Raw genomic sequence first — 44833 nt, 5'->3', positions numbered from 1 at the left:
GGGTGATGGGCGGGATGCCGACGGCCATGGCGGCCAAGAAGTCGTGGTCGGTCACGCGGCTGTTCCTTCGGCGATGTGGCTCTCGACCCATGCACGCATGCGCGTCCACCGCTGCTCCGGCGTTTCGTTGTCCCAGCGCCACTCGCCGTCGTTCTCGTGAACGATCTCCGCTGCCATTGCTTCGGCGATGCCGAAGGCTTTGCTCACGGCCTCGCGGTCGTCGGGGTCCAAGCCGGTCATGTCCAAGCCGCGCTTGGCGCCGATGACGCCCAGCGTGCAGTGGCAGCCGGTGCTGTCCTGGAGCTGTTCGGCGATGAGGCGCTTTTCGGGCATCGCGTCGAGCGCATCACGAAGTTCGACCAGGAATTTCTGGCCGCGCTTGCCGCGCAAGGCGGAAGAAACCGCGCCGCGCCAGCAGATCAGCGGCCAGGTGTCGCAGTCGTCGCTGTAGCCGCTGCGGCTCATGCAGCACCTGCCTGTGCGCGCGCTGCGCGGCGTGCGGCGGCGACGGCGCCGGCTGCGCTCTTGCCCTGCCGCAGGACGGCACTGGCGGCGATGTTGGAGGCGATGACGACCTGGTAGGGGAGGAGACCCCAGCGGCGGCCGGCGCGGGCGACGATGCCGGCGGCTGCAGCGGCGCGCTGAGCGTTGGAGTGGTGGGCGAGGGCTGCGCTCATGCCGCTGCGTCCTGGCTTTCGCCACGCAGCTGATGCGCGGCGTGCTGGATCTCCACCGAGAGGTTGTCGGCCTCTGCCAGTTCAATGTAGAGGCTGGCGGCGCCCACCTTGATGGCGACCACGCCGAGGGAGGGAATCGCTACGACGGTGGGTGGCGCCTTGCTGACGCCCAGGGAAAGGGTGGCCATGCGTGATCTCCTGCGCCCGGCCCCGGGATGGGGTGGTGTTGGGCGGCGGGAGTAACATTAGCCGTAGGCTAGTTTGGCGTCAATAGCCAAAAGCTAATTATTTGAATCGACATAGTCCGCATCTGCCGATGGCTGTGCGACCACCCCTGCAAGTGATACGGCTGAGCCAGGCTGGGACACTATGTCTGCTGCAGGCGCATGAGGACTGCGATGTGATGAACGTCACATTTATTGAGGCAAGAAATTCAAGTGCGTGCTTTGGATGCCGAAAATTGCTTTGAATCCGACGAACGGCAGGGTTTTGTAGGATTTTTCCTACACTAGCTTTTCGCCATCGTTGATACGCTTCGCACCACGCCAGGACGGCGGAACAGGGGAAATTGATGAAGTATCAGTTCGTGGATCACGTCACACCGGAGCTGTTCGACGTGACGAAAGGGGCTTGGCTCGCGCAGATCGACGCCAATGCTGAGAACGTCAGCGCCACCTATTACAACGCTGCGCTGGATTTCACGGAGCGTACTGCACACGGCGATGTGAAGATGACCGACGCGGGCGGTTGCCTGTGCGCGGTAGTGGAAGAGGGGGCGGCTTTCGCTTCGGCCTTGCTGGTTGTGACTCATGCGAAAGCAAAGAGCGAAGTGCGGATGTTGGACGTCTACGTCCAGCCTAGCCTGAATCTTGCCGATGCCCCGCAACCCAACTATGCGGCTCTGGCGTGGATCGCGGCAACGGCCATTGTCGGCTGCCTCGAACTCACGTATGACCGTTTCCCGTCGCGGCAACTGAAAATTCACACTGCTATTCCACTCGATGCGCAATTTATGAGTGGCGTGGCGACGGCCATTCTTGGCGTGGATTCACTGTCGGGTTTGTACGATGTAACAAGCCATGGCACCTGGCTTATGGTCGTCAAGAAGGAGCAGCAGCCTAGTTTGAAGGTAGTTGCGCAGTAATCTGAACGAAATCCGTTGACATCAATTATTTGTTCGGTTACCCTAAGTGCCGCCGAAGGCGTACACCCCCCAATTTTCGGCGGATGGGATCACTATTTATGAGAGGAATTGCCATGGCTAAGTTCGGTAACGGCCACCCGGCCCTTGCGGGCTTTCTCGCCATCAAGGACGAGTTGACTGAAAGCCTTGCACATGCATTCGAAGCGCGCCTGAATGAAATGGGCGAAGACGCGAAGGGAGTTTCGTGGTTCTCTTCCGTGGCTCTTGAGTACGTGGAGCAGAAGCGAGCTGCGTAATCGCGCCGCGCTTCGGTCTGAAAAAGCCCCGCTTCGGCGGGGCTTTTTTGTTGTCCCAAATTGGGACAGCAGAGGCACTTTTCTCGCTACTTAGAACTTCCGCAGGCCTGCGTGGATCAGTGCCTTGCCTAGGATGTTCACGTCGCCCGGATCCGGGCGATAGGCCGGGAAGTCAGTGTTGACGCTTACAACGTAGAGCCCGTCGCCGCGCTTCTGCAGCATCTTGATCTGCGTCTCGCCACCGATGTTGATGAGGTAGTAGTCATCACCATCGAAGTAGTCGCAGCTGGTGTCGATCCAGACAATGTCGCCGTCCTCGAGCTTGGGGCGCATCGATGGCCCGCGGCCGGTGATGATCTGGATGCGTCCGGGCTTGGGCAGGTAACCGAGCTTCCTGCGGACCTCCCATTCGGCGACCTCGATGGTCTTCACTACCTCTGGGTAGTCCTGGTTGACCATCCCTGCGCCCATCCCTGCACCCCCTTCAAACAAGTCGAAGCGAACATAGCCGGGTGGCGTCTCAGTCTCTGCGATCTTTGCGACTGACGCATCTGCGCCGTCGTGTTGGGTGTCCAACCAGCCCTCAGGTAGGGAGAGGGCTGTCTCGATTGCACGTGCAGTACGGCCAGACATGACCCGCGGCTTGCCTGTGGTCGCGTTGCGGCTCCTGTTGACCCACTGGCTTACCTGGGCTGGATTCTTGATGCCGGCTGCGTCGGCAAAGTGGCGCTGGCCGCCCTTGGACGCAATGAGGGCAAGCAGGTTCTCGTGGCGGATATCGTCAATCGGTCGCATTTCCCCATTGGATAGCGAATGGCTATTCAATCCAACGAGCTTTTGGCTATTGTAAGAAGAGTAGCCATAGGCTAATGTTTGGGGCATGGACCTACTCACCTACATCTCCGATATGAGTCGCCGCGTCGCGCTTGCCGACGCGTGTGGAACCAGTCCCGAGTATCTGTGGCAGATCGCGACCGGCTGGCGCGGTAAGCGCCCTAGCGCAAGGCTCGCCTGCGCAATTGAGAGGGAGTCGGCCCGCCTCGGTCCGGAGGTCGTGCGCAAAGAGCCGATGATCTTCGGGCGACCGAGCCCGGTTTCGGGCCAGGTCATCGCGGCAGCTGTAGATCTCCGCATGAGCAAGCGCGCGCTGCGCGCTCGTCTGGGTATTGCCAGCGACAAGCACCTGGCCACTTTGCTGCAGCTCCCGGCCGAACAGGTGGAAGCGTGGCCGGAAGACGGTGCGTTGCCCGCGCTGCCGCAGATCCAGCGCCTGCTTGGCGGCGAGTCCAAGCCGCCCGATCCCATAGCACCCACGGATTTCGACCATAACCGAATCGTCCCGGTCGATGCGGCCTGACTTGCCGCGCGCTGTAGCAGTTCGTTCCACCACTCCCTCCTGAACTCTCATACGGATATGTACGCAGATCCTTCGAACCTTCGTGACAACCCGATCAAGGTCCGGTTCAACGATACGGAAAAGGCCTTGATCGATGCGGCAGCGAACTTCAACGGGCGTCAGCCCGCGGTGTTCGTTCGTGACCTGGTGCTGGCCGGCCTTGCCGCGTTGGAACAGCGTAGCCCCGACCGTGATGCGGCCTGAAGGACCCAACGAGTCCCTGGGGAGGGTCCATGGAAATTCAGCTGTCGCGCGACCAGCGAAAGCAGCTTGATCAATACGCGGCCTCGCGGGGGATCACTCCCGAGGAGGCTGCAACAGAGCTGGCACGCGGCGAACTTGGGCGCCGCTACCGGCTCCCGCGAAGCAACGGCGAAGTGGTCCCTTTTCAGGGCCTGAAACGACCCGAAGACCCTACGAGGTAGTACCGATGAGCAGCACGCTCGCGCGCTCCACCGATCCGCATACCAGCCACGTTGCTGCTGCCGACCTCGTCGCCAGCGGCACGCTTCGTGTCCAGCACGCCAAGGCTGAGGCTGCGGTAATTCGCCATCCAGGCCACAGCAGTCTGCACCTGTCGACGCTGACTGGCCTTGACCGCCACATGCTGGGCCGTCGACTGCCCGAGTTGGCCCGAGAGGGACGCATCTGGCGCGGCCCCACGGCGCCGTGCGGCACATCCCACAAACCTGCGTGCACCTGGTGGCCTGTCGCGCCGGGCGAGAACATGACGCTGGGGCTCTGACGTGTCGACCATCATCATGTCGCAGTGCTGGCCGCTGCAGGGCCTGAGCGTCACGCAGAAGGCTGTGCTGATCTCGCTGGCTGATCAGGCCAACGACGACGGTGTGTGCTGGCCGGCGGTTGGCACGATTGCTGCGCGCTGCTGCATGTCGGCGCGCGCTGTGCGCACGGCAATGGATCATCTAGAGGCCGTTGGCCTGCTGACCCGTGACCGCCGGTTCAACAGCAGCACGGTCTACAAGGTCACTCCGGCCAACTTCGATAAGGCCGCTGCGCCGTCGAAGGCTGGCCGCAAGTCTGGAAAAGCAGGTACTGCACGGGGCGCAGGGGCTGCGCCCCGTGCAGGGGGGGCGCCCGCTGCAGGAGGGGATGCGCCCCATGCAGGGGGGGATGCACCGGGCGCAGGTCCAGGGGTGCGCCCCGTGCCGCCTAACCGTCATATAACCCTCAATGAACCGTCAGGAGAACCGTCATTTCCGGCGGGCCTGCCGGCCGCGCCGCTGGCGGTGGATTCCGAGACCGACCTGCAGGCTGCCTGCCGTGCTACCTGGACGGCCTACGCCAGTGCCTACCGTGACCGCCACGGTGTGGCACCGGTGCGCAACGCGAAGGTGAACGCCAACGTCCGGCAGATCGTGCAGCGGCTCGGGCACAGCGAGGCGCCCTTGGTCGCCGCGTGGTTCCTGACGGTCAACGAGCGCTACGTGGTGCAGAACATGCACGACCTGGGCGCGCTGCTGGCGAAGTGCGAGGCATACCGCACGCAGTGGGCCACCGGCCGTCAGGTCACCGAAGAGGCCGCGCGGCAGACCGACAAGACGCAGACCAACCTGGGCGCCGCCGACGCGGCCAAGGCCCTGCTGGCACAGCGGAGGGCCGCACATGCTGGGTAATCAGGAGCAGGATCGACTGGTCGATCTGCTGGTGGCCACCGCCGAGGTGATTGGCGACCAGCTCAGCCCGAACGCCGCCGCCTACATGGTTTCGGATCTGGCGCAGTACCCGCTGCCGATGCTGGAGCGCGCGCTGGCGTCGTGCCGCCGGGAGCTGAAGGCGCGGCTTTCGCTGGCGGCGATCCTCGAACGCATCGAGGACGGCCACCCGGCACCGAATGAGGCATGGGCCAACGCGATCCGTGCCGCCGACGAAGGTGCGACCGTGGTGTGGACTGAGCAGACCCGCGATGCGTGGGCGGCGGCGCTGCCGCTGGTGCATGCGGGCGACAAGATAGCGGCCCGGCCGGCATTCCTGGAGGTTTACACCCGGCTGGTGAAGGAAGCGCGCGCTGCACACCGCACCGCCGCGTACCAGCTGTCCCTGGGAGCCGATGTGTCAGGAAGGGATAGCGTGCTGCAGCAGGCCGTCGCCGCTGGCCAGCTGACGCACGAGCGGGTGGCGGAACACCTTGCACTGCCTCCGGCAACGCCCGCCTTCAACCCGGTGGCGCTGTTGGCTGGCACCGTTGAGGCCTCGCCGACCGCCAATGCCCGAACCCGCCAGCGCCTGGCAGAGATCGCGGAGCTGCTGGGAGACAAGGCCGCATGAGCCCCGATCACTTCAATGTCGAGGTGCGCCCCGTGAGCGAGCCGGTGGCCGAGGCGGGTTGGTATCTGGCCTATGGCTACGGGATCAAGCCGCTGGTGGTCTACGCGACGCGCGGGATGACTGTCTGGCGCGACGGCATGCGGCGGATCCCGATCACCCGCTACGCCGGCCCGATCCCGGAGCTTCGCTGATGTGGTCGAAGGCACCGCCGCCAACGAAGGAAGAAGCGGCCCGGATCGAGCTGGCCAAGACGGGTCCGTGCATGGCCTGCCTGGCGCTGCAGATGCAGGACCTGCTGGATCCGGAACTGGTGGTCTACGGCTGCGACTACAACCACGCCAAGAGCGGGAACGTGCGGCGCGGCCACATGGAGGGCTACGGCCTCTGCAAGTGGCACCACATGCGGCATCCGATGGAGGGGAACACCTTCGCGACGATGCGCCAGATCTACGGCCCGAGCCTGATGGATGGCTCGAGGACCTTCCACGAGACGTACGGCTCCGACGACGAGCTGATTGCAAACCAGACCTACATCAACGAACTGAGGGCGGCAGCATGAAGAAGACGAAGGCCATGGCGCCGAAGATCAACCCACAGCGTGCGCCCCGCGAGCGGCGGATGGACCACAACACGGTGTCCCGGCCCAAGCGAGTGAAGGCACGTGTGCTCGCCGATGGCCCGGTCGAGACGGTGGAGCAGTTCGAGGCGCGCGGCGGGCAGGTGCAGCGCCTGACGGCCAGCTGGGAGCAGCGAGCATGAGCAAGCGGAAGATCATCGCTGCGGCCAAGCGGCGTGGCCTGTCTGTCGTCAACGCGGCGTGGGAATGGACGGTGGGTGGTGGCGAGCGCTACCCCCAATGGGTTGTCGACTTCGGACCGGAAATCGATGAGCTATACGGCGAAAGCGAGGAACAGTTCTTCGAGGACGCCGACGCAGCCCTGCAGTGGCTGGAGGACCTGATCGCGCTTCCGCCGAGGCCCCAGTGGCTTCCTATCGCCGAGGCGCCGCAGGACGGCACGCGGCTGATGCTGTGGGACTCGGAGAGCAAGCGGCCGGTGTTCGGGAGCTGGCGGGGTGACAACCCCAAGATCACGCACTATGCGGCCGAGCCGGCCGGCCCGGAGGTGGCCTGATGGCAACCAAGCCTTTTGTGGGGGGATGGGCGCTGATCCTGATCGGAGCCTGCGGGAATGGACCGTGGTGGGCGAACGCCGCGGTTGGCCTGATCGGTGTGCTTGTTGTCAGGTCGTGTAGCCAGAAGGAGCGCAGTTGATGGACGCCATCGAGAAGCGGGCGCGTGAGCTGCTGGCTGTGGAATACGAGAAGTTCGACCTGCCCAGCACTGCGGCAGGGGCCCGGGCGGGCGCATATGACCTCAACCCGTCTATGCGCGCCGTGGTAGCCGCCCTCACGCCGCCCGAGGAACCGGACCAGGCGCTGCTGGTGAGCATGGCGATGTGCCTCCGCCACGGGTTCGGGCTGGACACGCCGGAACAGCAGCAGTCCCAGCTGCGCGAAATGCGGAAGCTGTGGGACGAAGTCATGGGCCGTGGCTACTACTCGCCCGACAACCGTGAGCGCTACGTCGCCATGCTCGCCGCTCGCCCGGAGTTGCCTTCTTGACAGGCCATAACCGGACAGAGAGAGAGGCCCTCAAATGGCTCGCACTAAATGACCACGATGCGCGATCGCGCGCCGCACGAGCAAACCACCAAGGGGAAGGCGCATGGAAATGAACAAGGCACGCGAACTGCTGGCAAGCCGCATGGGGCCGAAAACGCAGCGGTTTGACGCATGCGGCGGCGGTGGACGCCCCGAGCTGACGACGCAGGACATTGCCGCCGCCATGGCGTATGTGCAGGACGGGCTTGGCCGGGAGCTGATGGAGGCGCTGTGGTGGCCAGAGAGCGCATCTCGCCGCCGCGAGCAGCTGCGCAAGGCGGTAATCGGGCTGGTAGCCCCGGAGTTCATCCGGCAGATGCACGGCCTGGCCACCGCACGGACTGAGTTCGGCATCGCCAAGGCGTGCATGGGGTGGGGTGGCAGCCAGGTAACGGACGCGCAGCGTCGTGAACTGCTGAGGACCGAGAACGCGCTGGATGAGGCGCGCGCTGCAGCCTGGCCGAACAACACCATGGAGCAACTTGGGGTACTGGCCGGCGCAGTGATTGCGGAAATGGCCAGTTGTGGCTGCTGCAAGACCTGCCAAGGCACGCGGGTTCAGGTCGCGCCGACGGGGAGCGGAGTCGTTGAATGCGAAGCATGCGGCGGCATGGGGCTGGAGCAGCTCAGCGGCCGCAAGCGTGGGGCGGCGATCGGTGCCGACGACGCGGCGTATCGACGGTTCTGGCGTCCGGTCTACGAGTGGATGCTGAAGCACATGCGTAGTGCGGAGCATGTTGCTGCCGAGCAGTTCTCCCGGGCACTGAATCGCGCTGCGTAGTGAGGACTTGCAGGGTCCGCAGATTGGCGGGCAAATTGACCACCATCCCAACGCAAGCCCCGGCCCAGCCGGGGCTTTTTCTTTGCCCGCGTCCCAGCCGGACAAACTCTCGTGCCGAGCCGGCGCTAGGGGCGGGCACCAATCAACCGGGAGGGGCATATGCCGAACCGGACGACCTACGGGGCCACCATGAAGGACGAAATCATTGGCACTGCCGCTGGTGCTGTAGCGAAGGCTGCTCCACCGGTGACGGTAGCCGGCGCGGTCGCCGCAGGGGCGAACCTCGATCGCGTGGTGGTGGTTCTGACGATCATCTACCTGGTGGGCCAGATCAGCTACCTGGGCTGGCGCTGGGTTCGCGAGTGGCGGCAGAGGGCGCGAGCATGAAGGCGAAGATCATTGGTAGCAGCGCCGCCGCCGTCATCGCTCTGGCTGCGGCCGCGCTGGTAAAGCCATGGGAGGGCTACTCGGCGACTCCCTATGTCGACATGGTGGGCGTTGCCACTTACTGCTACGGCGATACCAGCCGCCCGGAAAAGGCGGTCTACACCGAGCAGGAGTGCGCCGAGAGTTTGAACAGCCGGCTTGGGCAGTACCTGACCGGTATTCAGGCATGTATCCGCGTCCCACTACAGCCCCACGAGGCTGCGGCTCTGCTCAGCTGGACCTACAACGTGGGCGTAGGCGCTGCTTGCCGCTCAACACTGGTGGGGCGTATCAACGCTGGCCAGCCCGCCGCGAGCTGGTGCCCGGAGCTGGACCGCTGGGTGTACGCCGGTGGCAAGCGCGTGCAGGGCCTGGTGAACCGCCGGGCCGCTGAGCGCCGGATGTGCGAGGGCCGGCCGTGAAGCGCGTTGCCATCACAGTCGCCGCGTTCGTCCTGTGGTCCGGCGCCATGGTCGGCGTTGGCTGGGCCTGGCGCAGTGACCGGGCAGAGGGCAGAGAGGCAACCCAGCGCGCCGCCGGTGCCGAGGCAGCCGCAGCCCAGGTCAACCAGACCCGTGCCGCCGAGCACGCTCAGGCCGAGACACTGGCCGCCATTGGAGCGAAGCATGAAGAAGACCGCGCTGCGGCCGAGACCGTCCCTGCTGCTGTTGTGGCTGACCTGCGCGCTGGTCGTCTCCAGTTGCGCGACGACCTCGCCACCTGCAATACCGCTCGCCTGTCCGAAGCCGTCGCCGGCGCCGTCGAACGTGACCAGGCAGCCCAACTACGAGCAGAGGTCGCGGGCGCTCTTGTTCAAATCGGACGAGACGCCGACGACCATGTCCGGGCCTGCCAGGCCGTGATCGCAGCTGACCGTCAACCGGTGACGCCATGAACCGGCGGCTGCTGGCACTGGGCCGGTTGAAGACCGGCGAGATGAACAAGACCGAGACTGCGTATGCCGAGCGGCTGCGCGCGCTGCAGGCTGCCGGCGAGGTCCAATGGCACCGGTTCGAGGGCATGAAGCTGCGGCTGGCAGACAACACGTTCTACACCCCGGACTTTGCGGTCATGGCTGCCGACGGCGTCATGGAGTGCCACGAGGTGAAGGGGCACTGGCAGGACGATGCACGGGCCAAGATCAAGATCGCAGCGGCCATGTATCCGTTCCGCTTCATTGCGGTGAAGGTCAGGCCCAAGCGCGACGGCGGTGGCTGGGAAGTGGAGAGGTTCTGATGCGCCAGACAGTGACGGCCTCCATCCGCATGAGGTGGTGGCTACGGTGGTATCTGGCCGCCGTGGTGTGGTTTGCCCGGGTCACGGGCATGGAGCCGGACTGGGAGCGGGTCGAGTGGTGGATACGCCGCGGCCTGGTACTGAGAACGACGAGGGTTGGTGATGGACGCTGCACGGATTGAAGAGGTTGCGCGCGCTGCTGCTGTCTCTGCCCTATCGGGCCTGATTGAGGGCAGCACCGACAGCCGCATCGACCGACTGGTCGGGATCGTCGAGCAGCAGGGCAAGCAGATCGCCGAGCTGGCCATGCACGTGGGGCTGCTGGTGCAAGCGGTGGCGCAGCTGCTGGGCGAGGAGGCTGGCGCACCGGTGCAGGACGATGGTGCCGAGCCTGCGCGCGCCGACCTGGACGGGAAGCCGTACTGATGGCGGTGGGCCCGACCCAGCGCCGTGGCAGGACTCGGCAGACAGGCGGCAGCGCCTTCGCACACCTGTATGGCACCGCGCGCTGGCAACGCACGCGTAAGGCGCAGTTAGAGCGCGAACCGCTGTGCTGCAGGTGCAAGGCAAGAGGCCATGTCACCGTCGCCACCGTGTGCAACCACACGAACGGACACCCCGCCGGTGAAACGGAGGAGATGTTCTGGACTGGTCCCTTCGACAGCCAGTGCGCCAACTGCCATAGCAGCGACCAGGCCCGACTCGAGCGAGGCGCCGCGCAGGTCCGTGGGTGTGACACCGACGGTTGGCCGATCGGTCACTGACGGTTCCACGGTTCATCGTTCCACGCCAACGGGGTAGGGGGGCGAATTTATGGCGTTGGCCGGCTCCTAGACCGTGCGCCCCCCCAAACACGCGTATCCACAATTCACGGGACGACCCCAAAAACGGGCCATCCCAGCCAAGAAAACCCGCATTTTCCCGAGGAATTCATGCCAAGGCCCCGACTGCCCGTCGCAAAGGCTGCGACAAGCGGCGCCGCCATCAAGAATCCGGGCCGGCATGCCGGGAGGAAGAGGCCAAAAGGTACGCGCGCCTTGGGCGAGCCGTTCAAAACCATGACCGCGGCCGAAAAGCGGGCGTGGAAGGAATTCGCTTCGGAGATGCCATGGCTCAATTCCAGCCATCGGGTGCTTCTCCGCCTGGCGTGCCTGTGGACGGCGCGGATGGAAGACCCAAAAGCCGAATTCGGCGTTTCAGCAACCCAGGCTCTCAGCTCGATCCTTTCGAAGCTGGGCGCCACACCTGTGGATGAATCGAAGGTCTCGCATGGCGGTGACGAAGACGACCAGGGCGAAGAGTTCTTCGGTGGCCCCAGCTCCGGCCGACCGCACTAAGGCATATGCACTGAGTGTGGTGGCTGGCCGGATCGTTGCCGGGCCCCATGTGCGCAACGCCTGCCGTCGCCACCTGCAGGATCTGATCGAAGGCCCCGAACGGGGCCTTTACTTTGACAACGAGGCTGCCGAGTACGCATTCCGATACTTCGAGAACGTGCTGATGCTCTCCGAGGGCCAGTTCGAGGGACGGAAGTTCGAGCTGCACCCCTCGCAGGCGTTCATCATCGGCTCGCTCTTCGGCTGGAAGGGTGCAGACGGCCTTCGCCGGTTCCGCCGCGCGTACATCGAGCAAGGCAAGGGCAACGGAAAGAGCCCACTGGCCGGCGGGCTGGGTCTGCTGGGCATGACTGCCGCAGGCGAAGCTGGCGCACAGATCTACTCAGCGGCGGCGAAGAAGGACCAGGCGGGCATCCTGTTCGCCGATGCGGTGAAGATGGTCAAGAAGTCGCCGCTCCTGGCCAAGCGAATCGAGTTCGCTGGCGGTGAGGGCCGGGAATTCAGCATGGCCCACCACGCCAGCGCGAGCTTCTTCCGCCCGGTTTCGCGCGATACGGGGCGCACCGGTTCCGGTCCCCGCCCGTTCTTCGTGCTGGTCGATGAGGTGCACGAGCTTCCCGACCGCCGAATCATCGAAATGCTGGAGCGCGGCTTCAAGTTCCGCCGCGAGCCGCTGCTCTTCATGATCACCAACTCCGGCAGCGACCGGACCTCGGTGTGTTGGGAGGAGCACGAGCATGCCGTCAAGGTCGCCGCCGGCCACACCGAGGCGGTGAACGATCCGACCTTCGTTGGTGACGTGATCGATGACCGCACCTTCAGCTACGTGTGCAGCTTGGACGACGGGGACGACCCGCTCGAGGATCCCAGCTGCTGGGCGAAGGCCAATCCCCTGTTGGGGGTAACTATCACCGAGCAGTACCTGGCGGACGTGGTGGCGCAAGCCAAAGCGATCCCCGGGTCACTGAACGGCATTCTTCGTCTGCACTTCTGCGTGTGGACCGATGCGGAGACCGCCTGGATGACGCGCCCAACGCTGGAACCGGCGCTGGCCGACTTCGATCCGCGCATGCATGAGGGGCGCAAGGTCTTTCTGGGCCTCGACCTGTCGCAGGTTCGCGATATCACCGCGATGGCTGCGGTCGTGGAGACCGGCACTGTACCGGTGGAGGTGGAGGTCGAGGGCGAGAAGCTGATCATCGAGAAGCCGACGTTCGACGCCTGGATCGAGGCTTGGACGCCCGGCGACACGCTGGATCAACGGCAGTTGCAGGACAAGCTGCCCTATCGCACGTGGGTCAACGGTGGACATCTGCACGCGCCTCAAGGGCAGGCAATTAACTTCCGGCACGTGGCCCAGGTCATGGCCGAGTACGACAACCGTTATGACGTGCAGTTGGTTGCGTACGACCGCTACGCCTTCCGCCGGTTCGAGGAAGAGGTCAACGACATTGGTTTGTCTGTGACCTTCGCCGAGCACCCGCAGGGTGGCTGCAAGAAGGGCAAGCCACTGGAAGCCGCGGTGGAAGCCGCCGAGCAGTCGGGACAGCCAGTACCTGAAGGCATGTGGATGCCCGGATCGCTGCGCCTGCTGGAAGAGGCGCTGCTGGAGGGACGCCTGCGCCTGCGCCGCAACCCGGTTCTGGTGTCCGCAATCATGTCCGCCGTCATCGAATCGGACCGCTGGGGCAACAGCTGGCTGTCGAAGGCCAGGTCGGCAAACAAGATCGACGCCGCGGTGGCCCTTTGCATGGCCATCGGCGCGGCACACGCCATGCCACCGGACGCCGGCGGCATAGACGACTACTTGGAAAACGGCTTCTTTGGACTGATCGGATGACTACCTTTCGCTGGTACAACCCGCTGAGCTGGCGGTTCTTAGGATACGACGACCCTGCCACCGGCAACTACGTGGAGGTCGACCTATCCACCGGTGGCCGAGGCACCAAGGCGGGCGTTCGGGTGGCGCCCAAGAAGGCGCTGACAGTCAGCATCGTCTGGTCGTGCGTGAAGGTGCTGTCCGAGTCCGCCGCGGGGCTGCCTTGGAAGCTGTATGAGGACGCGGGCGGCCTCCGCCAGCTGGTCAGGGGGAGCAGCCCGCAGAGGCGCCGTCTGCTTCGCCTGCTGAGTAAGCCGAATCCGTTCATCAAGTGGCTGGACCTGATCAAGGCGGTCGTGGTGAACATGGCGCTGCGCGGCAATGCCTTCGCCATCATCCAACGTGACGACGATGGTGGATGGATCGGCCTGATTCCCGTGCCGGTGGATAGCGTCCGCATCGACACCGACGACGGCCTGATCTACTGGGCGACGATCAACGGCAGCGAAACGCCGGTCTCGCCACAGAACATGCTGCACTTCAAGCTGTTCAGTCCAGACGGCATCGCTGGCTTGTCGCCAGTCGAGTACCAAGCGGAAACCATCGGCTTGGCGCGTGCTGCGCAGGACTGGTCAGCGCGCTTCATGCGCAAGGGCGGCTTTACTGGCGGATACATCATCTATCCCGGCTTCCTGACCAAGGAGCAGCAGGCGCAAATCAAGGCGAAGCTGCCGGATATCCGCCAGGGCGATGTGGACGACCTGGGCAAGATGGCAATCCTGCAGGGCGGGCCGACGATCACGCCGGCCGGACTGACCCAGAAAGACAGCCAGTTCATCGAATCGCAGCAGTTCCAGGAAGAGGCGCTCGCTGGCATCTGGGGCGTTCCGCTGTACCTGACGAACCGCGCTCGCTCCACGTCGGTGCTGGGCTCCAATCTGGAGCAGCAAACCAGCGGCTTCGTCACCTTCGGCCTGAAGCCTTACCTCGATGCCATCGAGAGCGAGATCAACGACAAGTTGTTCGCTGATGGCGACATGTTTGTGGAGGCTGTCGTGGAGGGCCTCCTGCGGGCCGACAGCGGCGCCCGTTCTACCTACTACAAGACGGCCCTTGGCGGCTCCGGCGGCTCTGGCTGGATGACGATCAATGAGGTTCGGGTGAAGGAGAACCTGCCTGTGCTGGAAGGCGAGCAATACAACCAGGTCACACGGTGGACCAGCAACAAGCCCGATTCCAGTAATGACGACCCAACGGGAGATCCCGCCAATGCTTAGCAAGTATTCCTGCCCGTTCGAGGTAAAGGCGGCAGACGATGCCGGCAACTTCGAGGGCTATGCCTCGGTGTTCAACAACGTGGATCTCGGTGAGGACCTGATCCTGCCGGGTGCCTTCGTCAAGGTGAAGACGACTCGGACTGGCCGACTGCGCCTGGCGCTCTACCACAACCTGACCCGGCTGATCGGCGATGCCGAGTTCAAACAGGACGGCAACGGTCTGCACTTGAAGGGCAAGGTCAACCTCAACGTCAGCTACGCCAAGGACGCCTACGAGCTGATGAAGGCCGGCACCTTGGACGAAATGTCAGTCGGCTTCAACACGTTGGAGGACGCGATCGAGAACCGCGAGGGGCGGCGGGTGCGCGTCATCAAGAAGGCTGAACTGTGGGAGGCGTCGGTCGTCCCATTCGGTATGAACCCCGAAGCACAGGTGATGAGCGTCAAGTCCGACGTTCGCGCCTTCGAATCGGCCCTGCGCGAACGCATGGGGCTGTCCCAGAAAGAGGCGGCGGCCGTCGCCTCGCTCGGCTTTCCCGCGATCCACCGTGACGGTGGCATTCGGGACACGGAGACCGTGAAGCAGCTGAAGCAACTCGGCACATCCATCGAATCCATTTTCAAAGGTATGAACCAATGAGCGAGAACATCAGCGATATCCGTGATAGCCTGGAAAAGCAGCTGAAGGACGGCTTTGCCGGCCTGCAGCAGAAGTACGACAGCGCCTCGGCCGAGATCGAAAAGGGCAACCAGGTCACCACCGATCTGAAGAAGCAGATCCAGACCGCCACCGATGAAATTCAGAAGGTGGTCGACAAGGTCCTGAAGCTGGAAGAAAAGGGCATCGGCCTGGGCAACCAGCCCGGCACGAAGAAGGGCTTCATCGACTTCATCAAGGGCAACGACGAGTACAAGTCGCTGATCGGCCGCGAGAAGTCTGCCGCTGAGATCGAGATCAAGAAGGACGAACTGGCGTCCATGCAGGAGACCAAGGCGGTCACCAGCGCAGGCATCGTCGTGCCGAATTTCGACCCGACGATCCAGCCGGGCATCCGTCAGGAACTGCGCATCCGCGACCTGATCCCGTCGATCTCCGTCACCGGCCAGAGCTACACCTACTTCCGCGAGAAGCTGCACACCCGCGGCGCCGGCCCGGTCGGCGAAGGCGGGGCCAAGCCGCAGAGCAACGTTACCTTCGAGCAGAAGACTGATCTGGTGAAGAAGCTGGCGGTCTGGATCCCGGTCACCGACGAAGCGCTGGACGACGTGCCGCAGATGTACGGCTACCTGCAGCAGCTGCTGCGCTACGACCTGAAGCTGGAAGAAGAAGTCCAGATCCTGAAGGGCGACGGCCTGGGCAACAACCTGCCTGGCCTGATGACTGACGCCACGCTGTTCGATGCCGACCTTTCGAAGGCAAGCGACACCTCGATCGATACCGTCCGCCGCGCGATCTACCAGGTGCGCAAGCAGTCGAAGCTGTCGGCCGACGCCACGGTGATGACCGAGCTGGACTGGATGAACATCGAGCTGGAGAAGGACAGCCAGAACCGCTACCTGTTCGCCAACCTGCAGGGCTTCGTGACCCCGATCCTGTGGGGCCGGCCGGTGGTCGCCTCGGACAGCATGGACGAAGGCGATGGCACCACCACCGGTGGCGAGTTCCTGGTCGCCAACTTCCAGCGCGGCGCCACGATCTACGACCGCATGAGCTTCCTGTTCAAGGTCGGCCTGATCAACGACGACTTCGTGAAGAACCAGCGCGTGCTGCTGGTCGAAGAGCGCCTGGGCCTGGCCAAGCGCCGGGTCGAGGCATTCGTGAAGGGCCGCTTCAAGCCGCAGGCGTGATAGCGAGCTGATCCCGAACGAGGCCGGCCACGCGCCGGCCTCTCTCTTTCGATACGGAGCAGGAACATGAAGATCAAAGCTCAATGGGGCTTCCGCGGCGACGCCCCGAAGCTCAACGCCGAGTCGGCCGATGTGAAGGCTGGCGACGTGTTCGACGGCGTGGATCCGGAATACGGACACGCGCTGGTCGGCAAGGGCCTGGTGGTACAGGTCCACGAAGGTGCCGCACCCCAGGAGACGAAGCCGGCCAAGCCCAGCGAACTGAAGGCGGGCGAGGGCGACGGTGTGGGCGGAACTACCAGCACCGACGCAGTTCCAGGTGCAGGCGCACCGGTGGGCGATGGTGCTGCGTCCGGTGAAGCTGGCACGGCCGGCGCTGTTGCCGGCGCCGTGGCCGGCAGCCCGGCAATCGATCCGGTCGGCGCTGATGAAAGGGCGCTCTTGATCCAGCAGCTGGAGGCCGCCGGCGTCGAGTTCGATCGCCGCTGGGGGGCTGCTCGCCTGGCAGCGGTGCTGGCCGAAGCCCAGAACAAGGATCCCGAGTAATGGCGATCACCCTCGACCTTGAGCTTGTCCGCGAACAGTGCCGCGTTGTCGATGAAATCAGCGACGCACTCCTGCAGACGTACATCGCCGCGGCGCTCGTGCACGTAGAGATGCATTGTGATCGCCGTCTGGTTGAGGGTGAACCATCCAGTGAAGAGGAGATGGCGCTGACGGCGGACGTGCATCAGGCGGTTCTGTTGATGGTCTGCAGCTGGGCGGAGAACCGCAGTGCCTTGGGTGAACTGACCTCGGAAATTGCCCTCGGCGTGTCACGACTGCTTTGGTACAGGAAGCGATTCTGATGGCTACTTCAGCAGGGCAGCGGCGTCACCTGATCCGCTTCGAACGCGCAGTCGAGGTCCGTGATCCGCTTGGTGGCCCGCCCAAGAAAGAATGGCAGTTCGTCGCCGAGGCATGGGCAAAGAAGACCAACCAGCTCAGCGCGACGGCAGAGGCGATCGCCGCAGGGGCGGAACGATACCGCGAGCAGGTCCGGTGGGACTTGCTCCCGCGTCATGTCGAGCCTGCCTGGCGCATTGTCGAGCGGGGCAAGCCCTACGCGATCAAGAGCATTGCGCCGAGTAACGACGGTAGTGAGATGGCGATCATCGCCGTAGCGGGGCTGAGCAATGGCTGAGCAAGTATCAATTCAGGGTCTAGATGGCCTGTTGCGCTCGCTGCGGGACGTGCCCAAGGCGATCCAAGGAAGGGCGGTCCAGGCCGGCATGCGTAAGGGCGGCAATGTCATCCGGGACGACGCCAGGCGCCGGGCGCCGAAAGCATCGGGGTTCATGGCCTCGCAGATCGTCACCCGCCGGGCCAACGCCAAGAGCCGACAGCGTGCAGGCGTGGGCCAAGGCGGTGAGTACTTCACGGTCGGCGTCAAGACTGGGCGCCGCCGCAAGTACGCCAACACCAAGCGCAACCGTCGCCGTGGCCGCGTTGGGAAGATCTACGAGGAGGCAGGATGGGCCTATTACTGGCGGTTCGTGGAGTTCGGCACCAAGAAGATGCGGGCCTCTCCCTTCCTCACGCCCGCCGGTGAGGCCAAGGGGCCGGAAGCGGCGCAGGTAGTCATCGACGAGACCTGGGCGGCGCTGGACAAGCAACTGAAGAAGGATGGCTGGCGATGATGGTTCCCCTGATCCAATCGCTGCTGGAAGGCGATCCGACCGTCCGGCAGCAGCTCGGCGACCCCGTCCGCCTATTTCTGGGCAGTGCGCCCCAGAACACGCCGCTCCCTTACGCCACGTGGGAGGTGGTCAACGGCTCGCCAACCGCGATGCTGTCCGAGCCGCCGCCGGCTGACGGCTGGCGGGTCCGCATGACCGTATGGGGCGAGGTCCTCACCCAAGCTAACGGCGTTGCCGTCGCCATCCGCGATGTGGTGGAGCGCGTGGGCAGCATCGAGTCGTACAACCCGACGCCCGACAGCGACGGCACGGATGCGATAGGCATTTCGTTCGACGTGCGGCTCCTGCAGCTGCGCTGATCCACACAACGGCAACCCACCGGCCCCGCAAGGGGCCTTTTTCATGCCCGGCGACGGGCACAACGCAAGGAAACCCCTATGGGACAGGTAATCAAGTCGAAGCACTCCCAGTTGTTCGTCGCCACCGGTGCGGCTGAGGTCACCAAGGTGACCCGACTCCGCTCGGTTGGATTCCCCGATGGCCAGGCGTCGGAGATCGATATCTCCGACTACGACGACGACTGGGACCAGTTCGTCGCCGGGCGCAAGCAGACCGGCAGCACCAGCATCGAGATCATCTACGACAGCGAAGATCACGAGAAGCTGGAAGATCTCCACAAGACCGGCGCTGTCGTGAACTGGCTGGTGACCGCGCCGAAGTCGGAAACTGAAGGAGCGGCAAAGCCGGTCGCGGTCGCCGGGAAGATCACCCCGCCCACTGACGTGCTGTCCAAGCAGTTCGACGGCTTCGTCCAGAACTTCGCGGTGACCAGCCAGGACAACGACGTCTGGAAGGCCACGATCACCATCCGCGGCTCCGGCGCAGTCACTACCCACCGGCCTTCGGTGGGCGGCTGACCGTCGCAACGGCGCTCCTTATCGGCCCGCTTCGGCGGGCCTTCTCTTTGGCAGGGCGCGCGGATCCTCCGCGTGTTAGCCGTGCGCGGCCCGCGCGCCCTGTCGCCATTCAAGGAAACGGCCAATGAGCAAGACCAGCGAAACCACCGATACCCAGCCGCAGCAGCCAGTGAGCCTCCTGCAGTCATTCACCGACCTGGGCATGTTCGCCTCCAAGGACGTGCACGCTGACGCGATCACCCTGCCGAACGGCGACAAGGCACAGTTCCATGTGCGCGAGCTGCCGGACGCGGAGTTCCGCAAGCTGTGGGGCGAGGGCGACCGCGCCAAGCTGATCGCGGCAACCATCTGCGATGAGGATGGCAAGCCGGTCATGAACGCGGCGCAGGCCGCCCAGCTCAAGCCGCTGGTGGCTGCGGAGCTGCAGCGCGTGGCCATGAAGCACTCCGGTTTCGGCGACGACGCCGCGCAGGCGCAGGCCGACGCGGGAAACGGCTAAGGCAGCGTGGCGAGGACTGGTTCTGGAAGGTCCTCGCCGGTCATCTGCACCGGCCGGTTTCGGAGTTGCGGGCCACCATGTCACGGCGCGAGTTCCTGGAATGGTGGGAGTTCCACAAGCGGAACCCCATCGACCCCGTGAGCCTGCACATCAAGCCCGCTGCCTTCGCCGCGTACATCACCGCCTCGCACAGCCAGGGCGGGACCAAGCGCTCCTTTCAGCACTACCTCGACGCCCTCGTGCCACGGTCCGATGAGGACGAGGCGCAGGACTGGTTCGACGGACTGGGATGACCATGACCGAAACATTCGGGCGGTTCGCCGCCACGCCAATTGGCCCGGTACTCGCTGCGCGAGATGGTGGGCTCACCCTGGCCACCACCGGCGCCACCACGCTGGCCAGTCACGCGCGTTCCGACTTCAGCCTTGATGCCGGGACGGTGGGCGTGGAGTTTGCCGTGTGGGGTGATGACACCGTTGCAGCACTCGTAGGATTCGCCACCGGTCCAGCAGCGCTGAACAAGGCGCTGGGCGCAGACCTCGCCAGTATCGGTTGGGACCTCGCCGCCGGGCGCTTGCTGCAGGCTGGTGGTGCGATCGCCACTGGGCTGCCGGCGGTGACCCACGGCGACATTGTCGGGCTGCAGGTCGTGTTCTCGACCCCTCGCCAGCTGCGGCTCTACCTCAACGGCGCGCAGATCCTGGTGCGCGAGCTGCAACTGTCCGGTCCGCTGTTCTTCGCCGCGTCGCTGGCCGCCACCAAGGCGGGCGGGCTGTGCCTCGCGGTCAACGCAGGGCAGTGGGGGCCGCGAAGCGAGGCGGCGGCCGCTGGCTGGCGGCTGCCCGCTGCATCCGTCAGCCCGACCCGGCTGGCCGACGTGGACTGGCTGTCCGCGCCCGGCGACAGCCCGGCGAATGCCCGTTACGAGGGGTTGGTGGCCGAGGGCGTCAACCTGATCCAGGAGCTGGCGTTCTGGCCGTGGGGCGGTGACCCGGTGTCCCAGGCAGCGGCCGCCGAGTGCGTCGTGGTCGATGCGGATGGCCTGCTGGACGGAATAGCGGGCACTGGCGTCTCTGGCAGTTCGGTGCAGATCCTGCTGGCACCCGAGAACGGGATGCGGGCCGACGCGGTCCCGGCCTTCCGTTGCGCGATCGAACAGATCGAGATCAACGACGACGGCACCAAGACCCTGCACCTGCGTGATGCGCACGACTACCTGGACGAGACGCTCAACCGGGCCGTTTTCTTGCCGAACATCGCGTCCCTGGCATGGAAGCCGCAGCCCGTGGTAATCGGGGCAGTGGCGAGCATTCCGGCGATGGGGGCCAACTCCGACGCTACATCAATGTTCGTGGCCGACGGACGGGTCTACGTCAATGCGGTGATGGACCGCGGCGACCTGATGGAGGTCGGCACCTACAGCGAAGCGCCGGACGGGCAACAGGTGCTGCTGAAGTCACCACCGGTGACGCCTGTGGTCGTGGATGCTTCCAGTGTAGGCGCTGGCATGATGCCCGCCCGTCTGGAGCAGGCAGTAGGAGACGTGATGGCGCGGCTGGGCCGCGAGGCGTGGTCGGCCAGCGACTGTGTGGCGATCGATCAGGCCACGGGCTACATGGGTATCGGCTACTACGCGGGCTCGGCGATCACCGGTCGCGCAGTATTGAATGCCCTGCTGCCCAGCTACGGCGCCGGGTGCTATCAGGATCCGGCCGGCGTGCTGCGCTTCGTTCGCGTGATCGCACCCGAAACCCACGCAGGGCCGTTCGCCTTTGATCTGTCCGAGGCAGACGACCTGGCGGCTGACCTGGTCATGGTGCCCGATGATGCTCCGAACCTGACCCGGCGTATGGCCTACCGCCCGAACGCCCAGGCACTGGCCGCATCGGATCTCGTCACCGACGTGGTCGACGTTCCGCAGGCGCGCCGTGATGAGCTGACTGGCCTCTACCGTGGGCAGGTGTATGGGGCCGGCCCGCTGCATGCCCACTACCAGCGGGCGGAAGCTGCTGACCCTGTCATCTCGTTGTTCTGGCATGCAGCCGACGCGCAACAGGAGATTGATCGCGTCCTCGGCCTGTACCGGGTGCAGCGCCACTTCTACCAGCTTGCGGTGCGCGGTGATCAGGATTTGGCGCCGCTGCCAGGTCAGATCGGCAGGCTCACGTACAGCCGGTATGGGCTGGCAGACGGCAAGCCGGTGCTGGTGCGCCGTGTAGAGCGCAACCCTGCCACGGGGGACGTGGTGCTGACGGTGTGGGGATGATTAGCGATGGCAGTTCTTCATATAGTCACTCGAGTTTCGTGTGAAACCCAATGCCTCTATTCCGGTGGTCAACACGTCGATGAGCTAAGGAAGCCGCCACTCAAAGATTCTGTTGGGGTAGTCCATGATCAGCAGGCCGTGCTGCAGGAAGGTTCGCCCAATAATCAACTGATAGGCAGTACTTCCGATGTCGGAAACCGCAGTGAAATCAGTCGTGAAGTTCAGGCGCATGCTGGGAAAGAACATGACCGTCTCGGCCAGATAGACGACAGATGAGCCGCTTGCCGTTGTTTGCTGCATGGGCCTTCCACGCGTAGCCCCTACTGAATCAAGGATGCTGGCAGGTGCAATGCAGGTGTCTGCGCCAGTGTCCACAAGTGCAACATACGGCTTGCGATTCGCGATAGAGCCATCGGGTGAGGTGAGATAAACATCCATCACCGGGATGGCGTTACAGGAGTCTGCCAGCGGATCGAGGCAATTGTTGCCTTGGCGGTCGATCAATCTGATTGGTCCGACCTTGTAGCTGTCCATGTTGCTGTCCATAGCTATCCCTGACTATCCGAAATTGTGAACGGAGGTTAATTCATGCTCGTTGGATATGGAATGCCCGAAGTCACGACGGTCACCCTCACCGGTGGCACGTGGCTCAGTGCGGACCAGGGCTCGGCGCTCTTCGATGGCAAGCCTGGCAGGGCCTCTCGGATCCGGCGCACAAGCTCGCTGGTGATCACGATCACCCTGGCCGATGCTATCGTCCCGGGGATCATCGCGATTCTCGGCCTCAACATTCCGCCGGGCGTGCAGGTCAGCGCTGCCGGCGCGACCGGGACCACTGTGCGTCTGCCGGACGGCAGCGTCTGCGCCTGGTTGTTCCCGCAGGCCAGCGCCCTGGTCTCGGTGGTGTCCGTGGAGATCGCCACCACGGCCACCAACGTGGACGTGGGCGAGATTGCGATCTTCCGGGCGGTGGACGTTGGTATCAAGGACGGTTGGGCCGTGGCCACGATCGACGCCAGTGTCCATGCCCGGACCAAGGGCGGCCAGGTCAACACGGTTCCCGGGGCGCTGTACCGCCGCCTGACCTGCACGTTGTCCGGCCGTTCCACGCCGGTTGTGCGCGGCAACGGTCTCGGCGGTGTGGATTGGGAGATGATCGGGGCCGCTCTGTCGGGCCGGCGGCGCTCCTGTGTCGTGCCCCAGTACCGGGATATGGTCACGAAGGCATTTGATCCAGCACTGGCGGCGCGGTCCGCCCTCTATGGCTTCCCGACCCAGCTACCCAGTGCCGAGAACATCAGCCGGCAGTACTTCTCGGGATACATGGAGTTTGAAGAAGTACCAGCATGATGCTGGAATGGCCGCACCTTCCATCAAGGACGATCTATGAAAAAGAACTCCCTATGCTTGCTCGTCACTTGTGCGCTCGGGTTAGCGACCCCTCTAGCAGCTCAAGAGAACCCACTACAGCCTGTTTGGGAGCGTGCTTCGAAAGAACGCGAAAGTCCTGCCCCCTACACAGGGAAGTACTGCGACTATTCGCAGTTCAGCGGCTTGGAATTCACATTCTCCCGCGACGAAGTCTATCGAAAGTATGGATTCCAGCACTTTTCAAAGACTGTAGATGGGTTTGAGAGTCTTCCCTTTGACGAGTACGCGGGGAAGAGGGGAAAGATCGGCCGGGAAGCTGGCGCCTATGCCAGGGAGGTTCTCGTTGAGGACTGCTCCTCCGCATACTTGCGTAACGCGAGAGAGATTGACGCGGAGGACGCGATGGCATTCGGAATCGAGTTCGCTGTGGCTCCGGCCACTGCGTGGGTCGTCACAAATGAAACTGATCGAATGACGGACGCGAAGTCCTGCCATGTAACTCCACAGACCGATCGGCTGCCATATCCGATGTTCTTCTATCACTCGAAAGAAGGGTTTTCAGTGGCTGTTGTCGGTGGTGACTTCCCCGGTAAGAGCACAACGTTTCGTGTGGACAAGAATCGCGCAGTTTCTGAGGTCGATGGCCTAAGCGGTCAAAGGGCTCAGGCACTTGTGGCACAGATCCGGTCGGGCGGGGGGCGTCTACTTATTGGTGCATATCAATGGCCCTATGAGTCGGAAGTAATCCGAGAGTTCAATCTTTCAGGCTTGGTCGAGAAGCTGAATATCTGTAAGGCAGCGGTTACCCGCTAGCACGTTCAGCGACGGACCAACGCATGTTCATCGAAAGCCCGCTTTGAGCGGGCTTTTTTTATTGAGGAAGCCATGAGCCTATACACCCTCACCGTCGATCTACTGCTCAAGTCCGGCTCTTTCGAGCGGGACAGCGGCAAAGCGGCCCGAGTAGTTCAGCGGGACATGTCTAGCATTCAGTCGGCAATGTCTGAGGCTGCGCGACGTGGTGCCGATGACGTGGCGGCAGGGTTCCGTCGCGTGACACTGGAGGCGGTCGGGATGGGCTCGGCTCTGGCCGCAGTCAAGGCGACAATCGGCCGGGCTGATGAATGGACCGGGATGAGCAACCGTATCCGCCTGGTCACCGCCTCGCAGGCCGAGTTTGTTGCGGCCCAGCAGGATGTGGTCCGGATCGCAAAAGCGACGTATCAGCCGTTGGACGCCACGGCCAGTCTCTATCAAAACCTGGCAATGGTTCAGGATCGACTCGGCGTAACGGGCGCGCAGACAGCGCGGATCGTGGAGACGGTGAACAAGACGATTGCCATGTCGGGTAGTAGCGCAGCTGCGTCGGAGGGCGCGCTTACTCAGTTTGGCCAGGCTCTGGCGGCAGGTACGCTGCGCGCAGAAGAGTTCAACTCGATGGTCGATGGCGCATCCAAGCTGGTGCAGACCATTGAAGACGGCATGGGCATTGCCCGCGGCAGTCTCCGCAAGTTCGTGGTGGATGGCGGTGTCGCAGCCGATCAGATCGTCAACGCTCTGCTCAAAATGTCTGACGGCGTTGATGACTCATTCGGGAAGATGCAAGTCCGTGTCTCGCAGTCGATCACCAACCTAAATACCAACCTGACTGAGATGATCGGCAGGGCAGATGAGGCAACGGGGGCTTCCCAAGCGCTTTCTGCGGGCATTGGGGCGCTTGCCAACAACTTGGAAGTGGTGGCGGTGGCTGGTGCTGCCGTGGCATCTGGCCCACTACTGAAGGCCCTACTGGCGCGGGTGGCTGCTGCTAACGCTGGCATGGCAGCAGATCGGGCCGCAGCCGCGCAGAACGTCGCCGCGGCCCAGCAGCTGGAACTGCGGACCCGAGCGGCAATGCTTGATGCTCAGGCGGAAGTGGGGCGGGCTGCTGCAATCGGCGGTAGTGTGTCCGTTAGCTCCAAGGCCGCAGCGGCGACCCTGGAACATCGGCAAGCCGTCATCCTGCTTGCACAGGCCCAAGGGCAGGCCGCTGCCGCGAATGCCGGATGGGTTGCTCGTGCGGGTGCATCGACGCTCGCCATGTTGGGTGGTCCAGCCGGCATCATCACCATGCTGGCCACAGCTGCTGCCGGTTGGTTGATCTTCCGCGACAACACCAAGACGGCATCGGCTGCTTTGGTCGACTTTAGCGGTGCCGCCGATACGGCAATTGAGAAGTTCAAGACCCTTAATGCTCAGATGCAGGCAGGTGAGATCCTTCGGCTGCAGAAGGAAATGTCCAAGGGCTATGACGATCTAAACGCTGCTGTAAATCAGATGGTGGCCGTGTCCAGCACGGAGATTGGCGGTCCGCGTTTCAAGCTCTACGTTCAAGAAGTCGGACAGCTTCGAGCAGAGTTTCAGGCAGGGAAGATTACTGCGGACCAGTTCAGCGCATCGCTTGCTGCTGCAAATACGCAGCTTCTTGAAGGCGCTCCGGCTGCCAAGCGCATCAGTGACAAGTTCACTGAACAGACGGCCTCCGCTGCATCCTTGGCTCAGAGCTATGAACAGCAGAATCGTTTGTTGACGGCATTCACGGGTGCTACAAACCAAGCAACGACTGCAACCGACGCTCTGTCGGGCTCGTTCAACGTCCTGGGCGATTCGGCCGGCGCCGCCGGCAAACGGATCGCATCGGCGATACAGTCGCTCCCGGGTCAGCTCGCGCGCGTGGGAAAGAGTGCGGCCGAGGTCGCCAAGCTGGACGTGGGTGACTGGTTCAAGGAGGCCCAGGCCAGCGGTGTCGACTTCTCCAAGCGCGATGACCCCAAGGTCAAGCAGTACCTTGAACAGGGCGCCCAGTACATCCGGCTGCAGACCGAGCTGGCCGCGGCGCAGAAGAACTTCACCGAATCGCGCAAGGCTTCGTCGGCCGCAGAGCGTGCGGGAGCGAAGGACTGCAAAGCCGACGCGGAGGCAATCAAGCGCTACGGCGAGCAGGCGGCGATGGCTGCCGCGACCATGGCTGGCCCGCTGGCTGAGGCCACCGAGCGCCAGAAGCAGCTCGAGGACAAGCTGAAGGAAGCGCTCAAGGAAGGGCGCATCGAGCGTGCCGCGTACAACACGCTCCTGCTGGAGTCGCAGAAAGCGTTGGAGCAGTCCAGCGCTGAGATCAAGAAGGCCCTGGCCAGTCCGGAATCGCTGCTGGCGACCATGGACGCCGAGGTGGCCATGCTCGGCAAGGTCGGGCGTGCGCGAGAGCTGTCGCGCCGGCAGATGATGAACGAGCGCGACATGCGGCAGGAGCTGCAGAGGGCCGTGGAGGCGGCAGGCAGCAAGGAGGAGCTGGCCAGGAGGAAGGGCGTTGCCTCCTATGAGGCGTATGAGCAGTCCATGCTTGCTGCGGCTCGCGCCTCGGCCGATCTGTCGCTGCGGGTGGAAGAGGCTGCAGCGAACGTAGAAGCATGGGCCAACGTACTGGTGTACGGCGTTGGCGATGCCGCCGATGCTATGGCCGACTTCGTTGCTGGCGGCATGCGCGACTTCGACAACCTGTGGGACGACCTGAAGGACGCCGCCAAGCGTGGCCTGCGCGATCTCGCTCGCGAGTTCCTGCAGCAGAAGCTGGTGATCCCGATCCAGACGCAGATCCTCAACGGGATGAGCGGTCAGGGCGGTGGGCTGAACCTGCAGAGCTTAATGGGGTTGTTCGGCGGCAACGGCTCTGCGGCCGGTGGCCAGAACGTGAGTACGGTGGCCGGGCTGCTTTCCAAGGGCCAGGGCCTGTTCGGGTTCGGCCGTTCCGCCGGGGCCGCAGCGGGAACCCTGACAGGCTTCGGCGACGTGACCAGCATGGCCGGGATGACCGGTTCCAGCTTCTCCGGGTTGATCGGTGGTGGCAGTGCAGGAGCCGGCGCGGGTGCGGCGGGTGCAGGCGCTGCTGGCTCAGCAGCGGCGGCGGTCCCCATCATCGGCTGGATCGTCGCCGGCATGATGAAGAACGCCCAGTTGTTCGACCAGGGCTGGAACATCGCCAATGGTGAGAGCTGGGCCGGCAAAATCGCCACCGCCGGGGCTGTCGGCTTGGCCGACAAGGGGTTCCGCGCCTTGGGCTTCAACGACAAGGTCGCGTCGATCCTGTCCGGCTCCAGCATCCACGCGAAGCTGTTCGGCCGGCAGGCTCCCAAGGTCACCGGGCAGGGCATCACGGGTAGCTATGGCTTCGGCGGATTCGATGGCCAGAGCTATGCCGATATCAAGGCCAAGGGCGGTCTGTTTCGCAGCGACAAGAAGTGGACACAGTTCGGCGCGCTGGACCCTGGCATCGATCGCACGTTCGATATGGCCGCGCGCCAGGTCCGCGGTGCTGCAACCGATCTGGCCAAGCAGCTGGGTGTGGATCTGACCCAGAAGCTCGGCAGCGTGCGTGTAGACCTGGGCAAGCTCCAGTTGTCGGCGGACTCCACCGAGGCCAAGGCGCAGCTGGAGGCTTACCTCGCGGACATGACCAATCGGTTGTACACCGAGGCAGTCAAGGCGGCGGGGTTCGGTGGCCAGCTCGACGGCTACTTCGAGTCGGCGGACGTGTTCACCGCGCTCAGTGCGTCGATCGCGCTGGCCGTGGGCAATGCCGATGAGCTGGGCCGAGCACTCAACGGGCTGGAAGTCGACAAGGTCAACAAGGCGGTTGACTACTTCCAGGACCTGGCCGGCGTCGCCGGCACGGACTTGGCCACCCAGGTGCAGAAGGTGACCGGGCTGCTCGGCAACTACGCCAGCCTCATGGCCGATGTGAGCACCCAGCTGATGACGGCCAACCTGACGCAGTACCAGTGGCAGGCGCTGCCGATCGAGCGCACGTATCGCCAGCAGGTGAAGTCGGCCAACGACTATGCCAAAGCGCTCGGCTTGTCCGGCGCTCGGGCTGAGGACCTGGCCAAGATTGAGGCGCTTCGTGCCACCAACATGGGCAAGCTGCAGGCGCAGATCGACAAGGACAAGAAGGCCATGCAGTACGGCCTGTCGATCAGTGACCTTTCGCCGCTGACGGACCAGGAGAAGCTGGGCGAGGCGATGAAGGAACTGGAGCGGGCGGTGTCCGGTGGCGACACCAGCGCCGCGCAGGCGGCCGCTCAGGCCGCGCTGGGCTTCGGTCGGAACCTGTACGCCAGCGGGCAGGACTACAACAGCCTGTACGGCCGGGTCACCGGCCTCATCGATGGCATGAAGATCGGCGACCTGAACACCCAGGACGGCACCAGCATGGGGACGCTGGCCGACGCCATCGAGGCGTTGCCGGACAACTTCAGCCGGGCCGTGTTCGACCTGGTCGTTAACAACGACGCTCAGACGCAAACCACCGCCGCCATTCAGCAGAGCAACGCTTTGCTCGCCGAACAGAACCAGCTGCTCCGCCAACTCGTTTCCACCACTACCCAGGGCGTACGCAACGCCAGCAGTTCAGCGCTGCGCGAAGCACTCAACGCGAGGTAATCAGCAATGCAAGCAAGGAAACTCACGCTGGTGGAAATCGGCGTGGGCGGGCTGCCGTCCGCGTCTCCGGTGGCGCCGCGCTTTTCCACGTGGTTCCCGGTGCCCTTCAAGGCGCCGGACGTGCCGCCGGCGAATGGGGTCAATCCTACGCCGGTGGCCGACGGCGTCGTGCTCGAATGGGACGCCGTCGATCTGGAGGGCGTGGTCTACGTCATCTCGCGCAGCGAGAGCCAGGACGGCCCCTGGACGGAGATCCACCGCACCACCGAGACGCGCTATGTCTATAGCGACGGCAGCGGCAAGACGTGGTGGTTCCAGATCACCCCGACCGTGCGCGGCAAGACAGGCACCGGAACCGTGGTGGGTGTTGTTCCGCCCACGACCTCCAAGGACCTGGCTGAGCAGCAGGCCAAGCTGGCGGCGGAGATCAGTGCCCGCATCCAAGCGATCGCAGACGAGGCGGCTGCTCGCGCCGCCGGGCTGGCACAGGCGGCGCAGGACCTGATCGCGGAGGCGCTGCTGCGGCAGCAGGGCGTGACCGAGGCCATGCAGGCGATCAGCGCGGAAGCCCAAGCAAGAATCGACGCCATCCTGAATGAAAAGCTGGCGCGCGAAGCGGCGATCACCCAGGAACAGCAACTGCGGCAGAGCGCCGACGAGTCACTGGCCCGCTCGGTGTCGGAGGTTGCAGCCGGCAGCGGCACGCAGTTCGACAGCATCGAGATCTGGCCCTTCAACCAGACGACTGACGGATGGACCGGCAACGGCGCCCCGACGCTCGTGGATGGCTGGCTGCGGCCCGCCAACCATGCCACCGCGCCCTGGGTGCAGTCGCCGGTGGCCTTGGCCGTCGATGGCAGCGCCTATCGCTTTGTGAAGCTGCGTCTAAAGCGCGTGGGATCGCCGACATGGAAAGGCCTCCTGCAATGGATCACCACCGTTGATCAGGATTGGAACGCGGCGAAGAGCGCCAGTGCTCGAGAGCCTGTATGGGACGGTGATGGCGTGGCCACGATCGACGTGCAGGACGTTGCCTGGTGGCCGGCAACCATCGACGCAATCCGCCTTCAAGTCGGGGATGCTCAGACCGTCGCGGACTACTACCTTATCGACTACGTTGCGGTGGGGCGCCCGCAACCCGGCGCGTCGGTCGCCCTGGTGCAGGAGGAGACCCAAGCCCGAATCGCTGCGGACGCAGCCGAGGCGCTCCAGCGATCATCGCTTGCCGTGCAAATGCGAGGTGATTACGAAGGAAGCGACGTGACGGGCGTGCGCTCGGGCCTGGTGGCCAGTGAGCGTGATGCACGTATCAACGGCGACGGGGTCAATGCACAGGCAATTCAGCTGATCAACGCTCGTATGCCGGATGGAAATGGCAAGACAGCAAGTGAGGCGAGCGTCCAGCAGCTGGCACAAGCGAATGCGGCCGAGCACGCCGCGATGGGACAACAGATCGATCAGATCGGTGTGAGCCTTGGTGAAAAGGCTGATAGTGCGGTTGTGGCTCTGCTTCGGTCAGAGGTGAATACGATCGACGGGCAGGTACGGGCAAACTCGCAGAGCCTCACCAGCCTTACCGATCGAGTGGCCTTCACGGAGGGCGGCGTCGCCGCCAATTCGTCGGCTATCAGCGGGCTTGCATCTACGGTAAGCCAGCACGGCGATACGATCTCCGCCCACACACAGCAACTCACTCAGATAGGCGGGAAGGTCACGGATCTGGAAGGCAAGGAACTTGCCAATTCCTCGGCTATCCGTGGGCTCACCACCCAGGTGACACAGCAAGGTGGGCGACTTGACAGTCAGGCTGAGCAGCTCATGCAGTTGTCGTCGCGTGTTGGCGATGTGGATGGCAAGACCAACGCCAACGCATCGGCGATTGGCGGGTTGACGACGCGCGTCACGGAGACTGAACAGGGCCTCGCCGCGCAGGCGACGCAGACAGGCCGGCTTGAGGCAAGGTTGGACTCGTCCAACCCGAACCTGCTCCAGAACCCGAAGTGGTCGGACGGTCTGACGAATTGGGTAGGTACTGATGGGATTATTGTTAGCTACACCGATTGGAGCGGTACATTTCTGCAACTCCTCGCTCGCCCTGGTGACTACCGCTACCTGTTCCAAGCAGTCCCCTTCGGTGGAGCTTCCTACACTCCGTTCACCGGAAGCGTAGACATGTACCGCAACAACGTTCGCGGTGCAGTGTTTGCGCAGATGGAGTTCTTCGACGCTGCCAATAACCGCATCGGAACGACTCCCCGTGCAGACGCAACCCATACTCCGGGCACCTGGAAGCGTTACGAGTTCACTGGCGAAACTCCCCCGGGTTGCGCCAAGGTGCAGATCGTAGTCTATAGCTACGACACCGACTCCAACGCGTCATTCCGTCGTGCCAAGTTGGAGACGGGTCGATACGCTACTACCTTCGACGAAGGCCGTAACGTAGATGCACTTTCTAGCGGCTTTAGTACCCTAAACGCGACCGCTACGCGCCATGATGGTCAGATCACGGCCAACGCCAGCGCGGTGCAGGGTGTGCAGGCACAGCTTGGTGGCAAAGCCGATTCGGCGGTTGTAGTGACGATGGACGCAACTATGAAGTCGCTGGGTGCGTCTGGCAACCTACTGCCAAATTCCACCTTCCCAATGTGGAATCGCAACGGTTGGAGCTGGTGGGGCAACGCGGGTGACTGGTTCAACGAGCTTGGGAATCCGACCGGCGGCAACGCCTGGAACCAGCCGGGTGTCACTGGTTTGGGTTCGGTAGCCAAGGGCGGCACGGCAGTGGGTGAGATTCGAGTGTTCGGTATGGATACCGACGTTGCAATCGAACCCGGCAGAACCTACGCCATTTCGGCATACATGCAGCTTCACCGCTGCGACTCGCAGCTGGCATTGTTCTTCTATGATTCTGCGGGCAACCAGTTGGCATCGCCGTCCAGCACCTGGGTGCCGTCGAATTGGGGCAACTCCGCCACCAGTGGCCTTACTAGCCTCCCGCGCCCCTTCGTGATCTCCAAGGCCCCGCCGGGCGCCCGTCGTGCGCGCATGGCGGTCTACATCCGCGCAGCGGCAGGTGCAGATACGTCTGCTCCCTACTTCTGGATGTTCCGTCCGATGTTCAGTCAGGTCCTTGACGGAGCATCCACCGCGCCAGCGTGGACAGCAGGCGGCCAGGAGGCATCCGCACAGTGGGGAGTGAACGTGCGTGCTGACAAGAAGATCGGTGGCGTGCAGCTATCCGCTACGGGTGAGATATCTGCCTTCGACGTGCTGACTGACATGTTCCGTGTGTCATCTCCAAGCGCCGGTATGCGCACTGAGTTCAGCGACGGAAACTGGCGTGTTTACGACCAGAACGGGCGTCTGCGTATGCGATGGGGGGTTGTGCCGTGATCAACCAAGAAGGGCTGGGAACCCGGCTCTCTGCAACCGACAGGAGGCGGCATGCAGATTGTGATGGAAGTGAACGATGAGAACGGCAATCGGCTATGGGACCTCGCCAGCCGGTTGGGCCTGCTGTGCGGTGTGGCGTGGTCGGATTCAACGCCTGGCAATGGCTTTGCTGCCAATCTGCCGCCTGGGGAGTTCTTCTATATCCCCATCATTCCCTCCGACTCGCTGGGTTACGTTCCCGTGATCGGCTACGCGAATGGTCGGGTGTACTGGGCACTGAACAAAAATGGCAGCGGTCAGTTCGTCGGCACGATCAAACCGGTCAAGTTCTACTACGGAGTGCGGTGATGGCAAAGGCCACAGTAGAGATTTTTAGCGACGCTGGGACCACGCTGATTAGCGAGGACACCCCGTCGCTGGTGCTGAAGCAGAAAATACGCATCGATGTTTCGCCGGTGACCTACCCAGGAAACAACCCGGGGGGCAACTGGAAGTATGCAGAGATGATGATCAATGCCGAGGCCCCGATGGTGGCATTTATCGGTGACCCGTATCCGTTCTTCCCTCAGCTTCAGGAGATCGGTCCGAATCAGTTCAGGCTGACGCTGTGGACGAACACGCCAGCGCGCCTGCAAGGCTGGGCGTATGTGTTCGATCGCCCCGCCAACGAAGATGCGCAGTACCTCGCGTTATGGGATGCGAACGGGCGGCTGACGTACGCGTTGGGTGCAAAGCCCATGCGGATCATCGGTGTAGGCGGCGTCTTTCCCAATGGCGGTATGGAAGAGGATAGGTTTCCTGACTTCACCGGCAAGACGGTCGCCGGGGTGATCTGCGCGCCGGCGACCAGCACGTTCCAGAACAGCTTCACCGTGATGGGGATCGGCAACGGGCAGGGCGTTAGCGGGAAGCATGGCCTGTTCGGCAACGCGATCACCATCCCGAAAATCGGGACTGGCGGCTCACCAAACCAGGCCGTGGTCGGGATCGTGATGGCGGTTGACGTAACGAACTACTGATCTGCCGCGATCACATGGCCTGCACGTGAGGCGGCGCCAGATGAGGGCATGTGCTATTCCGCCCAGATCACCGCCGCCTATCAGAAGCTGGTCCGGATGACCGGCGCCACCCTGTCGCTGCAGGAGTTCGCCGCGCTCTACGCGCACGACCCGGGCAAGAAGCGGCCCAAGACGCCGAAGGCCATGGATGACGCCTTCCGGGCCGGCGTGAGCCCGGCAGAGCTGGCGGTCTGGGCAGAGGTCGAGCAGTGGAACCGGGCCGAGGCCGCCCTCCTGGAGCAGGAGCTGTTCGCGAACCGGAAGCGGCTGGCCGACGCTGAGCGCGCGCTGCAGGTGAAGGAGACGAAGAAGGCCCGCGAGGACGTGCGGATTGCCGGCAACAAGATCGAGCGGGCCAAGGCGCGGCTGGCGGATCTGCAGCGCCTTGAGCCAAAGGACCGTGACAGCCGCATCTTTCCCGGCGTCTATGCCCCGGTGATCGTTTCCGAAGCAGGGAAGATGGTCATCAAGCCGATGCGCTACCAATGCCGACTGGCCGGGAAGCCGGCCAACTACGACCAGCGCTTCCCCGGCACCTACAACGCCCGTCGCGACAGCCTTGAGAAGTTCTGGGCGCCGGCGTTCGGCCACACCCACGGGCTGATGGTGGTGGACACGTTCTACGAGAACGGCGAGGGGCCGGACGGGAAGAACCAGGTGGTGCAGTTCACGCCGCGCACTGGCGAGCCCATGCTGGTAGCGTGCCTGTGGTCGCACTGGAAGGATCCGGCCGGCAAGGAGCCTGATCTGCTGTCGTTCGCCGCGATCACAGACGACCCTGAGCCCGAGGTGGCCGCGGCCGGCCACGACCGGACCATCATCAACATCAAGCCCGAGCACGTGGATGCCTGGCTCAACCCGGACCCGGCAGACCTAGCCGCGCTGTACCGGATCTTTGACGATAAGCGGCACCCGTTCTACGAGCATCGATTGGCGGCGTAGGGAGAACCCCGAACGTCAGCGGGTGGTTGCCCGATACCGAGCGTCCGCCGGTCCGGGCATTCTGACTGTGCCGGATCCGGGGCCGCAGGCAGCTCAACCCGGGGGCGCGTGAGCAGCGCCGCGCCGGCACCCATCTGGAACGATTCAGGCAGGTCGCTGCCGCGTTCGCAGGACCTGCGACGGCCGGCTGTATCCTCCCGACCATGCCGCTCCCCGCCGACTTCAACTGGACGACCAGGTCCGCCAGCCGCCCGGATGAACCCCTGACCGTGGTCGCCTGCCACGGGGTGTGGGTGGTGGCTATGGCCCAACGGGTGAACGACGGCATCTGGATTGCCTCGCTGGATCGGCACCGGCATGGCCCTGGCGGTCCATTCCGCTGGTGCAGCAGCTACGAGCAAGGCCGGGCGGGGGCTGAGCTGTGGGTGGCCAGGCACGAGGCACGACTGCGCGAGGACGTGGCCAAGATCCGGGAATACCGGGAGGCGATCGCGGGTAATCGCCTACTGAAGGACAGCCTGAAGCCGCCGTTCGGATGGATGGGATAGGCCGCGTTTAGGCCGCTGGAATGGCCGGATATCCGTTCCGCAAAATTCCCGTGCCCCTTGTGGCTCAAGGCATTCAACCGGATGTTTCGAATGGCAAAGCGGAACGGATGGCGGCGTAAGATGTTGAAAGTAATCGAATTTTCACGTGACTTTTAATCTTTTGGTCGAAGGTTCGAATCCTTCACGGCCCACCATTGCATCCAATGACCCAGGTCATTCAGAAAGGCACCGTAATGCGGTGCCTTTTTTGTTGCCCTGGTCCGTGGCCTCTACTTCGCCCGCATTCCCTTGGCTTTTGCGGCCGCCGCGTCGGCAGCTTGCTGTGCGGCCGTCGCTGCCGCATTCGCGGAACGCACGGCTTCCGCTTGAGCCGCGTCAAAGTCAGCCCGGCGCTGCGCGCTGATCCGGCGTTCCAGTTCTGAATATGCGACGTAGCTCTCCGGATACTTCGCGACGCAGGCTTGCTGCAGCAGCGGGATCGCGTGGTCGGACAATCCCGGTTGGAGGTGGGCGAGCAGGCAGTCCGCATACGCTGCGGATGCTGGCGGAGTGCTGCTGGACTGCGGTGAGGCGGCGGCAAGGGTGGTGGCGATCAATACACTCAACATGGGAACCTCCTTGTGGATATGAGCGTGGCGGCGACCAGTCCTTGAGCCAAAGTGCCCGTTGCATGACCATCACCGGCTCCATGGTGCTCCAGTTCCGGCAGATCGGCAAAGTGCCGCGAACGACAGTGCCTCCGGCGGTCTATGCTCGGCATCTTTCCCAGGATGGGCCGTCCCATGCGTCTGATCGTGCTGTCGCTGTTGTTGTCCGTCGTCTCCGCCGCGCCGCTGATGGCCGCCGAATCCGCGTCGCCCGCCGCCGCCACGCCGCTGGTCATCGGCGAGACCTTCACCATCGAGTCGAAGGCGCTGGGCGAGACCCGTCGTATCAACGTCTACCGCCCGCAGCCGTGGGGGCTGGACCCGAAGGCACCGCTACCGGTGCTCTACATGCCCGACGGCGGCATCGGCGAGGACTTCCTGCATGTGGCCGGGCTGGTGCAGGTGCTCAGCGGCAACGGCAGCATGCGTCCGTTCCTGCTGGTTGGCATCGAGAACACCGAGCGCCGCCGCGACATGACCGGCCCCAGCAAGGACCCGCAGGACCAGAAGATCGCGCCGCGCATCGGCGGGTCGGCGGCCTACCGTACCTTCCTGCGCGATGAACTGATGCCGCAGGTGCGCCAGCGCTACCCGACTACCGACGAACGCGCGTTGATCGGCGAGTCGCTGGCTGGCCTGTTCGTGGTCGAGACGCTGCTGCAGGAGCCGACGCTGTTCAACAGCTACATCGCGCTGGACCCCAGCCTGTGGTGGAACCGTGGCGCAATGCTGGCCGGCGCGGCCAAGCAGCTGCCGGCGGTGACGCGTGCGCAGCCGCGCGTGTTCCTGGCCAGCAGTGGTCAGCCGGAGCTGGCGGCCTCTGCCGCACAGTTGGCCACGCTGCTGCAGCAGGCGTCGCCGTCGCCGCTGGTGAAGTACCTGCCGCTGCCGGAGGAAACCCACGCCACCATCTATCATCCGGCCGCGTTGCAGGCGCTGCGCACGCTGTTCCCGGCGCCGCCGCCGGCCTCGCCCTGACCGCACTGGTACCCGCCTGTACACCATGCAACGATGCGGCAGCGGCGCCATCGGGTGCGCCGCCCGCAACGGGAGCGTGTGGATGCAGCGTGTGCGTGGATGGAGTGTGGCGGCCTGCCTGGCCATGAGTGGCTGTGCGATGTCGGTGGCGCCGCCCGCAATGCAGAGTGAAGCGAAGGACAGTGCGCCGACTGCCACGCCGGGTGTGGTGCTGCCGGACACGGAAGCGCTGCGCGTGCACGACCCGGTCGGCCGCGACTATCCGGTCTGGGTGGCGCTGCCGGCCGACTATGCGGCGCATCCGGAAAAGCACTACCCGGTGCTGTACGTGACCGATGCGCTGTACAGCTTCCCGCTGGTGCGCAGCGTGCGCAACATGGTCGGGCAGAAGGGCGTCAACATCGAGGATTTCATCCTGGTCGGGCTGCCGCCGCAGGAAGGCCTGACCTCCAAGCAGAGCCGCTCGCGCGATTACACGCCCAGCGACCCGGCGCGTACCGATCCGCGTGATTACAGCGATGACGTCAGCTACGGCGGCGCGGCGCACTACCGCGATTTCCTCGCTGGGCAGGTACTGCCGATGATCGATGCGCGCTACCGCACCGATCCGGCGCGGCGTGCCTATGCGGGTCATTCCTATGGTGGCCTGTTCGGCGCCTATGTGCTGACCACGCGCCCGGACATGTTCCGCACCTACATCCTGTCCAGCCCATCGCTGTGGTTCGACGACCATCGGGTGCCGCGCATGCAGGCCGAAGCCAAGGCGCCGGCGCAGTCGACCACGGTGGTGCTGTCGGTGGGCAGCTTTGAAACGGTCAAGCCCGAACCGCGTTACTTCACCCGCAACGACATGCTGCGCCACAACGCCGAATTCGCCGAGCAGCTGCGCAGCAGCGGGCGATCGTTGAAGGTGGAGAACATGGTGATCGATGACGAGGATCACTTCACCGTCTACCCGGACATGATCACCCGCGCACTGCTGAAGGTGTTCCCGGGTACCGGACCGTACAGCAGCGGTTGATGAATGCCTCAGGCCGCCTGTGCATCCGGCCCGGTCAACACGCCCACATCGGCGTGCCGGAAGCACAGCCGGATGGCGTCGAGCAGCTCGCTCATGTTGTACGGCTTGGGCAGGAAATGGATGCCGTCGCGCAGCTGCGGCAGCACCTGGTGCTGGTCCATGCCCGACGTCACCAGGATCGGTAGCTGGGGATAGAGGCCGCGGACCCGGTTGGCGGCTTCAATGCCACTGATCGCGCCCAGATTCACGTCGGTGAACAGCAGGTCGAAACGCTCACCGGCGGCCAGCAGGCCCAGCGCCGCTTCGGCAGAGCTCACGCCCACCACGTGGCAGGCCTGGCTTTCCAGCGCCAGCCGGCTCAGTTCGCGGGTTTCCTCGGCGTCCTCGATGAGCAGGACGCGGGGTTCAACGTGGCGCTTGGACAGCAACATGACGCTACAGCTCCGGAAAGCAGCAATGAAAAGGCGCGCAAGTATGCGCAAGTCGGGGGTGATCCCGGCGTGCACGCCAGGCTAAGTGGGCGTTACAGCGGGCGCGAGCGTCGCCGGCGTACCTGCCAGGCCAGCACCGCCACTGCCAGAAGCGCGGTGCCGATGCGCAGGCTGGTGGCCTGCCAGCCGAGCGCGACGGCGTCATCCAGGCTGAACACATTCCAGGCCAGGTTCATCGATACGTGCAGCACCAGGCCACACCACAGGGTGTCGCCGTCCAGATGATCCAGCCAGGCGAAGATGAAGCCGCCCAGGGCGATCACCGCGCCGACGAACAGGGCGGTGCCGCCGCCGTCGAAGCCGCCGAAACCCAGCCAGTGCACCCAGCCGAACAGCAGCGCCTGCGGCAGCGCGAGCAGGGGCCATGGCCCGCGCATGATCTTGACCAGCAGCACGAAGCCGAGGCCGCGGAACAGCACTTCTTCGGCCAGTGGGAACAGCGCAGCGAGCATCGTCGCATCCAGGGCGGTCAGTGCGGTGTTGGGCGTGCCCAGCAGCGCCAGGCCCAGCCAGCACGGCAGGCTGGCCAGCAGCACCCACATCGGGCCGCTCCAGCCGTTGCCGCGCAGCCCCAGGCTCGCCATCAGGCCTACCCCACGCGGGCGCAGCAGCGCGGCCAGCAGCAGGGCCAGCAGCACGGCCAGTGCGTTGTCGAGCAGGCTGCCGCCGTAGGCAATGGGCAAGGCGGGAATCGGCGTGCCTGCGGCGGCCGCGATATCGCGCAGATTCAGGCCAACGCCGACACCCAGCAGCACCAGCAACAGGCGTGCGGTGGTGGGCAGGCGGGACAACACGGTCATGTACGCATTCCCTGCGGAACAAGGACGCAGCGTGCCACGCGGTATGCATGTGGACACGCGCCGGAAGTCCCTGTGCCATCGGTCATGCGTTGCCGCACAGTCATCGCGGTGCAGGTACAGTCGAAACCAGACCGACAGGAGCAATGCCGATGCTGTGCCCCGTGTGCAAGACCCAGACGCTGCAGATGGCCGAACGCCATGGCATCGAGATTGATTATTGCCCGAGTTGCCGCGGTGTGTGGCTGGATCGTGGCGAGCTGGACAAGATCATCGAACGTGCGGGCGCCGGTGCTGCAGTACCTCCGCCAGCGCCCGTGCAGGCTCAGCCGGCGTCCGCGCCGCCACCGGTGATGCACCGTGATACCCGCCACCTCGGCCAGCGCTACGAGGACAACCGGGGACACGGCTACAAGAAAAAGAAGAAGGACAGCTTCCTGTCGGAGTTGTTCGATTTCTAGTTTGTAGCGTCGAGCCATGCTCGACGTTTGGCGCTAACAGTCGAGCAAGCTTCACTCTACATGGGGCGCGTGATCACGGCCGCCGCAGGATGAACTCGCGGTCGCGCGTGTCACCGACGATGAAGTCGTACTCGCCAACCTTGCTGCAGCCATAGCGCGCGTAGAAGCGCTGTGCGCCGAAATTCTCTTCCCACACGCCCACCCACAGGGTGCGGCGCTGCGGCTGGTCCAGCCACGCCATGAACGCGTCCATCATGCGTGCACCATGTCCGCCGTTCTGGTGTCCGGCCAGGATGTAGAACCGCTTCAGTTCGATGTCACCCTCGCATGCATCCGTGTGCGGCAAGGTGTTGGCACCGGCGGCCAGGTAGCCGACCACGGCGTCACCGTCCAGCAACAGCCAGATGGCACTGCGTGGGTCGGACAGTTCGATGCGCTGCGGTTCGCTGCTGTAGTGCGCCTGCAGGAAATCGTGCAGCTCCTGCGGCGGATAGGAATCGCCCCAGGTTTCGTTGTACGTGGCGATGGCGATCGCCGACAGCGCGTCGACATCGGCAAGGGTGGCGCGGCGGATCTGCAACGACATGGCGGTGCCTGCATTGGAACGTGGCGCAGTGTAGCCGGCCCCGGCGGCTGCCGGGGCTGGCCATTGCTCACGATCCGCTGCTCAGAACCACATGCGCACGCCGGCCACCCAGCGCGTGTCGCGCGCGTGGTCACCGGCATAGTCGGCGGTGTCGCCAAAACTGCGTTCGTGACTGATGCCGATGTAGGGCGCGAAGCGACGGCTGAACTCGTAGCGCAGGCGCAGGCCGGCCTCTACCTTGTTCAGGCCACGGCCGATGCCGTACTCCTGCTCGTCCTTGGCCGCAACGGTAGCTTCCAGCAGCGGCTGCAGGATCAATCGGTTGGTCAACAGCACGTCGTACTCGACCTCGGCCTTGGCCAGCACCTGGCCGCCGGAGCCCATGTACAGCGTGGCCGAGCTTTCGAACTTGTACGGCGCCAGACCCTGGATGCCGATGGCCGCCCATGTACGCGAGTCGGACGGGCGGAAGTCCTGGCGCACGCCGACCAGCACGTCCCACCACGGCGACACGCTGCGGCCATACAGTGCTTCCAGTGACGACGATTCGGTGCGGCCGCGGCTGCGTTCGCCATCGGTGCGCAGCCACAGGCGGTTGATGTTGCCGCCGACCCAGCCGGTGGCTTCCCATGCCTGGCCGTTGCTGCTCTTGCCATCCCAATGCTCAAGCCGGTCGATCAGCAGCAGGCTGTTGATCTCCGGCGCGTGTTCCATCGCGCCATGCGCGATCGGCGGGAAAGCGGCGGCGCGGTCGGCATCGGTCGGGACCGGGATCGGTTCGCGCGGTTCGCTGGGTGCAGGCGTGCCGTGGCCCATCGCCCCGTGGTCCATCTGCGAATGGTCCATCGCCGCTGGCTGCATCGCGCCATGGTCCATCTTCGAGTGGTCCATCGTGGAGTGGTCCATGCCGGCCTGATCCGCCGCACCCATGTCCATCTCCGAATGATCCATCTTTGAATGATCGACCGGTTCGGCCGGGGTCTTCGCGCTCTTCGCAGGCACGTTCATCGCGCCCATGTCATGGCCGGCGTGCGACTGCGCGAACACCGGCAACGCGGCGGCCAGGCCCAGGGCCAGCAGGCTGGGGGAAAGCAGTGAGCGGCTCATTCTTCGATCCTCACTTCGCGCATCATGCCCGCTTCCATGTGGTACAGCAGATGGCAGTGGTAGGCCCAGCGGCCGAGTGCATCGGCGCGCACGCGATAGCTGCGGCGGGTGCCCGGCGGCATGTCGATGGTGTGCTTGCGGACCTGGAACTCACCTTGCGCGTCTTCCAGATCGCTCCACACGCCGTGCAGGTGGATCGGGTGCTGCATCATGGTGTCGTTGACCAGCACGATGCGCATGCGCTCGCCGTAGTTCAGCCGCAGCGGCTCGGCGCTGGCGAACGGGACGCCATCGAACGACCAGGAGAACTTCTCCATGTGGCCGGTCAGGTGCAGCTCGATCTCGCGGCTCGGCTCGCGGCCATCCGGGTCTTCGAACAGGCTGCGCATCGCGCCGTAGGTCAGCACCTGGCGGCCGTTGTCGCGCAGGCCGATGCCGGGGTCGTCCAGCTTCGGTTCGGTAGCCGAGCTCTGCATGTCCACCAGCGGGTTGTTGCGCTCGCTGGCCGGATGCTTCGGTACCTTGCTGGCGGCACCGCCGCCGTGCGCACCGTGGCCCATGCTGGCGCCGCAGCTACCTTCCGTGCCCTTCATCGCGGCCATGTCGTGGCCACCATGGCCACCACTGCCCATGTCGTGCCCCATGTCGCTCATCGTCAGCAACGGGCGTGGGTCGCGCGCGGGAATCGGTGCCTGCAGCCCGTGGCGTACCGCCAGCGTGCCGGCGGCGTAGCCGGTGCGACCCATGTCCTGGCAGAAAATGGTGAACGCATCCTGGCCGGTGGGTTCGACCAGCACGTCGTAGGTTTCGGCGGGAGCGATGCGGAATTCGTCGATGCTGACCGGGTGGATGTACTGGCCGTCAGCGGCCACCACGGTCATCTTCAAACCGGGGATGCGCACGTCGAAGTAGGTCATCGACCCGCCGTTGATGAAGCGCAGCAGCACCTTTTCGCCACTGCGGAACAGGCCGGTCCAGTTGCCGGCCGGGGCGGTGCCGTTCATCAGGTAGGTGTAGGTATGCGCGTTGATATCGGAGATATCGGTGGGCGTCATCCGCATCCGGCCCCACATGCCACGGTCGGACAGCGCCGCGGACCAACCGTCGCGTTTCGCGTCGCGCAGGAAGTCGGGCAGGGTGCGCTTGTAGTAGTTGTCGTGCTCGGCCAGCTTCTTCATGCGCCGGAACAGCGCGCCCGGGTCCATGTCGGTCCAGTCGGACAGCATGATCACGTGCTCGCGGTCGTGGTGGTACGGCGCCGGTTCGGCCGGGTCGATGATCAGCGCGCCGTACAGGCCGGCCTGTTCCTGGAACATCGAGTGGCTGTGGTACCAGTAGGTGCCCGACTGCTTCAGCTGGAAGTGGTAGTGGTAGGTCTCGCCGGGGCCGATGCCGTTGAAGCTCAGGCCCGGCACGCCGTCCATGTTGGCCGGCAGCAGGATGCCGTGCCAGTGGATGGAGGTCGGGTGGCGTTCCAGCGTGTTGCGCACGAACAGGTCCACGGTCTGGCCTTCGCGCCAGCGCAGGATCGGGGCCGGCAACGAGCCGTTGACGGTGATCGCCGGGCGGGTGCGGCCGGTGAAATTGGCCAGCGATTCGCCGATGGCCAGTTCGATGCGGGTATCGCTGAGCACGGCGGGGGCACCGGCCAGCCGTGGGGTGGCAGTGGCGGCGGCGAGCGCGCGTTGCGGCACGCCGACAGCGGCGATGCCGGCGACCACGCCACCGGCGGCCAGGCCCTGCACGAACAGGCGGCGCGACGGCATGGGCACAGCACCCGGACCGGGGGGATTGCGGGTATTCATGGTGGAGACTCCAGACACGGAAAGACGCCGGCAGGCCGCCGGCTCCGGTGCGCAGGGCGCACAGTGCGTGGGGAATCAGCCGATGGGAGGGCGTGAGATCGGCGGCAGCGGCGGCGACGGGCGGCCGGTGGCCGGCATCGGCTGTGGTGCCAGCGACAACGCCGGGCCGGCCATGAACGGCAACGCCTGCACCACCAGCAGCGGGTGCTGGGCGCAGCTGCGCACGCAGTCCTTGATCTGGCAGTGGGTGTCGTGGGCGGGGGCCTTGGCCTGCGGGGCCTGATCGGCGTGCATGGCGGCGTGGTGGTGGCAGTCGGCATTGCCGCCTTCAAGGGCGGCTGCCGCGTGGGCCATCCGGCCCATTTCCTCGTGACCGCTGGCCATGGCCGCGTTCAGCCCGTTGAGCAGCAGGCTGAGCATGAGCACGACACGGAGCAGGGTCGAGGCGAGGGACATGGCGCTAATCTAGCCGCAAGCGGCCGTGGATGCACTTCCGGCTGAATGGTCGGTTCAAGGTTGGACCTGCACCAATGTAGAGCCGAACCCGCGCTCTGCTGCTTCTGCGGCCACGGCAGCCGAGCGTGGGCTCGGTGCTACAGGGAGCCCGGCGTCAGCCTTCTTCGCGCACGATCTCGACCAGGCGCGGGCCGTAGCGGCTCAGCTTGGTGCCGCCGATGCCGCCGACCCGGGCCAGTTCATCCAGGCTGGTCGGGCGCTGCTCGGCGATGTTGCGCAGGGTGCTGTCGTGGAAGATCACGAAGGCCGGCACGTTCTGTTCGCGCGCCAGTTCGGCACGCAGGCCGCGCAGGGCGTTGAACAGGGCCAGGTCCTGCGGCAGTACCGACAAGCCGGTGCGCTGCGCACTGCGCTCGCGTCCGCTGGTGCTGCTGGCTGGATCGCGGCGCATGCTGATCTGGCGGCGGCCGGTCAACACGTCACGGCTGGCATCGGTCAAGCGCAGGCCACCGTGGCCCTCGCTGTCCACTTCCAGCAGGCTGGCGGCGACCAGCTGGCGGAACACGCTGCGCCAGGTGCGCGCATCCAGATCGCGGCCGATGGCGTAGGTGCTGAGCTTGTCGTGGCCCTGCTGCTTCACCTTCTCGTTCTCGCTGCCACGCAGGACGTCGATCAGGTGGCCGACGCCGAAGCGCTGGCCAGTGCGGTAGACACAGCTCAGCGCCTTCTGCGCCGGAATGGTCGCGTCCCACGAGGCCGGCGGCGTCAGGCAGTTGTCGCAGTTGCCGCACGGCTGGGGATAGGTCTCGCCGAAACCGGCCAGCAGCACCTGGCGGCGGCACTGCATGGATTCGCAGTAGCCCAGCAGGTGATCGAGCTTGCCCCGCTCCAGCTGCTTGCGTTCTTCGCCGGCCTCGGATTGTTCGATCATCTGCTTGAGCAGTACCACGTCGCCCAGGCCGTAGCACAGCCAGGCCTCGGCAGCTTCGCCATCACGACCAGCGCGGCCGGTTTCCTGGTAGTAGCCTTCCATCGACTTGGGCAGGTCGGTATGCGCGACAAAGCGCACGTCCGGCTTGTCGATGCCCATGCCGAAGGCGATGGTGGCGCACATGACGATGCCGTCCTCGCGCAGGAAGCGGCGCTGGTTGTTCGCGCGCACTTCCGGCGGCAGGCCGGCGTGGTAGGGCAGGGCGTTGAAGCCCTGGCCGCAGAGGAATTCAGCGGTCTCCTCGACCTTGCGCCGCGACATGCAGTAGACGATGCCGGCCTCGCCACGGTGGCCGCGCAGGAAATCGGTCAGCTGCTTGCGCGCGTTGTCCTTCTGCACCACGGTGTAGCGGATGTTGGGGCGGTCGAAGGAGCTGACGAAGTGGCGTGCTTCCTGCAGATCCAGGCGCTCGGCGATCTCGCGCTGGGTCGGCGGGTCGGCGGTGGCGGTGAGCGCGATCCGCGGAATCTGCGGCCAGCGCTCGTGCAGTACGGTCAGCTGGCGGTATTCCGGGCGGAAGTCGTGGCCCCACTGCGACACGCAGTGGGCTTCGTCGATGGCGAACAGGGCGATCTGGCTGCGCGACAGCAGCGACAGGAAGCGGCCGGTCAGCAGCCGCTCGGGAGCGACATAGAGCATGTCCAGCTCACCCGCGAGCAGTTCGCGCTCGACGCGGCCGGCGGTCTCGGCATCCAGGGTTGAATTCAGGTACTCGGCACGCACGCCGAGCTGGCGCAGGGCTTCGACCTGGTCCTGCATCAGCGCGATCAGCGGCGAGATGACGATGCCACATCCGTCACGCAGCAGGGCCGGGACCTGGTAGCACAGCGACTTGCCACCGCCGGTGGGCATCAGTACCAGGGCATCATGACCGGCAGCCACATGCTCCACGATGTCCTGCTGCGGACCACGGAAATCGTCATAACCAAAGACGCGTTGGAGCAGGTCGTGCGCGGGACGGGAAGCCATCCGGCTAGTTTACCCCGGCGGGGGAGTCGGCAGGGCTGCGCCCTGCACCTGCTACAAGCCAGAGCAACGTCAAAGGCAACAGCCGGCTCTGGGGGTGATTCGTGGTTTGGTGGGGCGGTGTCGGAGTGCGGGGACGCCGCAAGTACGTCCGTGTAGGCTTGGCAGCCGCATCCATGCGGCTGACACCC

At 64.6% G+C, this 44833-nt stretch carries 56 protein-coding genes; 43 read left to right on the top strand and 13 right to left on the bottom strand.

Features of this window, described 5'->3' with window-relative positions:
- Positions 1-51: 51 nt before the first annotated feature.
- Genes O0K41_RS12115 through O0K41_RS12105 form a run of 3 tightly spaced genes read right to left on the bottom strand, consistent with a single transcriptional unit; the run spans position 52 to position 865 of the window.
- On the bottom strand, positions 52-465 hold the full coding sequence (locus tag O0K41_RS12115; RefSeq protein ID WP_164222502.1) for a hypothetical protein: 414 nt from the start codon (positions 463-465) through the stop codon (positions 52-54).
- Positions 462-677 (bottom strand): hypothetical protein, encoded by a 216-nt coding sequence (locus O0K41_RS12110; RefSeq protein WP_164222500.1) that lies wholly within the window; start codon positions 675-677, stop codon positions 462-464. Before O0K41_RS12110 ends, O0K41_RS12115 begins: the two co-directional genes overlap by 4 nt.
- The gene (locus tag O0K41_RS12105; RefSeq protein ID WP_111118786.1) at positions 674-865 is read right to left on the bottom strand and encodes a hypothetical protein; all 192 of its coding nucleotides are present in this window, start codon (positions 863-865) and stop codon (positions 674-676) included. Before O0K41_RS12105 ends, O0K41_RS12110 begins: the two co-directional genes overlap by 4 nt.
- Positions 866-1248: 383 nt before the next feature.
- Between O0K41_RS12105 and O0K41_RS12100 the strand changes: the two genes are divergently transcribed.
- Both O0K41_RS12100 and O0K41_RS12095 read left to right on the top strand, forming a co-directional pair.
- A complete protein-coding gene (locus O0K41_RS12100) occupies positions 1249-1821 on the top strand; it encodes a hypothetical protein (protein ID WP_164222498.1) in 573 nt (190 codons plus the stop codon).
- A 113-nt stretch (positions 1822-1934) separates the two neighbouring features.
- Complete coding sequence (locus O0K41_RS12095; protein WP_164222496.1) at positions 1935-2117, top strand: hypothetical protein; 183 nt, start codon at positions 1935-1937, stop codon at positions 2115-2117.
- A gap of 90 nt (positions 2118-2207) precedes the next feature.
- Here the strand turns inward: O0K41_RS12095 and O0K41_RS12090 are convergent, their stop codons facing one another.
- Complete coding sequence (locus tag O0K41_RS12090; RefSeq protein WP_239522850.1) at positions 2208-2912, bottom strand: S24 family peptidase; 705 nt, start codon at positions 2910-2912, stop codon at positions 2208-2210.
- Positions 2913-2997: 85 nt separating this feature from the next.
- Between O0K41_RS12090 and O0K41_RS12085 the strand changes: the two genes are divergently transcribed.
- The 30 genes from O0K41_RS12085 to O0K41_RS11940 all read left to right on the top strand — a co-directional run bounded on the left by O0K41_RS12085 (position 2998) and on the right by O0K41_RS11940 (position 21549).
- Positions 2998-3474 carry a hypothetical protein gene (locus O0K41_RS12085; protein WP_049427074.1) on the top strand — a complete coding sequence of 159 codons (477 nt, stop codon included), beginning with the start codon at positions 2998-3000 and terminating at the stop codon, positions 3472-3474.
- 57 nt (positions 3475-3531) lie between these two features.
- Positions 3532-3717: a hypothetical protein gene (locus O0K41_RS12080; RefSeq protein WP_005418752.1), complete on the top strand. Its 186-nt coding sequence runs from the start codon at positions 3532-3534 to the stop codon at positions 3715-3717.
- Positions 3718-3943: 226 nt separating this feature from the next.
- Entirely contained in the window at positions 3944-4258 is a 315-nt protein-coding gene (locus O0K41_RS12075) for a hypothetical protein (protein WP_049427072.1), read from the top strand.
- A 1-nt stretch (position 4259) separates the two neighbouring features.
- Complete coding sequence (locus tag O0K41_RS12070) at positions 4260-5150, top strand: helix-turn-helix domain-containing protein (RefSeq protein WP_164222494.1); 891 nt, start codon at positions 4260-4262, stop codon at positions 5148-5150.
- Positions 5140-5802: a hypothetical protein gene (locus tag O0K41_RS12065; RefSeq protein ID WP_049427069.1), complete on the top strand. Its 663-nt coding sequence runs from the start codon at positions 5140-5142 to the stop codon at positions 5800-5802. Before O0K41_RS12070 ends, O0K41_RS12065 begins: the two co-directional genes overlap by 11 nt.
- Positions 5799-5993: a hypothetical protein gene (locus O0K41_RS12060; RefSeq protein ID WP_005418745.1), complete on the top strand. Its 195-nt coding sequence runs from the start codon at positions 5799-5801 to the stop codon at positions 5991-5993. The genes O0K41_RS12065 and O0K41_RS12060 overlap by 4 nt, the downstream gene beginning before the upstream one ends.
- Positions 5993-6361 (top strand): Ref family recombination enhancement nuclease, encoded by a 369-nt coding sequence (locus O0K41_RS12055; protein ID WP_164222492.1) that lies wholly within the window; start codon positions 5993-5995, stop codon positions 6359-6361. The genes O0K41_RS12060 and O0K41_RS12055 overlap by 1 nt, the downstream gene beginning before the upstream one ends.
- Positions 6358-6561, top strand: coding sequence for a hypothetical protein (locus tag O0K41_RS12050; RefSeq protein ID WP_164222490.1), 204 nt, complete (start codon positions 6358-6360; stop codon positions 6559-6561). Before O0K41_RS12055 ends, O0K41_RS12050 begins: the two co-directional genes overlap by 4 nt.
- The gene (locus tag O0K41_RS12045) at positions 6558-6935 is read left to right on the top strand and encodes a hypothetical protein (RefSeq protein WP_164222488.1); all 378 of its coding nucleotides are present in this window, start codon (positions 6558-6560) and stop codon (positions 6933-6935) included. Before O0K41_RS12050 ends, O0K41_RS12045 begins: the two co-directional genes overlap by 4 nt.
- Positions 6936-7074: 139 nt before the next feature.
- Positions 7075-7425 (top strand): hypothetical protein, encoded by a 351-nt coding sequence (locus O0K41_RS12040; protein ID WP_164222486.1) that lies wholly within the window; start codon positions 7075-7077, stop codon positions 7423-7425.
- Between the two features lie 103 nt (positions 7426-7528).
- A complete protein-coding gene (locus tag O0K41_RS12035) occupies positions 7529-8245 on the top strand; it encodes a hypothetical protein (protein WP_239503578.1) in 717 nt (238 codons plus the stop codon).
- A 189-nt stretch (positions 8246-8434) separates the two neighbouring features.
- Positions 8435-8632, top strand: coding sequence for a hypothetical protein (locus tag O0K41_RS12030; RefSeq protein WP_032954460.1), 198 nt, complete (start codon positions 8435-8437; stop codon positions 8630-8632).
- Positions 8629-9093 carry a lysozyme gene (locus O0K41_RS12025; protein ID WP_164222484.1) on the top strand — a complete coding sequence of 155 codons (465 nt, stop codon included), beginning with the start codon at positions 8629-8631 and terminating at the stop codon, positions 9091-9093. The genes O0K41_RS12030 and O0K41_RS12025 overlap by 4 nt, the downstream gene beginning before the upstream one ends.
- On the top strand, positions 9090-9566 hold the full coding sequence (locus O0K41_RS12020; protein WP_164222482.1) for a lysis system i-spanin subunit Rz: 477 nt from the start codon (positions 9090-9092) through the stop codon (positions 9564-9566). Before O0K41_RS12025 ends, O0K41_RS12020 begins: the two co-directional genes overlap by 4 nt.
- Entirely contained in the window at positions 9563-9907 is a 345-nt protein-coding gene (locus O0K41_RS12015; RefSeq protein WP_164222480.1) for a DUF1064 domain-containing protein, read from the top strand. The genes O0K41_RS12020 and O0K41_RS12015 overlap by 4 nt, the downstream gene beginning before the upstream one ends.
- 162 nt (positions 9908-10069) lie before the next feature.
- Positions 10070-10333, top strand: a complete 264-nt coding sequence (locus O0K41_RS12010) for a hypothetical protein (protein ID WP_164222478.1) — start codon at positions 10070-10072, stop codon at positions 10331-10333.
- Between the two features lie 611 nt (positions 10334-10944).
- The gene (locus tag O0K41_RS12005) at positions 10945-11244 is read left to right on the top strand and encodes a hypothetical protein (RefSeq protein ID WP_239503577.1); all 300 of its coding nucleotides are present in this window, start codon (positions 10945-10947) and stop codon (positions 11242-11244) included.
- Positions 11177-13084, top strand: coding sequence for a terminase TerL endonuclease subunit (locus tag O0K41_RS12000; RefSeq protein ID WP_308304508.1), 1908 nt, complete (start codon positions 11177-11179; stop codon positions 13082-13084). The genes O0K41_RS12005 and O0K41_RS12000 overlap by 68 nt, the downstream gene beginning before the upstream one ends.
- Positions 13081-14340 carry a phage portal protein gene (locus tag O0K41_RS11995; protein ID WP_164222476.1) on the top strand — a complete coding sequence of 420 codons (1260 nt, stop codon included), beginning with the start codon at positions 13081-13083 and terminating at the stop codon, positions 14338-14340. Before O0K41_RS12000 ends, O0K41_RS11995 begins: the two co-directional genes overlap by 4 nt.
- The gene (locus O0K41_RS11990) at positions 14333-14980 is read left to right on the top strand and encodes an HK97 family phage prohead protease (RefSeq protein ID WP_164222474.1); all 648 of its coding nucleotides are present in this window, start codon (positions 14333-14335) and stop codon (positions 14978-14980) included. Before O0K41_RS11995 ends, O0K41_RS11990 begins: the two co-directional genes overlap by 8 nt.
- Complete coding sequence (locus O0K41_RS11985; protein ID WP_164222472.1) at positions 14977-16188, top strand: phage major capsid protein; 1212 nt, start codon at positions 14977-14979, stop codon at positions 16186-16188. Before O0K41_RS11990 ends, O0K41_RS11985 begins: the two co-directional genes overlap by 4 nt.
- Positions 16189-16254: 66 nt before the next feature.
- The gene (locus O0K41_RS11980) at positions 16255-16734 is read left to right on the top strand and encodes a hypothetical protein (RefSeq protein WP_204310889.1); all 480 of its coding nucleotides are present in this window, start codon (positions 16255-16257) and stop codon (positions 16732-16734) included.
- On the top strand, positions 16734-17036 hold the full coding sequence (locus tag O0K41_RS11975) for a head-tail connector protein (RefSeq protein WP_164222470.1): 303 nt from the start codon (positions 16734-16736) through the stop codon (positions 17034-17036). The genes O0K41_RS11980 and O0K41_RS11975 overlap by 1 nt, the downstream gene beginning before the upstream one ends.
- Complete coding sequence (locus O0K41_RS11970) at positions 17036-17371, top strand: head-tail adaptor protein (protein ID WP_164222468.1); 336 nt, start codon at positions 17036-17038, stop codon at positions 17369-17371. The genes O0K41_RS11975 and O0K41_RS11970 overlap by 1 nt, the downstream gene beginning before the upstream one ends.
- Positions 17364-17867: an HK97-gp10 family putative phage morphogenesis protein gene (locus O0K41_RS11965; protein WP_164222466.1), complete on the top strand. Its 504-nt coding sequence runs from the start codon at positions 17364-17366 to the stop codon at positions 17865-17867. The genes O0K41_RS11970 and O0K41_RS11965 overlap by 8 nt, the downstream gene beginning before the upstream one ends.
- Positions 17864-18226 (top strand): DUF3168 domain-containing protein, encoded by a 363-nt coding sequence (locus O0K41_RS11960; RefSeq protein ID WP_164222464.1) that lies wholly within the window; start codon positions 17864-17866, stop codon positions 18224-18226. The genes O0K41_RS11965 and O0K41_RS11960 overlap by 4 nt, the downstream gene beginning before the upstream one ends.
- Positions 18227-18304: 78 nt before the next feature.
- The gene (locus O0K41_RS11955) at positions 18305-18784 is read left to right on the top strand and encodes a hypothetical protein (protein WP_164222462.1); all 480 of its coding nucleotides are present in this window, start codon (positions 18305-18307) and stop codon (positions 18782-18784) included.
- Positions 18785-18908: 124 nt separating this feature from the next.
- Complete coding sequence (locus O0K41_RS11950; protein WP_164222460.1) at positions 18909-19283, top strand: hypothetical protein; 375 nt, start codon at positions 18909-18911, stop codon at positions 19281-19283.
- A gap of 77 nt (positions 19284-19360) precedes the next feature.
- On the top strand, positions 19361-19576 hold the full coding sequence (locus O0K41_RS11945; protein WP_012511474.1) for a hypothetical protein: 216 nt from the start codon (positions 19361-19363) through the stop codon (positions 19574-19576).
- Positions 19573-21549, top strand: coding sequence for a hypothetical protein (locus tag O0K41_RS11940; protein WP_164222458.1), 1977 nt, complete (start codon positions 19573-19575; stop codon positions 21547-21549). Before O0K41_RS11945 ends, O0K41_RS11940 begins: the two co-directional genes overlap by 4 nt.
- 84 nt (positions 21550-21633) lie before the next feature.
- Here the strand turns inward: O0K41_RS11940 and O0K41_RS11935 are convergent, their stop codons facing one another.
- On the bottom strand, positions 21634-22083 hold the full coding sequence (locus O0K41_RS11935) for a hypothetical protein (RefSeq protein WP_164222456.1): 450 nt from the start codon (positions 22081-22083) through the stop codon (positions 21634-21636).
- 72 nt (positions 22084-22155) lie between these two features.
- Between O0K41_RS11935 and O0K41_RS11930 the strand changes: the two genes are divergently transcribed.
- From O0K41_RS11930 to O0K41_RS11895, 8 genes are all read left to right on the top strand, one after another.
- Positions 22156-22899 (top strand): hypothetical protein, encoded by a 744-nt coding sequence (locus O0K41_RS11930; RefSeq protein ID WP_164222454.1) that lies wholly within the window; start codon positions 22156-22158, stop codon positions 22897-22899.
- A gap of 36 nt (positions 22900-22935) precedes the next feature.
- A complete protein-coding gene (locus O0K41_RS11925) occupies positions 22936-23733 on the top strand; it encodes a hypothetical protein (protein ID WP_164222452.1) in 798 nt (265 codons plus the stop codon).
- Positions 23734-23805: 72 nt separating this feature from the next.
- Complete coding sequence (locus tag O0K41_RS11920; RefSeq protein ID WP_164222450.1) at positions 23806-28395, top strand: tape measure protein; 4590 nt, start codon at positions 23806-23808, stop codon at positions 28393-28395.
- A 6-nt stretch (positions 28396-28401) separates the two neighbouring features.
- On the top strand, positions 28402-31788 hold the full coding sequence (locus O0K41_RS11915) for a hypothetical protein (RefSeq protein WP_164222448.1): 3387 nt from the start codon (positions 28402-28404) through the stop codon (positions 31786-31788).
- Between the two features lie 51 nt (positions 31789-31839).
- A complete protein-coding gene (locus O0K41_RS11910; protein WP_164186364.1) occupies positions 31840-32136 on the top strand; it encodes a hypothetical protein in 297 nt (98 codons plus the stop codon).
- A complete protein-coding gene (locus O0K41_RS11905; RefSeq protein ID WP_164186366.1) occupies positions 32136-32807 on the top strand; it encodes a hypothetical protein in 672 nt (223 codons plus the stop codon). The genes O0K41_RS11910 and O0K41_RS11905 overlap by 1 nt, the downstream gene beginning before the upstream one ends.
- Before the next feature lie 48 nt (positions 32808-32855).
- Complete coding sequence (locus tag O0K41_RS11900) at positions 32856-33788, top strand: SOS response-associated peptidase family protein (RefSeq protein WP_164222446.1); 933 nt, start codon at positions 32856-32858, stop codon at positions 33786-33788.
- 203 nt (positions 33789-33991) lie between these two features.
- A complete protein-coding gene (locus tag O0K41_RS11895; protein ID WP_164255534.1) occupies positions 33992-34336 on the top strand; it encodes a hypothetical protein in 345 nt (114 codons plus the stop codon).
- 269 nt (positions 34337-34605) lie between these two features.
- Here the strand turns inward: O0K41_RS11895 and O0K41_RS11890 are convergent, their stop codons facing one another.
- Positions 34606-34944 (bottom strand): hypothetical protein, encoded by a 339-nt coding sequence (locus O0K41_RS11890; RefSeq protein ID WP_005410743.1) that lies wholly within the window; start codon positions 34942-34944, stop codon positions 34606-34608.
- 174 nt (positions 34945-35118) lie between these two features.
- On the opposite strand from O0K41_RS11890, the gene O0K41_RS11885 reads away from it, so the two are divergent.
- Together O0K41_RS11885 and O0K41_RS11880 are read left to right on the top strand one after the other, a co-directional pair.
- Positions 35119-35961 carry an alpha/beta hydrolase-fold protein gene (locus O0K41_RS11885; protein WP_164222442.1) on the top strand — a complete coding sequence of 281 codons (843 nt, stop codon included), beginning with the start codon at positions 35119-35121 and terminating at the stop codon, positions 35959-35961.
- A gap of 82 nt (positions 35962-36043) precedes the next feature.
- A complete protein-coding gene (locus O0K41_RS11880) occupies positions 36044-36982 on the top strand; it encodes an alpha/beta hydrolase-fold protein (RefSeq protein WP_049449182.1) in 939 nt (312 codons plus the stop codon).
- Positions 36983-36990: 8 nt separating this feature from the next.
- Here O0K41_RS11880 and O0K41_RS11875 read toward each other — a convergent pair whose 3' ends face one another.
- Positions 36991-37413: a response regulator gene (locus O0K41_RS11875; RefSeq protein ID WP_005414268.1), complete on the bottom strand. Its 423-nt coding sequence runs from the start codon at positions 37411-37413 to the stop codon at positions 36991-36993.
- Between the two features lie 92 nt (positions 37414-37505).
- Positions 37506-38273 carry a CPBP family glutamic-type intramembrane protease gene (locus tag O0K41_RS11870; protein ID WP_099604830.1) on the bottom strand — a complete coding sequence of 256 codons (768 nt, stop codon included), beginning with the start codon at positions 38271-38273 and terminating at the stop codon, positions 37506-37508.
- Between the two features lie 149 nt (positions 38274-38422).
- Between O0K41_RS11870 and O0K41_RS11865 the strand changes: the two genes are divergently transcribed.
- Positions 38423-38731, top strand: a complete 309-nt coding sequence (locus O0K41_RS11865; RefSeq protein WP_005410738.1) for a zf-TFIIB domain-containing protein — start codon at positions 38423-38425, stop codon at positions 38729-38731.
- Between the two features lie 73 nt (positions 38732-38804).
- On the opposite strand, the gene O0K41_RS11860 is transcribed toward O0K41_RS11865, so the two are convergent.
- From O0K41_RS11860 to recQ, 5 genes are all read right to left on the bottom strand, one after another.
- Positions 38805-39317: a GNAT family N-acetyltransferase gene (locus O0K41_RS11860; RefSeq protein ID WP_049404676.1), complete on the bottom strand. Its 513-nt coding sequence runs from the start codon at positions 39315-39317 to the stop codon at positions 38805-38807.
- A gap of 81 nt (positions 39318-39398) precedes the next feature.
- Positions 39399-40424, bottom strand: a complete 1026-nt coding sequence (locus O0K41_RS11855; protein WP_099604831.1) for a copper resistance protein B — start codon at positions 40422-40424, stop codon at positions 39399-39401.
- The gene (locus tag O0K41_RS11850; protein WP_088435513.1) at positions 40421-42229 is read right to left on the bottom strand and encodes a copper resistance system multicopper oxidase; all 1809 of its coding nucleotides are present in this window, start codon (positions 42227-42229) and stop codon (positions 40421-40423) included. The genes O0K41_RS11855 and O0K41_RS11850 overlap by 4 nt, the downstream gene beginning before the upstream one ends.
- A gap of 75 nt (positions 42230-42304) precedes the next feature.
- Positions 42305-42685: a CopL family metal-binding regulatory protein gene (locus O0K41_RS11845; protein ID WP_049449174.1), complete on the bottom strand. Its 381-nt coding sequence runs from the start codon at positions 42683-42685 to the stop codon at positions 42305-42307.
- 154 nt (positions 42686-42839) lie between these two features.
- Complete coding sequence (gene recQ / locus O0K41_RS11840; protein ID WP_005410733.1) at positions 42840-44645, bottom strand: DNA helicase RecQ; 1806 nt, start codon at positions 44643-44645, stop codon at positions 42840-42842.
- Positions 44646-44833 lie beyond the last annotated feature (188 nt).

It is taken from the genome of Stenotrophomonas sp. Sm2128 (genome assembly GCF_030985535.1).
Taxonomy (GTDB): Bacteria; Pseudomonadota; Gammaproteobacteria; order Xanthomonadales; family Xanthomonadaceae; genus Stenotrophomonas; species Stenotrophomonas maltophilia.
This window is presented reverse-complemented; position numbering and strand designations above follow the sequence as displayed.

Excerpts from the sequence above, each read along its gene's own strand:
- O0K41_RS12115 (WP_164222502.1), bottom strand. The coding sequence starts at position 465 with ATGAGCCGCAGCGGCTACAGCGACGACTGCGACACCTGGCCGCTGATC.
- O0K41_RS12110 (WP_164222500.1), bottom strand. The coding sequence starts at position 677 with ATGAGCGCAGCCCTCGCCCACCACTCCAACGCTCAGCGCGCCGCTGCA.
- O0K41_RS12105 (WP_111118786.1), bottom strand. The coding sequence starts at position 865 with ATGGCCACCCTTTCCCTGGGCGTCAGCAAGGCGCCACCCACCGTCGTA.
- O0K41_RS12100 (WP_164222498.1), top strand. The coding sequence starts at position 1,249 with ATGAAGTATCAGTTCGTGGATCACGTCACACCGGAGCTGTTCGACGTG.
- O0K41_RS12095 (WP_164222496.1), top strand. The coding sequence starts at position 1,935 with ATGGCTAAGTTCGGTAACGGCCACCCGGCCCTTGCGGGCTTTCTCGCC.
- O0K41_RS12090 (WP_239522850.1), bottom strand. The coding sequence starts at position 2,912 with ATGCGACCGATTGACGATATCCGCCACGAGAACCTGCTTGCCCTCATT.
- O0K41_RS12085 (WP_049427074.1), top strand. The coding sequence starts at position 2,998 with ATGGACCTACTCACCTACATCTCCGATATGAGTCGCCGCGTCGCGCTT.
- O0K41_RS12080 (WP_005418752.1), top strand. The coding sequence starts at position 3,532 with ATGTACGCAGATCCTTCGAACCTTCGTGACAACCCGATCAAGGTCCGG.
- O0K41_RS12075 (WP_049427072.1), top strand. The coding sequence starts at position 3,944 with ATGAGCAGCACGCTCGCGCGCTCCACCGATCCGCATACCAGCCACGTT.
- O0K41_RS12065 (WP_049427069.1), top strand. The coding sequence starts at position 5,140 with ATGCTGGGTAATCAGGAGCAGGATCGACTGGTCGATCTGCTGGTGGCC.
- O0K41_RS12060 (WP_005418745.1), top strand. The coding sequence starts at position 5,799 with ATGAGCCCCGATCACTTCAATGTCGAGGTGCGCCCCGTGAGCGAGCCG.
- O0K41_RS12055 (WP_164222492.1), top strand. The coding sequence starts at position 5,993 with ATGTGGTCGAAGGCACCGCCGCCAACGAAGGAAGAAGCGGCCCGGATC.
- O0K41_RS12050 (WP_164222490.1), top strand. The coding sequence starts at position 6,358 with ATGAAGAAGACGAAGGCCATGGCGCCGAAGATCAACCCACAGCGTGCG.
- O0K41_RS12045 (WP_164222488.1), top strand. The coding sequence starts at position 6,558 with ATGAGCAAGCGGAAGATCATCGCTGCGGCCAAGCGGCGTGGCCTGTCT.
- O0K41_RS12040 (WP_164222486.1), top strand. The coding sequence starts at position 7,075 with ATGGACGCCATCGAGAAGCGGGCGCGTGAGCTGCTGGCTGTGGAATAC.
- O0K41_RS12035 (WP_239503578.1), top strand. The coding sequence starts at position 7,529 with ATGGAAATGAACAAGGCACGCGAACTGCTGGCAAGCCGCATGGGGCCG.
- O0K41_RS12030 (WP_032954460.1), top strand. The coding sequence starts at position 8,435 with ATGAAGGACGAAATCATTGGCACTGCCGCTGGTGCTGTAGCGAAGGCT.
- O0K41_RS12025 (WP_164222484.1), top strand. The coding sequence starts at position 8,629 with ATGAAGGCGAAGATCATTGGTAGCAGCGCCGCCGCCGTCATCGCTCTG.
- O0K41_RS12015 (WP_164222480.1), top strand. The coding sequence starts at position 9,563 with ATGAACCGGCGGCTGCTGGCACTGGGCCGGTTGAAGACCGGCGAGATG.
- O0K41_RS12010 (WP_164222478.1), top strand. The coding sequence starts at position 10,070 with ATGGACGCTGCACGGATTGAAGAGGTTGCGCGCGCTGCTGCTGTCTCT.
- O0K41_RS12000 (WP_308304508.1), top strand. The coding sequence starts at position 11,177 with ATGGCGGTGACGAAGACGACCAGGGCGAAGAGTTCTTCGGTGGCCCCA.
- O0K41_RS11995 (WP_164222476.1), top strand. The coding sequence starts at position 13,081 with ATGACTACCTTTCGCTGGTACAACCCGCTGAGCTGGCGGTTCTTAGGA.
- O0K41_RS11990 (WP_164222474.1), top strand. The coding sequence starts at position 14,333 with ATGCTTAGCAAGTATTCCTGCCCGTTCGAGGTAAAGGCGGCAGACGAT.
- O0K41_RS11985 (WP_164222472.1), top strand. The coding sequence starts at position 14,977 with ATGAGCGAGAACATCAGCGATATCCGTGATAGCCTGGAAAAGCAGCTG.
- O0K41_RS11980 (WP_204310889.1), top strand. The coding sequence starts at position 16,255 with ATGAAGATCAAAGCTCAATGGGGCTTCCGCGGCGACGCCCCGAAGCTC.
- O0K41_RS11975 (WP_164222470.1), top strand. The coding sequence starts at position 16,734 with ATGGCGATCACCCTCGACCTTGAGCTTGTCCGCGAACAGTGCCGCGTT.
- O0K41_RS11970 (WP_164222468.1), top strand. The coding sequence starts at position 17,036 with ATGGCTACTTCAGCAGGGCAGCGGCGTCACCTGATCCGCTTCGAACGC.
- O0K41_RS11965 (WP_164222466.1), top strand. The coding sequence starts at position 17,364 with ATGGCTGAGCAAGTATCAATTCAGGGTCTAGATGGCCTGTTGCGCTCG.
- O0K41_RS11960 (WP_164222464.1), top strand. The coding sequence starts at position 17,864 with ATGATGGTTCCCCTGATCCAATCGCTGCTGGAAGGCGATCCGACCGTC.
- O0K41_RS11955 (WP_164222462.1), top strand. The coding sequence starts at position 18,305 with ATGGGACAGGTAATCAAGTCGAAGCACTCCCAGTTGTTCGTCGCCACC.
- O0K41_RS11950 (WP_164222460.1), top strand. The coding sequence starts at position 18,909 with ATGAGCAAGACCAGCGAAACCACCGATACCCAGCCGCAGCAGCCAGTG.
- O0K41_RS11945 (WP_012511474.1), top strand. The coding sequence starts at position 19,361 with ATGTCACGGCGCGAGTTCCTGGAATGGTGGGAGTTCCACAAGCGGAAC.
- O0K41_RS11940 (WP_164222458.1), top strand. The coding sequence starts at position 19,573 with ATGACCATGACCGAAACATTCGGGCGGTTCGCCGCCACGCCAATTGGC.
- O0K41_RS11935 (WP_164222456.1), bottom strand. The coding sequence starts at position 22,083 with ATGGACAGCTACAAGGTCGGACCAATCAGATTGATCGACCGCCAAGGC.
- O0K41_RS11930 (WP_164222454.1), top strand. The coding sequence starts at position 22,156 with ATGCCCGAAGTCACGACGGTCACCCTCACCGGTGGCACGTGGCTCAGT.
- O0K41_RS11925 (WP_164222452.1), top strand. The coding sequence starts at position 22,936 with ATGAAAAAGAACTCCCTATGCTTGCTCGTCACTTGTGCGCTCGGGTTA.
- O0K41_RS11920 (WP_164222450.1), top strand. The coding sequence starts at position 23,806 with ATGAGCCTATACACCCTCACCGTCGATCTACTGCTCAAGTCCGGCTCT.
- O0K41_RS11915 (WP_164222448.1), top strand. The coding sequence starts at position 28,402 with ATGCAAGCAAGGAAACTCACGCTGGTGGAAATCGGCGTGGGCGGGCTG.
- O0K41_RS11910 (WP_164186364.1), top strand. The coding sequence starts at position 31,840 with ATGCAGATTGTGATGGAAGTGAACGATGAGAACGGCAATCGGCTATGG.
- O0K41_RS11905 (WP_164186366.1), top strand. The coding sequence starts at position 32,136 with ATGGCAAAGGCCACAGTAGAGATTTTTAGCGACGCTGGGACCACGCTG.
- O0K41_RS11900 (WP_164222446.1), top strand. The coding sequence starts at position 32,856 with ATGTGCTATTCCGCCCAGATCACCGCCGCCTATCAGAAGCTGGTCCGG.
- O0K41_RS11895 (WP_164255534.1), top strand. The coding sequence starts at position 33,992 with ATGCCGCTCCCCGCCGACTTCAACTGGACGACCAGGTCCGCCAGCCGC.
- O0K41_RS11890 (WP_005410743.1), bottom strand. The coding sequence starts at position 34,944 with ATGTTGAGTGTATTGATCGCCACCACCCTTGCCGCCGCCTCACCGCAG.
- O0K41_RS11885 (WP_164222442.1), top strand. The coding sequence starts at position 35,119 with ATGCGTCTGATCGTGCTGTCGCTGTTGTTGTCCGTCGTCTCCGCCGCG.
- O0K41_RS11880 (WP_049449182.1), top strand. The coding sequence starts at position 36,044 with ATGCAGCGTGTGCGTGGATGGAGTGTGGCGGCCTGCCTGGCCATGAGT.
- O0K41_RS11875 (WP_005414268.1), bottom strand. The coding sequence starts at position 37,413 with ATGTTGCTGTCCAAGCGCCACGTTGAACCCCGCGTCCTGCTCATCGAG.
- O0K41_RS11870 (WP_099604830.1), bottom strand. The coding sequence starts at position 38,273 with ATGACCGTGTTGTCCCGCCTGCCCACCACCGCACGCCTGTTGCTGGTG.
- O0K41_RS11865 (WP_005410738.1), top strand. The coding sequence starts at position 38,423 with ATGCTGTGCCCCGTGTGCAAGACCCAGACGCTGCAGATGGCCGAACGC.
- O0K41_RS11860 (WP_049404676.1), bottom strand. The coding sequence starts at position 39,317 with ATGTCGTTGCAGATCCGCCGCGCCACCCTTGCCGATGTCGACGCGCTG.
- O0K41_RS11855 (WP_099604831.1), bottom strand. The coding sequence starts at position 40,424 with ATGAGCCGCTCACTGCTTTCCCCCAGCCTGCTGGCCCTGGGCCTGGCC.
- O0K41_RS11850 (WP_088435513.1), bottom strand. The coding sequence starts at position 42,229 with ATGAATACCCGCAATCCCCCCGGTCCGGGTGCTGTGCCCATGCCGTCG.
- O0K41_RS11845 (WP_049449174.1), bottom strand. The coding sequence starts at position 42,685 with ATGTCCCTCGCCTCGACCCTGCTCCGTGTCGTGCTCATGCTCAGCCTG.
- recQ (WP_005410733.1), bottom strand. The coding sequence starts at position 44,645 with ATGGCTTCCCGTCCCGCGCACGACCTGCTCCAACGCGTCTTTGGTTAT.